The sequence below is a fragment of the Daejeonella sp. genome (genome assembly GCF_030695525.1).
GTDB lineage: Bacteria > Bacteroidota > Bacteroidia > Sphingobacteriales > Sphingobacteriaceae > Daejeonella.
On record NZ_JAUYSS010000012.1, the window covers coordinates 115,135 to 172,490 of the forward strand.

Consider the following 57,356-nt stretch of genomic DNA (forward strand, 5'->3'; position numbering starts at 1 on the left):
TTAAGAAATACCGATCTGGCCTTAACCGTGCGCTATTAATCGAACTTCTGGGTCTCAAACATTCGGAGCATAAAGCGATAAAGCATTTTTCTTCAGGAATGAAACAGCGTGTAAAACTCGCGCTGGCTTTTTGTTCTGATACTGAAATGATTCTCCTGGATGAGCCAGCCTCAAATCTGGACCAACAAGGTTTGGAATGGTATCTTTCCCTGATTGAAACTTACTCTTCTGATCGTATTCTCATCATTTGTTCTAATCAATTGCAGGAGTATAGTTTTTGTAAGACTCAACTGAATGTAGCAGATTACAAATAAAATACCCGCATTACCCTCTAGGCAAATATTGGAAAATTAATAAAATGCCGCTATCTTTGCGGCTCGAAATCAGTAAAATTATATGGCAAAGGCTTCAGAAATTAAATCCGGGAATATATTACGTTATAATGGCGAATTGGTAACTGTGGATGAAATCATTCACCGTACGCCAGGTAAAGGCGGGGCTTTCTACATCGGAAAGTTAAGGAATATCAAATCGGGTAAAATTGTTGAAGCCAGAATGGGAACAGATGAGCAGGTAGAAATTTGCCGGGTTGAAACCAGTGATTATCAGTACCTCTATGAAGAGGGAGATTATTTTGTAGTAATGGACAATACTACTTTCGAGCAATTCAGTATTGAAAAAACCTTATTTGGAAACGCTGCCAAATTCCTGAAAGAAGGAATGAATGTGATTGTTTCTTTCGAAAGCGAAGAGCCAATAATGGCACAAGCACCTACCAGTGTTGAGCTTGAAATTACTTATACTGAGCCTGCTGTAAAAGGAGATACCTCTACAAATGCCTTAAAAAGTGCTACTGTTGAAACCGGAATCGAGATTCGAGTTCCTCTTTTTGTTAATCAGGGAGATAAGGTAAGAGTAGATACGCGTACAGGAGAGTACATCGAAAGAGTTAAATAGATTTTAGATATTTTTGGAAAGGTCTTTTCTTTATGGAAGGACTTTTTTTTTGAGCCAAGTTTCGCCGGAATTGTTTTTACATTCGTATTGTGGATAAAGCAACATTGCGGAAATTATATCTGGAAAAGCGTCAGAACCTTTCGCGTTCAGAATACTGGATGCTGACTGATGGACTTATGGAGCAGGTTAAGCTCTTTAACTGGTTGGATTACCGTATGGTTCATGTTTTTCTGCCTATTAGTAAGAGGAACGAGGTTGATACTTTCTCTATTTTGAATTATTTTAAAGAGAACATCCCCGATTTAAATATTGTCATACCCAGAACCGATTTTTTAAACCTACTGATGGAAAACGTGCTTTATGACCATGAATACACCATTTTAGGCAGAAACAAATTTGATATCCCAGAACCAATCCATGGAAAGATTATTCCAGCCCATCAGATCGATCTGGTATTTATTCCTCTTCTGGCATTCGATAAACTAGGCAACCGTGCGGGATATGGAAAAGGTTTTTATGACCGTTTTCTCATGACCTGCAGACCCGATGTAAAGAAAATCGGTTTATCTTACTTCAACCCTGTTGATGAGATTTATGATCTGAATGAGTTTGATATTAAAATGAACGCCTGTATTTGTCCGGATAAGATTTGGGAGTTTTAATTCGATAAATGCCTGATTTTGATATTATTACATTTAATGGTAGGGTTTATTATGCTTCTTTGAGGGTATTGAGGGTTCTTTCTTTGGAAATGTGCTGATGTGGAGCTTTTTAAAGCAAACCCCGCTTTTCGCTTATACTCCACAGGCCTTAATCACAGGCCGGTATCCGCTTCAATCGGGTTTATGTACATCAGACAGAATTCTTAAACTTTGATTCACATCCCATTATATTACTCTTGTTAAACATTATATATCCAACTCCAAAAGCACCGGACAATGGTCAGAATGTCTGGCTTCAGGAAGAATGGCTGCCCGTTTCAGTTTATCCCTTAATTTTTCAGAAACCAGATTATAATCGATTCGCCAGCCCAGATTTTTAGCCCTGGCATTTGCTCTGAAACTCCACCAGGTATAGTTATGTGGTTCTTCGTTGAAGTGTCTGAATGAGTCAATATAGCCTGAATTGATAAAATCTTCCATCCATTCGCGCTCTGCCGGCAAAAAACCCGAAGAATTTGCATTGGATTTTGGATTATGGATATCAATTGGTCTATGGCAAATATTATAATCACCAGATATCACCAGATTTGGGATTTCAAGTTTAATCTTATCGGAATAATCCCTGAAATCTTCCAGAAAACGGTATTTGAAATCCTGGCGTTCTTCACTGCTCGAGCCAGATGGAAAATAGGTGCTCATTATAGAAATGCCTTCAAAATCTGCACGTAGAATACGGCCTTCACGATCGTAATCGTCCATGCCTGAGCTGTATTCTACGTGTTTCGGACTAATTTTAGTAAAAATAGCTGTGCCGCTATACCCTTTTTTTTCTGCCGGGTTCCAGTAATGTTCATAGCCCATTTGCTCAAGCAGTAGTAAGTCTGTGAGCTGATCGGGGGTGGCTTTAATTTCCTGTAAACAAACCACATCCGGATTTGCGGCCTTTAACCATTCCAGCCAGTTCTTGCTTAATGCTGAACGAATCCCATTGACATTATAAGTGATAATCTTCATAGAAATTAAAGTGTATTGTGTCTTAAATTCTGTTTCCTATCGATTTTTCTGGCCTCTCTTTTTTTTAGGACACTTACCATCATCGAAATATCTTCAACAGGGCGATCGGATGTACCAGTTTTAACCTCAGCGATTGCATCGACCATTTCGATCCCGCTGACTACCTCACCGTAAACGGTGTAGTTCTGGTCAAGATGCGGCGTTCCTCCGAGTTCTTTATAAACCCTGCGCTGTGATTCGGGAATGATACGGCCATTCATTCTTTTTAGTTGCAAATCGTCAAGTGTAGCATCAGTCCATTTTTTACCCTGAACAATATAAAACTGGCTTGCACTGGATTCTTTTTGCGGATTATTATCGCGGGCCGCAGCCAGGACACCTTTTTTATGGAAAAGACTGTCTCTAAACTCCGCATCAATGCGGTATTTTAAATCACCTTCACCCAATACCTGACCCGGTTTAGCTGTTTTTGAATCCGGGTCACCACCCTGAATCATAAATTCTTTGATTACCCGATGGAAAAGGGTACTGTTGTAAAAACCCTCTTTGCTCAGTTTCAGAAAATTATCCCGGTGCTTAGGAGTTTGGTTGTATAACATGATGATGCATTCGCCTTTACTGGTTTTGATCTTTACAAAATCATGTTTGGGTTTAGCGAAAACTGAGCTCACGCAAAATATCAGTAAGAAAACAGATAGTTTTTTCATTTTTCAGGGATTATATACTATCAAAATAGGTGATGATCAATGATCGCATAATCATTTCCTGTTCCAGAAGGGTATAGGCAGGGATGGGTTTAATTAGTTTCCAATGGGGCCAACCATCCTGATCGAGGCCTTCGAGTTCATAAAAACCCAGTTCACTGAATAAACGGCAGTTGGCAATATGCATTAATTCTTCTTTCTGACGTTTACTGAATTTTGCCGGACCTTTGCCTAGTTCCTGAACACCAATCAGAAACAACATAACCTTCATATCAGGAAGATCGGTATCAAAATCTTTCGCTATCTGCTCTTGTAGTACTTTCCATTTGGCGTTTATTTCTGCTGGGGTCATGTACAAAAGTCTGCAAAAAAATGGAATTTCTGAATGAGAAATTATCTGATTATGGGATTACCCTGTGGTCGGTGTTTTCACCGACCACGTGATCTGACTATGCTGCTTCCTATGGTCGGTGTTATCACCGATCACGTGTTGTGTTTGCTTATGGTACGGTGATAACACCGACCATAGGGAAAATCCTCCCACTCTGAAATTTCACCTCAAATACTATATTTGTTCATGCAAAAACCAATCGTTACTGCTTTACTGTCTTACGGAATGTCGGGAAAGCTATTTCACGGACCATTTGTTCATGTTCACCCGGGCTTCCATTTCAAAGGTGTGCTGGAGCACAATACTAAAAAGGTAAATGCCGATTATCCGGGTGTTAAAAGTTATGATTCCCTTGATGAGGTATTGAATGATCCAGAAATTGAACTGCTTATTGTCAATACCCCAAGTAATACCCACGTAGATTATTCCAGAAGAGCATTGATGGCTGGAAAGGATATTTTGGTTGAAAAGCCATTCGCTCCGACGCAAGCTGAGGCAAAAGAAATTTTTGATCTGGGTAGAAAACTGAACCGAAAGGTGATGGTTTATCAGAACCGAAGATTTTCGAGTGATTTTGAGGTTACCCGTGATACCATAAACAGTGGAAAACTCGGACAGATCATTGAGGTGCATCTGCGTTATGATCGCTACAGGGCTGAAATCGGCCCTAAAGTTTTTAAAGAAACTCCAATTCCTGCAGCAGGCATTGTATATGATCTGGCTGCACATTTGCTTGATCAGGCAATTTGTATACTCGGCGAGCCTCTTTCATACCGTAAAGTAACCGGTGTTTACCGTAAGAATTCATTGGTGGATGATTACGGACATATCCACTTAACTTATCCGAACCAACTGAATGTATTTATAACCACAAGTCTCCTCGTTGCCGACCCCCAGCCGGGTATTATCATTCATGGTACTAAAGGTTCATTTGTAAAGGCATTCTGCGACAAGCAGGAAGATCAACTCATTGCAGGAATGAAGCCCGGTGAGCCAGGATTTGGGAAGGAGGATGCCGGTAAAGAAGGTCGTCTGACTTTGATAAGCGAACAGGGTGAAAAAACCATTGAATTGGTTCCTTCAGCTGTTGGAAATTATATGGATCTCTTCGAAGCAGTAGTTCAGACTATTAGAAACAATGCTGAATTTCCGGTTAAAGAATCGGAGGTGATGATACAGATCGGAATACTGGAAAGTGAACCGGATAAAGTTTAGGAGGATTGCTTAGGCCTATTATAGTCCGCTTAGTTTTTCATATACAGATTTGATAAAGTAGATAATAAATATAATCCCTATCCACCAATTACTTTTCGATTTACTGTCGATATTTTGATTCTGTTGATTTTTGAATACAGAATAACTCCAGCCTATAACAACAATAGCCGCACAGGCAGCAATAATTATTTTGTCATTGGAAATCAATACCGTAACAAAAGAACCTAAAAACAAAATAATTACCAGGTCTTCAAATTGAATGCCTGTCTTTTTTGAAATTGGTTTTATCCCAGACAGTACATTTTCAAACCTTTCGTATTCTTCTAATTGGGATGGAACCTCCAGAGTAGTTGCCGGTGAATTTCCTTTTATGCTGAAACTCCCATCTCGATTTTTAATAATTCTGCTGATATCTGCGGTTTTTATAATAATATCAGGTGTGTCATACTGCTCTCGTTTAATCGTTTGACTATCAATGGTTAGAACATAGCTGTCATAAAGTAACATTTGCCGTTCTACAGCTTTATAATATCCCCAAATTATCGCGCCAACCATAGTTGTAGTTGCTAAAAGGAGTACATAAATGTTAGGATCTTTAAAGTATTTGTAGGAAAGAAAACCCAATATAATCAATGAACCAAGGATTACTTTTTTAAGAATGGATATTCTAACTTCTTTAATACAGTCTTTTCTAATTTCGAACTGGTACATGGTTATCAGTGGTTTTTTTTAATATGAATCAAGCTTAATCGGGATTGATAATTTGCCTTGAATTAAACAATAAAAGTTGCGATATAAACAAATATTGCCGTAGAAACTCCTACCACTAGTGTTCCCAGGGTATAGGTACGATAACCCGTTTTCACATCAATTCCTGAAAATTGAGTGGTGATCCAGAACCCGCTGTCGTTGGCATGCGATACTACCATTGCTCCGGCTCCTATTGCAGCAACAATGAGTGCTTTTTCAATTTCAGAATCGAAACCCATACCGGGCAACATTGGGGCAACGATGGATGCGGTAGTGATGAGCGCCACGGTAGAAGAACCTTGTGCGGTTTTGATTGCAGCACAAAGTAAAAAGGGAAGCCATATCCCGAGGTTTGCACCAGATAAGCCATTTGCCATGGTAGTTGCAATTCCACTGTTTTGAAGGATTGCCCCAAAAATGCCGCCGGCACCAGAAATAATGATGATTGTGGAAGCATCGCTGATAGCTTTTCCTACCCAACCGGTAGTAGAAAGTATTTCTTTATCCAGCTTTTTTGGGATTAAAAAAACAAAAAGCATCCCGATTAGTAAAGCAATTACAGGTGAACCTATAAATCCAATTGTTTTAAACCACCAGGTCGCCTTCTCGCCCCCAGTTACAGTAAATTCCATAATAGATTTGCTTATAATCAGAATAATTGGGGTAACTATTGGCAAAAATGATTTGATTGCAGAAGGTGCATTTTTTATTTTCTCATTAATGGTCTCTTCAGATAATTCAGGATTAGGATCGATATAGGTTCTTGATGCATAATACTTTGAATAAAGAATAGCCACAATCAGTGAAAACATCCCGATAATCAGTCCGACGAGCATTACTAGTCCCACATCAGCACCAATAATCCCTGCTGCTGCAATCGGTCCGGGTGTGGGAGGAATCAATACATGGGATATCATTAAACCCAGAATAAGAGCCACCGCAGTTCCAACAATCGAAAGGCCTGCTTTCTTAGTCAAACTTTTATTCAATGGGTTAAGAATGATGAAGCCACTATCGGCAAAAACCGGAATGGAAACGAAAAATCCGACAATACCCATGGCTTCATGTACCCTTTTTTTACCAATGATATTGATTACAATTTCTGCCAATTTATAGGCACCGCCCGAGTATTCTAAAAATGTTCCGATAATGACGCCGAGTGCGATAACGATTCCTATTTTACCCAGAGTGTTTCCAAACCCATCATTAATAGATTTAATAATGGTGTCCAGATCCATTCCTGAGACAAGTCCAAAGAACAAAGCGACAAATAATAAGGCTAAAAATGGATGTAAGTGCCACTTGGTGGTCAACAATATTAGTAATATAACACTGACTACAAGTAGTATGAATGATATCATAAATGAATTTACCATTTAAATCGAAAAGCTGAATTATATTTTGGCTGAAAGCCCGGATTTTGAAATAACTTCTTTTTTTCGTAAATTTGAATTGAAGACTGTAATGACTGCATTTAAAAAGACATTTGGATTAAGCTTTTCAGTACTATTATTACTGAGTTTTTCCAATGTACTTCTTCCATTGGATTTCTTCCATAACCACGGCCCGATCCCGGTTTCTAAAGGATCAGAACAGCTTAATTCCAGCAGTACTCAAAAAGTAAATATTCAGAATAAAGCCGATTATTGCTGGGTTTGTGCCGTTCATATTGATAAAACCTTCACCAAGACTTCCTTTAATGAAAAGATCAGATTATCTCCTATGATGTCTGTTTTTCTGAATAATGAAGTTTCCTCCTATTTTGTTGAACAACTCCTTTCTACTTTAAGAGGTCCTCCTGCGGAATAATTTTCTCTCCTTTTTTAATTGTATTGCAGCGTTTTTAGGCTTGCAGTTTTATACCATCTATTTAATATTCTAATTCCCTAGAAATGAAATCTGTTATTTTATATATTTTATTGTTATTCACTTTTTCAAATTCTTACGCAAATCTAGCCTCAATCGAAGGACGGGTAATTGATGGGCAATCTAAAGAAACCCTTCCCGGAGCACTCGTTACAATTCCGGATCTTAAGATCTCTGTAGTAACAGATGCTTCGGGTCAGTTCAAATTCAATAATATACCCGAAAGGGGACGCTTTCTTGTTGAAGTTCGTTACATCGGTTATAGCACTCTTATTGAGACCATAGATTTTTCGCTTAAGGCCAATCTTGAATTTGTGTTGTTCCCTAGCGTGATCGAGGCGAAAGAGGTAGTAATTACCGGAACAGCTTTCAGTACCGACAACCGGAAAAACAGCACAGCAGTATCTGCGGTTACGAAAGATCAGCTGATTAACCGACCATCCGGTAACCTGATCGATGCGATCGCGAAAGTCCCCGGAGTTTCACAGGTCACCACAGGAGGAGGTATTTCTAAACCGGTGATCCGGGGTTTGAGTTATAACCGTGTTGTTACACTGGTTGATGGAGCAAAGCAGGAAGGGCAGCAATGGGGAGATGAGCATGGAATGGAAGTAGATCAGTACAGTGCTGAGCGTGTTGAAGTATTGCGTGGGGCAGCCAGTTTGTTATACGGTTCGGATGCACTTGGCGGGGTAATTAATGTCCTGGAGCCCTTACCTTCTCCTGAAGGACAGGTAAGAGGTGAATTATTGACTAGCTACCAAAGCAACAACGGACTCAGTGGAAGTTCAGCAATGCTGCAAGGCAATAGTAATGGATTTGTCTGGCGTGCCAGGACTTCCTTAAAAAGTGCCTATAGTTATAATGCCCCCGATGGAAGAATTGCCAATACAGGTTTTAATGAAACAAATTTCAGTGGTCAGCTCGGTTTCAATAAGAAATGGGGTTATGCACATTTAAATTTATCCAGTTTCCAAAACAATATTGGCTTGCCTGACTTTTCGAGGAATTCAGATGGCATGTTCGAAGATGAGAATGGTTCAGTTTTAACTGATAAACAATTAAAGGACCGCACTTTGTTTCTTCCTTTTCAGGATATAAGACATTATAAGGTTGCGATGAACAGTCATGTTTTGCTCGGAAACGGGAGGTTACGTACCATTTTGGCATATCAGAATAACCAGAGAAGGGAACTTGAAGATAACCGGATAAACCCATCCCTCTTTTTTGACCTCAAAACCTACAGCTCTGATTTTAAATATTATTTTAACGAGGACAATGGATGGGAGCCGGTAATTGGATTGTCTGCTTCAGCACAGAATAATGAAAACAGAGCAGAAGAATTACTTATCCCTGATTATAGATCCGGAGAATTGGGTCTTTTTGCCTTTGCCAAGAAATCATGGGAAAGCAGCACATTTAATTTGGGTGCCCGATTTGATTATCGTAAGATCACAGGTGATCGAATGGAGGAAGATGGTAATCCTAAATTCAATAATTTCACTAATAGTTTTTCCAACGTTAGCGGGGCTTTAGGTTTTACGAAAGAGTTCAATGAGTATTTTAATTTTAAAGCTAACCTTGGATCAGCATTTCGCTCACCAAATATAGCTGAACTGAGTTCAGATGGGGTTCATGAAGGAACTTTCAGGTATGAGGTTGGAAACAATGATCTTAGTCCGGAGAATAGTTATTATGGTGACTTCGCTTTTGAATTTAATAATAATGTGATCAGTGCAAGTTTAGGAGCTTTCAACAATCATATTGATAATTATATCTACAACAGGCAAATTGGAAACGAAACCATAGTGGTTGATACTGAAACCCTTCCGGTTTATCGCTTTGTTCAGGATAATGCAAATTTATCAGGAATTGAAGCCAGTCTTACCCTTCATCCGGCCGAGCTGATCCATTTTGAAAACAGCTTCTCATATACCCGCGGAGTGAACAGGGCAACCGATAAGGCGCTTCCATTTATTCCTGCAGCAGTCTTAAGGAATGAGATCAGACTGGAGCCTGATTTTAAGGGTGGTTTGAAAAGTTCATACTTTTCAATTGCTTTTGATAACGTTTTTAAACAAAGCAGAGTGGATAATTTTGAAACACCAACAGGTGCATATTCATTGGTTAATCTTGCGATGGGAACAACATTCATGCTTAATAAACAACCATTGAGAATAAATGTTTCAGCAAATAATTTATTCAATAAAGCCTATTACGATCATTTGAGCAGGTTCAAACCCGGCCGTTTGGATGAATCCGACCTGAGTGCCGGTTATTATAATCAGGGACGTAATATATCTATTGGACTTTACCTGCCTTTTGTGTTTAAATAGATAAAAAGTTCATTTTCAGTATTTTTGGGTTGGAATCCTGAAGTTATTTTTCCATATTTATCCAAGGTAATTAAAGATAAAAAACATGAACAAGTTAAAGTTTTTACTTCTGGCCATATTTCTCTCGGGGGCTATCAGCACTCAGGGACAGACTGGCAAGACATTGGGCACCAGAAATGAATTTAATAGCTATTCAGGTGCTACCAACAATCAAAACTACATGTATGCAAGTGATGCGGTTTTTTCCGAACGGCTTAATAATTCCGAGCCGGCAATAAGAAATAATATTCCTGAGTTACTACGCAAACCACTTAATAACGAAATAAAAATAGAACGTTACAAGACCATTACGATGCGTGATGGAGTAAAATTATATGCTGATGTTTACCTGCCGGCTGCACCTGGCAAATACCCAACCATTGTTATTCGTACCTGCTATGGTGTGCAGCGAGATGGTGGCCATCAGGATAAGATCCGGTTTGCTCAGGAAGGTTATGCTGTAGTTTTTGCCGATATCAGGGGTCGTTATGAAAGTGAGGGCAACTGGGATCCTTTCCGTGATGAATCTAAAGATGGCTATGATGTGATCGAGTGGGCAGCAGCTCAGCCTTTCTCTAATGGTAAGGTTGCTACGCAGGGTGGAAGTTACCTGGGCCATAACCAATGGGCGGCAATGAGTGCAACTCCTCCGCATCTGGTAGCAGCATTTCCAGGGGTAGCCTCAACCAATATCTATGCTAACTGGTTAACTATGGGCGGAGCTTTCCGTTTAAGTTTTAACTATGGCTGGGGTGTTGTTCGTATGCCTAACCGGATTATGTTACCCCAATACTGGCATACTGAAGCCTATACTCCTGAGGAATTGAAATATGAAAATATTTTATGGCATTTGCCATTAAAGGATGGTGACTTGAAAAGTGCCGGTTATGCGGTTAAGCATTATCGCGACTGGATAAATCATGAGAGTTATGATGATTACTGGAAGTCGATTAGTGATGAAGAGAATTTTTCTAAAATGAATGTTCCGGCTCATACCTATGGGGGTTGGTTTGATATTTTCTTGATGGGGACCATTAATGGTTATATCGGTATGAGGAACAAAGCAGCAACTCCTGCGGCCCGTGCCGGAGCCCGGATGATTATTGGTCCATGGGGACATGGCCCCTCTCAATCGTTTGGAACTGTCGACTTTGGTGCTACTGCTAATATGAAGATGTTCAACAGGGAATTACAATTTTATGATTTTCACCTGAAAGGGATCAAAAATGGCTTAGATCTTGAAGATCCTGTGCAGTTATTCTACATGGGGATTAATAAATGGCGTAGTGAAAAGGATTATCCAATTCCGGGAACCCAATACAAAAACCTGTATCTGAGTAGTAATGGAAACGCAAATTCTGTGCGTGGGGATGGAGTATTAAGTTTTGAGGCTCCTAAAAAGGCGGCAAGTGATCAATATACTTATGATCCAAAAACACCAATCATGACTTTAGGTGGTAATAACTGTTGCGGAACCCCAACACAGGCCGGCCCTTATGATCAGCGTCCCCTTGAGCGCAGGGAAGATGTGCTGGTCTATACTTCAGAATTTCTGAAAAGCCCGGTAACAATTGCAGGTCCGATGAAAATGAAGTTGTTTGCCGCAACTGACGGACCGGATACCGACTGGATGATCAAACTGGTTGATGTTTATCCTGATGGCAGGGCAATGCCTATCTCTGAAGGTATATTGAGAGCAAGATTCCGTGAAGGATTGGATAAGATTAAATTACTTACACCTAATCAGGTGTATGAGTACGAAATTGAAATGACAGGTACTGCAAATGTATTTCTGCCGGGTCATCGTATTCGTGTAGATATTACTTCAAGTAATTTCCCTCAGTTTGACAGAAACCCAAACACCGGTGATCCATTTGGTAGCAGCGATCGCATTCGTGTAGCTCAGCAAACCATTCATCATGGTGGTGCACGTTTAAGCAGTATTGTGCTTCCAACTGTTCGCCCGCTCGATAACTAGGTTTCCCATAGATATTATATCAAAAAAGCCAGGCAATTTGTCTGGCTTTTTTGATTGAAATTGGTTAGTAAAGACTCTTTAAGCATGATAACTATTTTAAATATGGTGCATAACTGATATTGGCTTTTACTTCTATTTTTTCTGCTATCTTTTTAAATACCAGTTTAGGGATATCAATTTTATGGTCTATTAAAATCACTTCAAACATGGTTTCAAGTAACATGGACTTTTCCCCAACAGTTAACTTACCACTCAGTTTTCTGTATTGATCAACACCGTGAATATTTAATGTTCCGTTCGCATTAACGGAATAGACACCCGGTTTGCTCCAATCAAGCTCCTCAATGATCCTACCTTTGAAGGAGGCATAAGGATACTTTTCACTTTCCATATAGTTTTCATTAAAATGCTGCTGCATCAGCTTATTGTTAAATTGAAATTGTGATATAGGAATGCGGACAACAATCTCCCCGTTTGATAGATTAATAATCGAATTCGCACGTGTATTTTTTGCTTCAATATCTTCAAGCGGAGCTTTGGAGAAGAAGCTAAACTCAGATTTATTGCTGCTATAAAGTTTGTTTTGTGCTGAAGCAAAATTAAAAATCAGAATAAAGGCTGGTAGTATCAAATAGTGCTTCATGGTTTCAGCCTGCTTTTTTTCTCAAATGAAAATGTTCTTGAAATGTTAAAACCGAAGTGGATATCCCCGCTTCCCCAACTCCCATCAGTTTCTGTAACGAACTGTCTTTCAGTCATTCCGAATGAATTAGTAAAAAGTAATTGAAATACATGTCCACCTGTTTCCAGATCAAAACTAAAGGAAAGGTTATTATTATAGTTATCATCGATCTGGTTTGGAAGTACATAATTATATTCTCCGTTGATTGAAGTTCGTTTCGTCAATTTCATTCTGCCACCAATTCCTGTTGCTATAACAGTTTTATTGTCTGTGAAAACATCTGCCCTGTTTCTATGAATGAGTGTCGGACTAAGCTGTAATGAGAATGCCTCGCTGAATTTCCTGGCGATCAGGAACTGTGCGGTATAGCTGCTCCTGTCATAGCCAGAAAGTTGGGGAGTGGTTTTTTGACTGCGTATTGCATATCCTCCAAATAGTGTGACAGAAATCGGGGTACTTCCTGAACCAGTAGTTTGTCTAATCAGTTTATACTTGGCGAAATAGTCAAATGTTTTTTGAAATGAGCTTCTTCCTAGTCCGACCATAAAGCGATCATTCAGGCCGTATTCCAATCCCAGACGATTTGTTGCAGCATCAAGTCCGAAGAATTCTTCAAATCCCCGGTTAATACGATCAAAACGATGAGATATAATGAAATCCATATTGTTCTTGCCGACAGTTTCAACCGAATGTCCGTTTATAATTCGGGTAGCCTTGAAGGTTGCCGTCCTGACAAATACTTCATTGCTATCTGAAACAAGTTTCATAAGATCTTCCTGGGCGAAGGCAGTAAGTGGAAGTAGTAAATTTAATAAGAGGAAAATCTTTCTCATAATATTGAATTAATATCCGGATCAGGCCTCAAAAACCCTTAAGGAGCTTCCGCTTAAGGTGGTACTGTATTTTTTAAGAGCGGAAGTTGCGGGACCCTGAATTCTCGCACCGTTAGAATCAAATACAGATCCATGAGCTGCATCAGTTAATGAACAAGGAAAATTATTGCTTCCTGAATTATATGTCACTGGATTTCCCTGATGGGTACAGGCAGAGGATAGTGCAATATAACTGGAACCACTTTTAGCAATGATAACGCCATTCATAATCGTCCAGCCTTTTGAATTTATATCTGCATTAGAACTTACATCTAATGTAAAATCGATCTTGCTGCCGGGTGTTGGGCTAGGGTTAGACGAATCCGGGCTTCCAGTATCACTTTTTCCGCAGGCACCAAGACAAGAGCTGATTACTATTGAGCCTGCACTTAGGCCCAGTGCTGTAAGAAAGTCTTTACGTTCCATAATAATTTTTTTTATAGGTTTCTAATTGTCTAAATTTCGAATAGAAATGATTTACAGCATATACGGCAGAAAAATCCGATTGGTTTGTCGGGGGTAAATTTTATAACATCATTTAGTTTATTCACATTTTTAAATATCTGATTATGAAACGATTATCCTTTTTTATTCTTTTGCTGGCCTCAACTTATGCTTATGCCCAACAGATTCAAAGTCTGTCTATTACGCTTGAAAATGTGGAATATCCATTTCCGGTAAAGTTTTTACCGTTGAATATTGAAGGCCAGGATGTACGGATGGCTTATATGGATATTAAGCCGGATAATCCAAACGGAAAATCCTTAATGCTTTTTCATGGGAAGAATTTTGGAGGGTATTACTGGACAAATGTGATCAAGGTGCTTAGTGCAAAAGGGTACCGGGTACTTGTTCCTGATCAGATAGGTTTTGGAAAATCATCCAAGCCATTTATCAATTACAGTTTTCACAGGCTTGCTGCCTTGAACAAACAGCTTCTAGACAGTTTGGGAATCCAGAAGACTGTTTTAATGGGTCATTCTATGGGCGGAATGCTTGCCAGCCGTTTCGCATTGCTTTATCCGGAAAGAACAGCACAACTGATTCTTGAGAACCCGATTGGATTGGAGGATTACCGTCGGTTTGTGCCTAGCGCAAGTCCGGAAGCTATGTATCAGGCAGAATTAAGGACCACGCCCGAAAGTGTGAAGCGTTATTATCAAACTTCCTACTTCGTACAATGGAAGCCGGAGTATGATGAGCTGGTTTTTATAGCTTCGGGGGTGAATGGTAGTTCTGAGTTTCCCCGGTATGCAAAGGTATCGGCTTTAACAGCTCAGATGATTTATGAACAGCCGGTAGTATATGAATTTCCATTGCTCAGGGTTCCGGTCTTGCTTTTGATTGGCACCCAGGATAAAACTATTGTCGGTAAAGCGAGATTGAAGCCTGAAGATCAAAAGAAATATGGTCTTTATAATCAGTTGGGAAAAGAAACTGCAGCTAAAATTCCGGGATCTGTCTTAATCGAGTTTAGTAATTCAGGGCATATTCCGCATCTGGAGATACCTGAAGAGTTTTTGAGGGCTTTGGGAGAGAATATAAAATAGCTCCGACTTGAGAAATCACCAGGACAAGCGGAAAGTAGATTTCGTCTTAGCAGACTGTTCCAGGTGACTGACGATTTTGTCTTTCATGGCGCTCAGGTAAATTCGTAACCCGATAGCTATCGGGTCTGAATTTCCCGACCTGTAAGTCTTAGGATAAAGAAGCGATTATTTGTTCGGCAGTGATTTTTTGTTGTTCACCGCTTCTCATGTTTTTCAAACTGAGTAGCCCGCTTTCCATTTCTTCGCTCCCAATCAGGATAACAAAAGGAATTTTTTTATCGTCTGCATAGCTCATCTGTTTTTTCAGTTTGGCCGAAGAAGGATATATCTCAGCACTGATTCCTGCATTTCTTAATTGCTGAAGTAAGGGTAATGCATAGGATTCGGCTACAGGATCAAAATTACTGATGAGTACCTTGGTGCTTTCAGAAGTGCTTTCAGGAAAAAGGTTTAATTCTTCGAGTACATCATAAATTCGATCGGCACCAAATGAGATTCCTACGCCGGTGAGGTCACTGAGTCCGAACATTCCTGTCAGGTCGTCATATCGTCCCCCCCCACCGATACTGCCCATCGCCACTTCATTAGTTTTTACCTCGAATATGGCACCGGTGTAGTAGTTTAAGCCGCGGGCGAGGGTAATGTCAAGTTCCAGGTTGAGTATTGAGACCCGATAGCTATCGGGTTGAGTATTGAGTATTGAGAGCCGGGCCAGATATGAAAAGATGGTTTCAATTTCGGAAATTCCTTTTAAACCGGTTTCAGATCCTGCAAGGATTGAACGAAGGCTGTTCAATTTTTCTTCATTAGTTCCCTTTAAGGCAATAATTGGTTTAAGTTTTTCGATATCCGATTCGGTAAATCCGCGTTCAATCAGTTCCTTGGTCACTCCCTCAAAGCCGATCTTGTCGAGTTTATCGATTGCTACCGTCATATCAATGATTAGCTCAGGCTTTCCAATAATTTCGGTTATACCGGACAATATTTTACGGTTATTGATTTTTACAGTGAAATCTTTCAGGCCCAATTTACTTAATGCCTCGTGGTAGATCAGTACGAATTCTGCTTCATTGATCAGACTATCAGAGCCAACTACATCCGCATCACACTGGTAAAATTCGCGATATCTTCCTTTCTGTGGCCTGTCGGCACGCCATACGGGCTGAATTTGGAAGCGTTTAAAGGGGAAAGAAATCTCATTGCGGTGCATAACCACATAACGTGCGAAAGGAACGGTTAGGTCGTAACGGAGGGCTTTTTCACTTATATGAGAAGTTATGAGATGTGAGTTATGATTTGCGAGTTTATCTGCGGGTACATTGGATAAAAAATCCCCTGAATTCAGAACCTTAAAAATTAGTTTATCTCCTTCATCGCCATATTTCCCGGTAAGGGTAGATAGATTTTCCATTGTTGGGGTCTGGATCTCCTGATAACCATATTTTTTAAATACCGAACTGATGGTATTGAAAATATGATTTCGTTTCACCATTTCACTTGCTGAAAAATCGCGGGTTCCTTTTGGGATAGATGGTTTAATGACTGCCATGATGTAAAGGTAATAAAAGACCTTAAGCTTAAAGAGATGAAGCGAATTCCCCGATTAATTCCTTGCAGCGTTTCTCTATCAATTGATAAACCGGGTCAAACTGATCATCATCATAATAAGGGTCGGGAACAATGTTATCCTTCAGAAAGAGACTGATTTTGCTTAGCTCCTCTTCGCTTCGGGCCTGGGCCTTCACATCGTTCAGGTTGTTGTAATCCATTACAAGAATGTGATCAAATTTTTCAAAATCCTTCGTATTAAACATTCTGCAGCTCTGCCCGCTTATATCCAGCCCATATTTTTTTGCGATGGCAATAGAGCGGACATCTGGTTGCTTCCCAATATGCCATCCTCCGGTCCCCGCAGAATCAATTTCCCAGCTCAAACCTTTTTGCTGAACCAGGTGTTCCATAATACCATGTGCTAATGGAGAACGGCAAATGTTGCCTAGACATACCATTAAAATCTTCATAAATTGCTGCTTAAGCTGAAAAAATACTATTTAATAATGCTGCAAGGTGTATTCCGCCTTTGAGCATTTGCTGGTTAGCAATTTCGATGTTATCATAAATATACCTGTAACTCAACTTATCGCCAATTTTCACATTTGCATAAAGTTTATTACTAATACTATAGGAATCTTTTACCCATTGGGCTATATCCTGCGACTGTAATGAATGCAGCTGATTTTTACCAATGAAATTAATGGATTTTGAATATTCAGTATAACTAAGTTGTTGTGATTCAATTAGGTCTGAATCCCATACACGGTGCAGATTAGTGTTTTGTCCGAACCAGGTTAACTGAATTCTATTCCCTCCAAGATCTTCAACACGGCCTGTATGCATAGGCTGATGGATATCGCCTACAAAATGAATCAGTAAACGAAGGTACATTACCTTTTTCTCCTGTTCAAGGTTCTTATTTTTTAATTCCGCACTCAAGAAAAGAATTTTGGTATAGATATCTGTTACGGTATCGCGTTTTAGTGCAAAATCAAGTTGCTCTTCGTTCAATCCGGCAGGCAGATTAATGTAATGCCAGTTATTGAGGTAATTATAAGAAGGTTCGGACTTTACAAAATCCGCCCAGTTACTCGCCATTGCCAGATTTTCATTACCCAGAATTAGTTTTATTTCCCGACTTGCTTTCTTGTTAAGATAACTCTCTGCGATCTGACCTACCACCCGGTGTCCAAGTAGCCCCCAGGCCATAGCATGAACAGGCAAATAAAGGATTACAAATGCCAGAAATATTTTCTTTAAGGGATTAAACTCCATAATGGTTTAGTTAAGCGGTTTCTGAATACATGTTGTTCTTTCTATGATGGATAGCTTAATATTCAAATGCTGTTTTAAACTTTCAAGGAATAAACTATCGCCTGTATTTTTTCGGATAATAAATGCCGGAAGATATTGACCATTACGGTAACAACCGGAGATTTTCTGCTTAAAATTCGATTTTGTAAATGTTGTTGTCAGCATCAGGGTATCCCCTTTGCTGAGGTAAGTTCCTTTAGCGTATTCAGTCCAGCTTCCATTATTAAAACAGGAATCGGGATAGGTATTTACTTTAGCGAAAGTTTTAATCGTGAGATACACAGAATCACATGAAAAGCGGAATTGATGCCGGGAATATTGTAAGCGTTCATTCTGATACTCAACGCTATCCTCTTCCCATATTCCCTGAATACTTTCTGTGCCTTTACCCTGCAGATTAGGATTAAATTTGCAGGAACCTGAAGCCAGTAGAAACAAGGCAAAAAAGAAAATACCGGCGTTTTTAACCATTTTGAATTTTAAAATACCCCTCACGGACCAGAAGTGCAGGAGAGGTATATACATTATTTTAATCCACCAATCATATCTTCCGGGCGGACCCACTGGTCAAATTGCTCGTTAGTCAATAAACCAAGGCCAATCGCAGCCTCGCGTAGCGACTTATTCTCCTTGAGTGCTGTTTTAGCAATCTTAGCAGCATTTTCATAACCAATATGGGGATTAAGTGCTGTAACAAGCATCAGGGAGTTTTCAAGATGTTTCTTGATACCTTCATAATTCGGCTCAATTCCGGCCACACAATTATTGGTGAAAGATACGCAGGCATCACCAATTAAGCGTGCTGACTGAAGGAAATTAGAAGCCATTACCGGCTTGAATACATTCAGCTCATAATGGCCATTTGAACCACCGATACTGATTGTTACATCATTACCCATAACCTGTGCTGCAACCATAGTTACTGCTTCATTTTGAGTTGGGTTTACTTTTCCGGGCATGATGGAAGAGCCGGGCTCATTATCAGGAATATGAATCTCTCCAATTCCTGAGCGTGGTCCTGAAGCCAGCATCCGGATATCGTTTGCAATTTTCATAAGTGACACAGCAATTTGCTTTAATGCCCCATGAGTTTCGACTATTGCATCATGTGCTGCCAAAGCTTCAAATTTATTCTCTGCTGTGATAAATGGCAAGCCCGTAAATTGAGCAATGTAAGCTGCAACGCTAACATCATACCCTTTTGGGGTATTAATGCCTGTACCAACGGCAGTTCCACCAAGTGCTAATTCTGACAGGTGATCTAAAGTATTTCTCAGGGCTTTTAGTCCGTGATTTAGTTGAGAAACATAACCCGAAAACTCTTGTCCCAAAGTTAAAGGTGTAGCATCCATCAGGTGAGTACGGCCGATCTTAACTACCTCTTTAAATTTTTCTGCTTTAAGGTGGAGTGCATCACGAAGTTTTTCGATGCCGGGAATGGTGGTTTCGATTACCATTTTATAGGCTGCAATATGCATAGCCGTTGGATAGGTATCATTTGAAGACTGTGATTTATTCACATCGTCATTTGGGTGTACAAAGGTTTTCCCTTCACCGAGTTTGTTTCCCTGAAGAACGTGGGCCCGGTTAGCAATAACCTCATTCACATTCATATTCGACTGGGTACCGGAGCCTGTCTGCCAGATTACCAGGGGGAATTCTGAAGAGAGTTTACCTTCCAATATTTCATCGCAAACCTTTGCGATCAGATCGCGTTTCTCAATGGGTAAAATACCACTGTCGGTATTCGTATAAGCAGCTGCTTTTTTCAGATAGGCAAAAGCATCAATTATTTCCTTTGGCATTGAGGCTTCGGGCCCGATCTTAAAATTATTCCTTGAACGTTCGGTTTGCGCACCCCAGTATTTATCAGCGGGCACTTTAACTTCGCCCATTGTATCGTGTTCTAATCTGTAAGTCATTGAAACAGGTTTTTTGTTATGCTGCAAATTTAGATTTTTTTACCCTGATTCTGGGGCAAAAATTTAGATTTTACGATCATAATTGTAACAATCTGAACAATTTTTAACCCGTTGTTTATAACTCTTATATTAGCCTTTTTATAATATTTTATAATTTTCAGCATTTAATCTATACCAAATACGATTCATGATCAATCTTCTCCGTAATAGCTTAGTATTGTTTGCCTTTCTAATTTTAGTACAGGCCTGTAGCTCAGATTCTTCAAAAAAAAGGAAGAGTGAAATTCCTAATAAAGAAGTTCCGGATAGTGTTTTGCTCTATTATGACCCCACTAAAGCAGATGAACGTATAGATGAAATTATTATGAACCTTCACCGGAAATCCGGATTTAACGGCAATGTTTTGGTAGCTAAGAATGGAAAGATTATTTATGAAAGAGCTATTGGCTGGGCAGATCATCTTCATCGCGATAGTTTGAAGATTAATTCAGTTTTTGAGCTTGCCTCGGTTTCCAAACCATTTACTTCCACTGCAATTATGATGCTTGTTGAAGATGGTAAGTTGAGGCTAAACCAGAATGTCAGGGAGTTTTACCCTGATTTTCCATACGATAGCATTACAGTTGAGTTACTTTTAACCCATAAGTCGGGTATGATGAATTATGTTTATTTTGTAGATGATCTTTGGAAAGCACAAAAGAAAGATGAGCGTCCGGGTATTACAAACCAGGATGTAATGAAGTTAATTGCAGAACACAGGCCAAATCCATATTCCAAGCCAAACAAAAGGTTTCATTACAATAATTCCAATTACATGGTTTTGGCAGCGATCATTGAAAAGGTAAGCGGCCAAAAATTTTCTCAATTTATGGCTGAGAATATTTTTAAACCACTTGGAATGAAGAATACTGCTGTATACTCTAAGGCTGAATTTGAAAAAATACCTGTGGATGTGGTTGGTCATGACCGAACATGGCGCAGGTCGGTGGCCCAAAATTTTCTTGACGGGCCTGTTGGTGATAAAGGAGTATACAGCACTATCCATGATCTCTACTTATTTGACAGGGCTATGAGAAAAGGTAAATTATTAAAACCGGAGACGATGGATTCTGTTTATGCACCTCATAATTTGATGCAGAGGGGGCATTTTAATTATGGTTATGGCTGGCGTACTTTTGAAAAGGGTAAAAATAAGGTGGTTTATCATACCGGCTGGTGGCATGGTTTCAGGAATATATATTTGAGGCAGGTGAATAAAGATATAACCATCATCTTATTAACTAATCTAACAAACGGAAGTCTGCTTAAATTGGATGAACTTTATAAGGTTGCGGGTATGCCCATTGTGAGAAGAAGTGCCTATTCAGGAAACGGACAAAGTTCAGTTTCTGATGAGGAAGATTAAATGGCAAAGAGCTTTGAAGAAATTTCTTTTAATCAAGGAATTTAGAAGATCATTTTTTTTGCCTGTAAATATAGTTAACTTGCCGCAATGGATTTAAAGAACAGAGTCTTTATTATTGATGATGACCCGATACATCAGCGCATAGCTCAGATCATGATATCGAAGCATAATCTGTTTGATGAATATTTTAGTTATACCGAGGCTCAAAAGGCACTTACTTTCTTAGAGGAGAACACAAAAAATGAGGAAATGCTCCCTGACGTCATTCTTCTTGACCTGAATATGCCTGTTATGGATGGCTGGGATTTTCTTGAGGTTTTTGAAAAACTTAATAAAGAGCTCAAAAAAAACATCCGGGTTTTTATTGTTTCTTCTTCGGTAGATGAAAAAGATGTGCTACGCTCAAAACTATTTGAGGGAGTTAAAGGTTTTATTTCCAAGCCTCTTTCACCGGATATAATCCGCTCAACAAGAGATGATTATTAAATTTAATTTATGTTTGATAAATTAGTACAGGCTCAGCAAATGGCTGAAGAAATAAAGAAGCGATTAGATTTGATTTCTGTTACGGCTGAAGTTGAAGGGGGTAAAATAAGAATTACTTCTACTGCCAATAAGCATATAACAGCAATTTCAATTGATCCTGGGTTTATGCAATCAGTAGACCTTGAAGAATTAGAAGAATTACTTGCAGCAGCAGTAAACAAGGCCTTAGCACAGGCAGATAACGTTAACCAAACAGAAATGCAGGCAGTTACCCGTGACATGATGGGAGGCCTCGGAAATTTATTCGGTAAGTAATACTATTTGTAAAGCCTTTTTTTAGATTACTGTTCCATTTGGAATTACCGCTAATTTTTTGACGACAACTATACCATCTTTGATGGTATGTGTTTTAAAGTCCCCGTTTTCCAGATGATCGCCTCCATTAATTCGTACATCATTCCCAATGAAACAGTTTTTATCTATAATTGCATTTTTAATATAGCATCTTTCACCAATACCCATAACAGGTTGTTTATTTTTTATCGCGTCGTTCAGCTCATTTAGTGTCTGATATCGGTCTCCACCCATTACATAGCTGTTTACGATTGTTGTACCTATTCCAATGCGTGTCCTGATTCCAATAACAGAACGTTCTATTCTACTCGCATTAATGATACAACCTTCAGAGATGATTGTTTTTTCTAATGTGGTACCGGATATTTTAGATGGCGGCAGCAATCTTGCCCTGGTATAGATAGATTTTTTGTCGAAAAGGTTAAACTCCGGGATATCTTCAGTCAATCCAATATTGGCTTCAAAAAAGGAATGAATATTTCCTATATCCGTCCAGTAACCCTCAAACTTATAGCTAATTACCTTATGATCTTCGAGGGATTGCGGGATGATTTCTTTCCCGAAATCAGTTCTTGTATTATTTTCCAGCAATTCTAACAGCAATTTTTTGTTGAACAGGTAAATACCCATTGATGCCAGGTATTCTTTACCCTTTGATTTAAGGATATCACCCACTTCCGACTTCCATTCAGGTAATAGATCCTTTTTGGGTTTTTCAATAAAGGAAGTAATCAGGTTATTTTCATCAGCCTTAAGGATACCAAAATCACTTGCATCCCGGGCATTTACTGGGATAGTAGCAATACTAATCTCAGCTCCACTCTCTTCGTGACTTCTTACCATATCCCCAAAATCCATCTGATATAGCTGATCTCCTGAAAGAATCAGGATATAATCGCATTGGTGTTGTACCAAATGACCCAGACTCTGCCTGACTGCATCAGCAGTACCCTGAAACCAGGTACTGTTTCCAGGTGTTTGCTCAGCAGCCAGGATATCTACAAACGCTTCACTAAAGAAGCTAAAATGATACGTGTTTTTGATATGCTTATTTAAGGAAGCAGAATTAAACTGAGTTACAACAAAAATTCGCTCAATTCCCGAATTCAGGCAATTTGAGATTGGAATATCTACCAGGCGGTATTTACCTGCGATTGGTACTGCTGGTTTGGAACGGGTATCTGTGAGGGGATACAAACGGGAGCCTTGTCCACCACCCAGAATAACAGATAATACTTTAGAATTCATTTCAATCATTGCTCAAACTTTTATACAGGTTAATATATTCTTTTGCTGATTTGTCCCAGGAAAAATCAAGTGACATCAGTTTTTTTCTTATTGTGGTTATACGTTCAGGATCTTCATAAACCTCACAAGCTCTTCCGATAACAGTTTTTATGCTTTGTATACTCAGCCCATCAAAACTGAGTCCGTAACCTCCTGGCTCCTTTAAATCGATCACCGTATCTTTCAGACCTCCCGTTTTATGAACAACAGGTATGGTGCCATATCGCATCGCATATAACTGGTTTAAACCGCAGGGCTCTACCCTTGATGGCATGATTAGAAAATCAGCACCAGCATAGATTCGATGTGAAAGCATTTCATCATATCCGATATAAACCCCGTAGTGTTTTTTATATTTTAAAGAGAGATTTTTTAACTCCATTTCAGTTTTTGGATCTCCTGAACCTAAAATAAGAAAATTTAGTTGTCCTTTATAGTTATCCAGACAGGATTGTATAACTTCCGGAAGCAGATCTGCTCCTTTTTCACCGACCAGCCTTCCGATAAAGACAATCAATGGTTTTGTGCTGCTCAGTCCAAACTCTTTGCAGAGCAGTTTTTTATTTTCTCTCTTTCCGGCATTTACACTGTCAATCGAATAGGTTTTGAAGATCATTGAATCAGTCTCCGGATTCCAAACCTGCGTATCTATTCCGTTAATTATACCTGTTCCCTTAGCTTCTTCCATCTGAAAAAGCTTCTCAAGTCCGTTCGAATTGATTGATAGTTCCTTCAGGTAGCTTGGTGAAACTGTAGTATATTTCCAGCAGCATTTTACTGAAGCTGCCAGGGAATTAATACAGTTTCCCCAGTCCAGAAGTCCGGCTTTACCCAGGTTGAAAGCGGGCAGGTAAGAGATTTTATCCCAACCAAACCATCCCTGATAGTGTCCGTTATGTATTGTACAGATGGTTGGAATAGAGGCCAGATTTCTATAGGAAATGGAATGAGAAACCAAAAAAGGAATTAGTCCGGTATGGTGATCATGGCAATGTATAATATCAGGCTTTTGATCAGATTTGCTGATCCAATCCAGAAATGAGAGTTGAAAACTAATAAATTGCTCAATTTCATCAGGGTAGCAATATATTTCCGGGCGATCTAGAAGCCCTGGGATATGAATCAGGTACAAATCAAAACCCAGAATTTTGTTCCTTTCTTTGAGGATATTGTATTCAAAAGTTTTAGATCCCATTATTCCAGCTGACTTGAATATAAGATCAAAAGTGTTTTCATGAACGAATTTCCGGTCGTAATAGGGCAATACCACTGAGGCATTTAATCCGGATTCACAAAGGTATTTTGGTAGCGCACCAACCACATCTCCTAGTCCGCCAACTTTGGCAACCGGGTAACATTCTGCGCTGAGGTGCATGACATTCATGAACGAAATTGAAAACGGAAAATAAGAAATGTAAACTACAAAACTGAATATTATATACTTATTCAAATAATATTACATAATCCAGCCATTATTCAAATTCAGTGTCTCTGTAATTTTACTAATGGGCTTCAAGCCAGTTCCGGCCCTCGCCAACCTCAACCAGAATTGGCACCTCCATTTTAATTGCATTTTTCATTCGTTCTGTAATGATCTCTTTCATAATCCCGGTTTCATTGATCAGTACATCAAATACCAATTCATCATGAACCTGCATTGTCATTTTGGAACCAAGCTTGTGATCTTTTATATCCTGATGAATCCTGATCATAGCAATCTTGATCATGTCTGCCGCCGATCCCTGTATTGGTGCATTGATCGCATTTCGCTCTGCAAAGCCCCGAACGGTCTGATTGGCCGAATTAATATCCCTCAGGTAACGTCTTCTGCCCATAATAGTTTCCACGTACCCATTTTCACGTGCAAAGTTCATGGTATCATTCATATACTTCTTAATATTGGGGTAAGTATTGAAATAATTTTCAATAATTTCTGCCGCTTCTTTTCTGGGAATACCCAGATTTTGTGAGAGTCCGAAAGCTGACTGTCCATAGATAATACCAAAATTTACAGCTTTTGCGTTCCTTCTTTGGGTTGAATTTACTTCTTCAAGCGCAATTCCATACACTTTTGCAGCTGTAGCAGTATGAATATCCAGTCCCTTAACAAAAGCTTCCATCATGTTCTCATCCTTACTGATCTCGGCAATAATCCTCAGTTCGATCTGGGAATAATCTGCTGATAACAAAACATGTTCATTATCTCTCGGAATAAATGCCTTTCTGACCTCCCTGCCGCGCTCTGTACGGATGGGAATATTCTGAAGATTGGGATTGTTTGAACTCAAACGACCCGTTGATGCAACTGCCTGATTATAAGAAGTATGTATACGACCTGTTTTGGGATTGATCATTTGAGGCAAAGCGTCTACATAGGTAGATTTCAGCTTCTGCAGCTGTCTGAAATCAAGAATGTCAGCTACAATATCACTCTTATTAGCGAGTCTAAGAAGAACATCCTCCCCGGTCTGATATTGTCCGGTCTTGGTTTTCTTTGCCTGAGGATCAAGCTGAAGTTTATCAAAAAGTACTTCTCCTAGTTGTTTTGGTGAGGCTATATTAAATTTGACACCTGCCTTTTCATATATTGTTTTCTCGAAAGCCCTGATATCAATTTCGAGAGTTTTGGAAAATTCCAGCAGGGCTTCCTGATCAATTTTTACTCCCTCATGTTCAATATCGGCAAGAACATAGATCAGGGGATGTTCAATATCTTCTGCGAGATTCAAGGCATTGACAGATTTCAGAATTGGTTCGAATACTGTCTTTAACTGAAGCGTGATATCAGCATCTTCTGCTGCATATTCTTTCACTTTTTCCAGGTCTGCATCCCTCATGTTACCCTGATTCTTACCTTTAACCCCAATCAGTGAACTAATGCTCACAGGACTATAATTCAGGTAATTTTCAGCCAGCATATCCATATTATGACGCGAATCAGGGTCAATCAGATAATGTGCAATCATAGTGTCGAAGAGTTTACCCTGTATATGGATATCATACCATTTAAGAACAAGAATATCATATTTAATATTTTGCCCGATCTTAGAAATAAGCGGGTTCTCCAAAATGGGTTTAAACTCATTAACAATAATTCTGCATTCATTCTGGTCTGCCGGAAGTGGCACATACCAGGCTTCACCTTGTTTCACACTGAAAGAAAGACCAACAAGTTCGCAATTGTTGGCATCTAGTCCGGTAGTTTCGGTATCAAAACAGAAGAAGCTGTGGTCATTAAGTAAATGAATGAGATTTTTTCGTTTTTCTGTATCATTCACCAATTGATAATTATGGTTGGTATTATTAATGTTTTTGAAACTCAGTGGCATTTGTGAAGCGCTAGTTTCTGCCCCTTCACTTGAATTGAGAGGTTCCTGCCCATCATTATTTCCAAACAGATCCATTTGTCCGTAAGCTGGGTTGGATTTTACATCAGTAATACTGAATTCATCGCCAAAAACCCTTTTGCCGAGTGTACGAAATTCCAGTTCTGCGAAAAGGGGTTCAAGTACATCCCGGTTCGGCTCATCAACGTGCAAAGCATCTACATCGAGATCTACAGGAGCATTCAGCATGATGGTTGCCAGTTTTTTTGAGATCAGACCCTGTTCAGCGAAATTTTCAACATTTTCGCGAAGTTTTCCCTTCAGTTCATGACTATTGCTGATAATATTTTCGATTGAACCATATTGTTTGATCAGTTGTTTTGCGGTTTTTTCGCCGATTCCGGGAATGCCAGGGATATTATCCACCGCATCGCCCCATAATCCCAAAATATCAATTACCTGATCAACATGGTCAATTTCCCATTTTTCAAGGATTTCTTTTACTCCCAAAATTTCCATTCCATTTCCCATTCTGGCAGGTTTGTAAATGAAGATATTTTCGGAAACAAGTTGCCCAAAATCTTTATCAGGAGTCATGCAGTAAACCGTAAATCCTTCGAGTTCTGCTTTTTTGGCTAGAGTGCCTATCAAGTCGTCGGCCTCGTATCCATCAGAAAAAATAACCGGGATATTAAATCCTTCGATCAGGCGGATTATATATGGAATTGCTGTCGAAAGATCCTCTGGCATAGCCTGACGATGAGCTTTATAAGCCGTAAAATCAGTATGTCTTTCAGTAGGTGCATCGGTATCAAAAACCACAGCCATATGACTCGGATTTTCTTTCTTAAGAACTTCCAATAAAGTATTAGTGAATCCCATAATGGCCGATGTATTCATACCACCAGATGTAAACCTAGGATTTTTACTCAATGCGAAATGGGCTCTGTATATCAGGGCAAATGCATCTAAGAGAAATAGTTTTTTCATTTTATTATTGATTTTCGGGAATAATCCCTCTAAAATTATCTGGCTATGCAGCCTTCAATATGATCATTCACCATCCCGGTTGCCTGCATATGAGCGTAACAAATGGTTGTACCAAAAAATTTGAAGCCTCGTTTTTTCATATCCGCACTGATGAGGTCTGAAAGCTCAGTTCTGGGCTGCAGGTCCTTGTGGCTACTTAGTTTATTTATAATTGGTTTTTTATCCGGTAAAAATCCCCAAAAATAATTGGAAAACGATCCGAATTCCTTCTGAATCCCCAGAAAGAGTTTGGCATTGCTTATAGCTGCATTAACTTTCAAGCGGTTTCGAATGATTCCATCATCCAGCAATAAGCGTTCGACATCCTCCTGGCTGAAAGCGGCAACTTGCAGGACATCAAAATTTGCAAAAGCTTTGCGGTAATTTTCGCGCTTCCGCAGGATAGTGATCCAGCTTAGACCTGCCTGTGCACTCTCAAGAATTAAAAATTCAAACAATTTCTGATCATCATAAACAGGTTTGCCCCATTCTTCATCATGATACTTGACATAAAGGGGGTCAGTACCACACCAGGCACACCGGATAATATTTTGATCTTGGTTCAATTTTTAAATTATTTAAATATAATCAGAAGGCACTTAATTTAAATAAAATACGAACTTAGTTCATGATTAATTGCTGTTAAGTTCTCCCCAATATTCCAGGGCTCTTCGGTTTGGGGAACAACAATAGAAACTCCAGCAAGATTTGCGATCATAATCCGTTCATTCATCCTGGTACGGTAGCTGTTGAATTCATCGATCATTTTCCCATATTTTAATGAAATTATATTTTGTAAGCTTAGTCGAATTTTAGAGTTCAAGCTCAATCGAAGGATCCCAGAATATATTCTTGAAATCAATAACCTTATCATTCTCTACTTTAATACCTTCATTTTCAAGTAATTGTTGCATCAGGTCTGCTGATCCGAAATGGAATTTACCGGTAAGTAAACCATTTCTGTTGACTACCCGCTGGGCAGGTACAGGAGGAAAGGTAGTATGAGCAGCATTCATTGCATAACCAACCATTCTTGATGAACCCTTTGTTCCAAGATAGGAGGCTATGGCACCGTACGAACTTACCCTTCCTTTAGGTATGAGTCTTACTACCTGATATACCTGATCATAGAAACTAAGCTTGTCCATTTACTCAAAACTAAACTTCAGGTAATTTATATTCTTATCATTGGCAAGATACTTTTTCTCATAATAGGTTTTGATTGAAAGTATGTGATCAGCAAAGGGAGATTTGTAAAGGTCGTCAGTATTGATAAGTGTATTCATACCTAGTTCTTTTATTTTCGAAACTGTAAAGATATATAAAAGGTCACTATCTGTTTTCAAATGAACAGGACCGCCTTTTTGAAGAACAATTCTGTACATATCCAGGAAGCGTCCGGACGTTAGTCGTTTTTTCTCCCGGCTTATCTGGGGCTGGGGATCAGGGAAAGTGATCCAGATCTCAGCGACTTCATTTTCAGAGAAATAGTCTAACAGGTTTTCGATCTGAATCCTGAGGAAGGCCACATTTGAAATATCTTCTTCGATAGCGGTTTTTGCACCCCTCCAGATGCGGTTTCCTTTATAATCAATTCCTATAAAATTGATTTCCGGATAAAGACGGGCAAGGTTCACAGTGTACTCACCTTTGCCACATCCCAGTTCTAGAATCAGAGGATTATTATTTTTAAAATGATGTTCAGCCCATTGGCCTTTTAATACTTTTCCATCTTCAAGCTCTATGACATTTTCAAAAGCTGTGATTTCTGCAAAGCGACGAAGTTTATCCTTACCCATTACTAATTTAAAATGCCAGTAAAAATAGTTTTATCTTTGCATACTCTATAATTATGGAAAAAGCAGCTAAAATATATATTGCGGGGCATCGTGGGATGGTAGGTTCTGCTATTTACAGAAAACTTGAAAATGAAGGTTATACAAATCTTTTGCTGCGCACTTCTTCTGAACTGGATTTAAGAGATCAGTTGGCAGTTACTGATTTTTTTGTTCAGGAAAAGCCGGAATATGTATTTCTTGCGGCAGCCAAGGTAGGGGGAATAATTGCAAATAGTAAATTCAGGGCCGATTTCTTATTTGAGAATCTTTCTATTCAGAATAATGTAATCCACCATTCCTATCTTAATGGGGTAAAAAAGCTGTTGTTTCTGGGCTCAAGCTGTATTTATCCCAAACATGCCCCTCAGCCACTCAGGGAAGAATATTTATTAACTGGTTTACTTGAAACTACAAATGAGCCGTACGCCATTGCAAAAATTGCCGGCATTAAGATGTGTGAAGCCTATCGTTCTCAGTATGGATGTAACTTTATCTCTGTGATGCCCACCAATCTATACGGTTTGAATGATAATTACCACCCACAACATTCACATGTTCTGCCGGCTCTGATACGAAAATTTCATGAGGCAAAACTAAATTCTGCTGCTCAAGTGACTATTTTGGGAACCGGTTGTCCACGACGCGAGTTTCTATTTTCTGATGATCTGGCAAATGCCTGTTATTATCTGATGCAAAATTATGAGAAACCAGAAATGATTAACGTTGGGACCGGTGAGGATATCACTATTAAAGACCTGGCCTTAATGATTCAAAAAATAATTGGTTTTGAAGGTGATTTGGCCTTTGATCTTTCCCAGCCTGATGGTACTCCCCGAAAGCTTCTAGATGTTTCAAAGCTTCAGAGCATGGGTTGGAAGCATCAGGTTGATCTGAAACAGGGTATCCGTATCGTATACAATGATTTCCTGAAGAATTATGCATAAAAAAACTTCCCAATATGAGTTGGGAGGTTTTTTTAATAGGTTTCACTATCCGGCGGAATACCATAATCACTGATCGCCTGGTCCTGTTTTTTTTTTCGTTTGGTTGATTTTATCCAATCTGAAACTTTATTTATCAAATCAGTCACAACATCTTTATTTACTGTTTTTGCAGTATTTTGGGAAAGCAATTCAACTACAGATTTTAAGAGGAAGCCTGATCTAGGGAATAAAAATTTATTCATCACCACTGGTAATCCAACCTTAAATATACTGGTAACCCAATCCTGATTGATGCTGCCCGGCTCATTTCTGCCTGATCTAAATATCGGGCTAACCCAATTGTTCACTTTGCCCAAAAGCATTAGTGGTACCCGAAACTTACTGGTGAATTTGTTCGTTTCGACTTTCAATTCAGCCTCTATCGCAGAACGTACAACCCTTAAGCGAAGAATTTCCATCCGCAGATCATCACTATTATGAATCTTTGTTCTCATGTTGTTCTACGTTTCTTACCTTGAAAAATTTTTTAATCATTAAATTAATGATCCGTTTCTCCAAAAATCTGTCTTTGATAGAATTTAACAGCACAGCTCCGATTAAATAAATTCCTGCTACGATTAAAAAACCGCCATAAGTATTATTTAAAACTTCGGATAAATAAAATCCAAGGGCAAAGCTCCCAAATAAGCCAGCGAGAATTGTAAATACCAGAACCAGACCGTCAGTAAGCAAATTGGCAAACAATTGTGATCCCTTATCCACGGCACTTAGAACAGATAATTCTGTTCTAACATGGATATATTCTTTTATTTTCTCAATGATATTTTGTGGATCAACCTCCTGTTCTTCCATGACCGTGAAAAAATTTAAGAATTTTTAACTTTATTATAATGGCGTTCTGCATCATCTGCTGCATTGCTGACGGTTGATTTAACCTGAGTAAAATCATCTTCTGCCGATCTTATTTTTGAACGGATATTCTCAACAACTTTCTCTTTGAACTCCGTCAGGTTTTCTATCTCTTCAGCTGCCCTGTCTTTAATGCTATCTCCAAGATTTTTCAGAGAATCACTTAGTTTATCGCGGGTTTCAGATCCTTTTTCAGGTGCGAATAATAATCCTAATGCTGCTCCTGCAGCCATCCCGGCAAGCAGTGCAAATAAAATTTTCGAGTTATCTCTCATGGTTGATTGTTTAAAATTATAGTATAAATGAGTTGTTTTTATAGTTTAATCAATATACCGGCAAAATTTCATTCATTACCTCCGGATTTCAGTTTTTCAAGCCGTTCTGTTGCCAGTTTACTTGTTTCATAAATCCGGATTGTGAGGATAAAGTATGAAAGTAATAACGGTCCGAATACCAGTCCTAGTATACCAAAGATAGGTATACCAATAATTATGCCAACTATGGTTATGATTGGATGTGTATTTGAAACCCCTTTTGCAATGATTAAACGTAATACATTATCAATATTAGTTATCACAATAAATCCAAAAAGCAGGACTCCCCAACCGGCGGTATCATTTCCATTCGCTAATTCAATTAACGCCGCCGGAACAAATATAAGTGGGGCTCCTATTGCCGGTAGAAAACAAAGAAATGTCGCTATAACCCCCCAAAATATTGGATCGCTGATTCCAAACATGAAGAAAGATATACTAAGAAGAGAACCCTGTACTATGGCAATATAACCCTGTCCGAGAACATTTGAATACGTGTTGTTCTTTAATTCTTCTGCGAATTTCAAAGCATTCTGTTCACGGAAAGGCGCATATTTTAGCAAGCCTGCTTCAAATTCCTTTTTTTGGACCATCATAAAGTACAGAAGGAAATACATGATTACCAGTCCGAGAATAATGTTAAAAGCACCACTGATCAGGGATGGGAATAATTCTGAGGCAAATTGACCAAGTTTCGCCATTACTTTATCAAGGAGTTGAGGCTGGTCTAATTTAGATCCTAAAAACTCGTCAATTCTTTGCATAATGACCATCATTCGCATCGGATCATCCTGAAATTCTGTAATCTTATCGATAACCATCAGGCTGAGCATTAAGAACGGAAGTACAATTACCAGGAGGGATAGCAAGATCATCAGGCCGGCAGCTACCCAGTCTCTTACCTTATATTTATCAACCAGTAAACAATATACCGGAAGCAGGATGGTATAAAGTACAATGGTGCTGAGTAATGTTCCGGCTATAGTTCTTAAACTATATAATATGAAGCATCCTAGAATAACCAGGATGGCGAGGACTATGTCATTTCTTTGCTTGTAGCTATATATCGACATATTCGTTTTCTGCTGAATGTCCCTAAAGATCGGGTCTTTAAAATATTAAAACCCGCCTAATCCTCAAGCGGGTTTATCTGATTACTCTTTTTTATATGATATTAATCAAGATTGATCGCCTTCATTTTGTTGTAAAGCGTCTTTCGGTCTATATTCAAAATTTTAGCAGCCTTTGTTTTATTGAAATTCACTTCTTTTAATACATTCAGTATGGTTTCATATTCGGCTTCCATGGCTGCATTTTTAAGGTCATGCTTGTTTGGATTAACAGAAACATTTGCACCAAAACTACTTTCAAGTGCAGAAGCTTTTGCAAATGTTGAGATTTCAAGCGGTAAAGCTTTGAGTTGTATTTCGTTACCTTCAGTAATCAGGGTTGCACGTCGAATCACATTCTTTAATTCACGTACATTACCGGGCCAGTTATAGGTCATCAAACATTCTATTACTTCTGATGAGAAGCCTGTGACGTTTCTGTTTAATTCAGCATTTGCCTCTTTGAGGAAATGTTCGGCAAAAAGCTGGATGTCTTTTCCACGATCGCGCAAGGGGGGTATGGTAATATTGAATTCATTAAAGCGATGAAATAAATCTTCTCTGAAGCGGCCTTTTTGAATCGCATCACTCAGATTTTCATTCGTTGCGACAAGGATACGTACGTCAAGATCGATTTCTTTGGTACTTCCTATCCGTTTTACTTTTCGTTCCTGAACAGTTCTTAATAATGCAGCCTGGATTTCATAAGAAAGATTTCCAACTTCATCCAGAAAGAGTGTTCCACCGTTCGCCATTTCAAAATGACCAATTTTGGTATATAATGCTCCTGTAAATGAACCTTTCTCATGACCAAAAAACTCACTTCCAGCAAGATCCTTTGTCAGGGAACCACAGTCCATTGCAATAAATGGTTTATCTTTTCTGGGGCTGTTAAAATGAATACTTTTTGCAACCGATTCCTTACCGGTACCACTCTCACCATTAAGTATAACACTATAATTGGTTGGGGCTACAAGCTTGATTTGTTTCAGAAGTTCAAGAGAAGCCGGACTTTTTCCAGTGACAAATTCTTCAGGAATAACACTTCCAATATTTTCCCTGCCTTTTTCTGACTCAGAATCTTTCGTATCAGTTTGATTTATTATTTTTTGTGCCTCCAGGGCTTTATTGATAGTATTGAGTATCTCATCAGGGTATAAGGGCTTAGAGATATAATCAAATGCCCCCATCTTAATCAGTTCAACGGCTAGTTTTATATCAGAATATCCTGTAATAATGATTACTCCGGTATTTGGATAGGAAGTCTTAATCTTTTTTAACATCTCCCTTCCATCAGTGTCCTCGAGTCGAAAATCACAAAGAACCAGATCAAATTCTTCCTTTGTCATTAGGTCCAACGCACTAATTCCGTTGGTACTGGTTTTTACTTCGAATCCATTTCTGGTCAGAAATTTCGATAAAAGTAAACCAATGTTAATTTCGTCATCGATTATTAATATTTTATTCATAGTATAGAGGCAAAGCGGGAGGCTGATAGCTAGATGATTATGTCGGCAATTTATGCATTTTATTCAAAATTGGGAAATATTTTCTACAGTTTTTGAGTTGGTTTTTACTTCCCCCTAAATTCTGCCTTTCTTTTAGCCAAAAATGCGCTAACCCCTTCCCTGAAATCATCTGAACCGAAACAATTGGAAAATTCAGATATCTCAGTTTCGTAGCCATTAATACCTTCGGCCGAAGCTGCATTAATTGCCCTGATCGCACAACTTACTGCAAATGGAGAGCGTGTCAATATCTTTTTCATTAATTCAGCCGCCATATTGAGAAGATTCTCCGGCTCATATACATGGTTTATCAGTCCGGTTCTGTAAGCATCATCCGCATTGACCATATCCCCTGTCAGAATCATTTCCATGGCTCTTCCCTTACCAATAAGTTCTGTTAGCCTTTGTGTTCCACCATATCCCGGGATAAGTCCTAAACTTACTTCAGGAAGTCCCATTTTGGCCCCTGATGCTGCAACTCGGATATGACATGCCAATGCAAGTTCAAGTCCGCCGCCCAAAGCGAAACCATTTATGGCTGCAATAATTGGCTTGGAATGGTTTTGTATGACATCAAAGACTTTAATTTGTCCTTCGCGCGCAAGTTCTCTTCCTTCGTCGGCATTAAAGTCTGCGAATTCAGAGATATCTGCTCCTGCAACAAAGGCTTTTTGTCCGGCACCGCTTATAATCAGTCCCCCAACTTCCTCATCATGAGCTGAACCTGTAATTACATCATGAAGTTCGGCCAAAGTAGCTTTATTCAATGCATTCAGTTTATTTTCCCGGTTAATCGTTATGTATAAAATACGCTCGCGATTTTCAATTAGCAGGTTAGAGTAGTTCATTATTTTTGAAATTTAGCCCGATTGTTGGATTATGAATCTGAGATCAGAATTTCCTGTTCTCAGACACCCATTTTTTGATATATGCTACAATTTCACCGGTATTTGTTCCGGGTTGAAAAAGTTTACCAACGCCCAGATCATGGAGTGTATTCATGTCATCATCTGGAATTATTCCTCCACCGGTAACAAGAACGTCTGTCAGACCTTTTTCTTTCATAAACTGAATGATTTTTGGAAAAACGGTCATATGGGCACCCGATAGAATAGAAACGCCGATTGCATCAACATCTTCCTGTAGGGCTGTGTTTACAACCATTTCAGGAGTCTGCCGAAGTCCGGTATATATCACTTCCATTCCCGCATCCCGCAAGGAGCTTGCGATAATTTTTGCACCACGGTCATGACCATCCAGTCCGACCTTGGCAACCAGTACCCGAATGGGGCGATTTAGGCTTTCTGTCATAATTGATAATATGTAAAAGTAAGAAGAAAAATGAATTGTAGAACCCATTTCATTTATGGAACAGAATGGAACCGGCCTGAATACGATTAAACTGTCGACCCCAATAAATTTTCTTATTTTTGCATCCTCGAAATCTGTATATGAGTGAAGAAAGATCATTAAATTTTTTAGAAGAGATCATTGAAGATGATATTCGGAATGGTAAAAATGGCGGGCGTGTTCTGACACGGTTTCCTCCCGAGCCTAATGGTTATTTGCATATTGGACATGCTAAATCAATTTGCCTGAATTTCGGTATCGCCGCTAAATATAATGGTAAAACCAATCTCAGGTTTGATGATACCAATCCAACTACAGAGGATGTTGAATATGTCGACAGCATAAAAAAGGACATTCAATGGTTAGGTTTTGTATGGGATAAAGAGCTGTACTCATCAGATTACTTTGCTCAGCTTTATGATTTTGCAGTTGAACTGATCAAACATGGATTAGCTTATGTGGAAGACGGATCAGCCGAGGAAATTGCTTTTGCAAAAGGTACTCCAACTGAACCCGGAAAGCCTACACCATCCCGCAGCAGGAGCGCTGAAGAAAATTTGCAGCTTTTCAAAGAGATGAAGGAGGGGAAATATCCGGACGGAGCCAGGGTATTACGTGCTAAAATTGATCTTGCTTCACCCAATATGCATTTGCGCGATCCGCTGATGTATCGTATCAAGCATGCCTATCATCACCGTACAGGTGATCAATGGTGCATTTACCCGATGTATGATTTTGCTCACGGACAGTCTGATTCGATTGAAGAAATTACTCATTCCATTTGTACTCTTGAATTTGTTCCGCATCGCCCGCTTTATGAATGGTTTATACAAAAGTTAAATAATTTTCCTTCCAAGCAATATGAGTTTGCCCGTCTGAATATGAATTATACAGTGATGAGCAAAAGAAAATTGCTTCAACTGGTAAATGAAAATTATGTTAGTGGTTGGGATGATCCCAGAATGCCAACAATCAGTGGCTTGCGCCGTCGTGGTTATACTCCACTTTCCATCCGGAACTTCAGCGAACGAATAGGTATTGCCCGGCGTGAAAATCTCATAGATCTGAGTCTGCTGGAGTTCTGTATCCGTGAGGATCTTAATAAAAACGCATGGCGAAGGATGGTTGTACTTGACCCATTAAAACTTATCATCAGTAATTATCCTGAAGGACAGACCGAATTAATGGAGGGTGAAAATAATCCTGAGATGGAGAAGGGTGATGGTTTCCGTAATATTCCGTTTAGTTCGGAGCTCTGGATTGAACGGGATGACTTTATGGAGGAGCCTTCCAAAAAATACTTTCGGCTAGGTCCCGGTCTCATGGTGCGTCTTAAGCATGCCTATATTGTTCGCTGTGATAGTTTTGTGAAGGATGCAAGCGGCAATGTTTCAGAAGTTCATTGTACTTATATCCCTGAATCAAGAAGCGGGACTGATAGCAGTGGAATTCATGTAAAGGGAACAATTCATTGGGTTAGTGCCCAGGCAGCTCAAAAAGCAGAAATAAGATTGTATGATCGATTGTTTAGGGTTGAGGATCCTGGCAGCGAGGATGGTGATTTTAAAGACTATATCAATCCGGATAGTTTAACAGTGATCAGCAAGGCCTTTATTGAGCCTGATCTGTTGAATGCTGAATCGGGCCGGGCTTACCAGTTCATTCGCAAAGGTTACTTCAGCCTTGATAGTGATTCAAAACCGGGTAAACCGGTATTTAACCGGACAGTTACATTAAAAGATACCTGGGCAAAAGAATCTCAAAAATAATCGGTATTGCTATAAGTATTTTTTGTACAGATTGAAGAGAATTTGTTTTTCCTCATCGTTCAGAATACCTGTCAATTCTTTCTGCACAAAGTGAAGCTGGAATGATTTTATAGCGTATTCGGGATTTTTGATGTCATATCCAATAATCCTGAGTGCTTCAATTGGGTTAAACGATTCTGGAACGGAATCTGTCAGCATCTCATCCTGCCAAAGCCCGTAGCCATTTTCGGCAAGTTTTTTCCAGGGAAAGGTAATATTGGGATCCACTTTCCTGCCTGGAGCTATGTCTGAATGTCCGATGAAATTTGCTGCAGGAATTGTATGTGTTTTCTTAAGGTTGGACAGAACAGTTAAAAGACTGTTAATCTGAACTTCTGAAAATGGTTCAAAGCCATTATTATCGAGCTCCATTCCTATCGATGAAGAGTTAATATCTGTAAGATTTCCCCATTTTGCAGCTCCTCCATGCCATGCCCTCAAATAATCATTCAGCATTTGATAAATTTCTCCATCCCTTCCAATCACATAATGTGCACTAACCTGAGTTTTTGGTGTAGTGAACGTTTTTAAGGTCTGGGCGGTAGAATTTTGAGCAGTATGGTGGATGATCACATAATTTGGTTTTCGGAGGCCAAAATTGGTAGTTCCCACAAAGCCCTGACCTGTAGGATTGACCGGTGTTGCCCTGATTGTTTTACTTAATTCTTTTGTTTGAATTTTATAAGACTTGTTAGTCGGTCCGTATGGTCCCGAAGAGCAGGATACAACAATCAGAGTCAGTCCGCCGAAAAATAACAATATGGATTTTTGTAGCATTAATATCGGAATTTAACAGTAAGGCAATTTACAAAATAATATCTCGGGAATAACTCATTTTATCAGCTTAACAGGACTCTGATTTTTTTAAGGCCAGGTTTTTGATGAATGAGTCGCCCTCATTTACTTCTTGTGCCAGCTTGCGAAGGCTTGTATGCAGAAATGCATTTTGAAGGGCATCTCTTGCTATTTTGTACTGATCATGCATGGGGCATGGGTGTGATGCTGAACATTGTTTCAGGCCCAGGCCGCATTCTTCGAATACCGACATACCATCTATCGCATTCACAATTTTTATTACAGGTTGTTCCAGTTGAAAATCCTCAATGAAGAAACCACCATAAGGCCCTTTTAATGAGGTAATGATGCGATGCTTGCTAAGTACCTGCAATATTTTTGCCATAAAGGCCTCGGGTGCATCAACTTCCCGCGCTATTTCGCTGATATTTAGTTTGACACCATCGTGATGTCTGGATACGATAAAAATGGTTGCACGTATTCCGTATTGACAAGCTTTTGAGATCATTAATTATCAGAATATTGGTCTGTTGGAACTTTGTTTAATCTGACCGAGTTTTTGCATAAACATACTTGCCATTATTCCTGCCCTGGTCTTAGCGTCTTCAGCCACCGGCCCTTCGAAATGCGCATTGACTGTTTCGCTGAATAGATTCATCCATCGTTCGAAATGTTCATCTTCCAGTTCCATTGTTGCATGTTTCATGAATGGATTGCCATTATAACCTTTTACACCGAATAATGCCGCATTCCAGAAAGTATACATTTTTTCCAGATGTGGCTCCCAATGTGCTGAAAGCCTGAAATTAAATATAGGTGCCAGTAGTTCGTCTTCACGTACCTTCTGGTAAAAAACATCAACCATAATTTTGATTTCATTTATTCCCTGAATATCTGTCTTTGTGCTCATAAAATCTTTAATAGAACACAAATATAAGATATTTTAATAAAGGATAAAAATGTCCTTTATTAAAATTTATTTACCTTTGAAGATAATTTTTGCTCATGAAATATTATTCCGCAGTCAATAAAAAAATATGTCTGACTATTTTATATTCATCAGAGGAGTATCAAATACAGACTTTTGCCGGAGAGTACAGGGACTTGAAATGCCTGATACAGGACAGGTTATTTACAGATGATTTTGGGCAATGCGGAGGGATGGGCAGATGTGGAACCTGTATCGTGAGGATTTGCGGGATGAAAGAGGGTTCCGGATTTATAAGGAATGAAGGGACTACCTTGCAGAGAATAGCTCCTGGGATCGAAGATATACGGCTGGCCTGTCAGATTCCGGTTGACGACAGGCTTTCAAATGTGACAATTGCTTTAATGTGATAACTTTGAGATCTCTACTTTAGCATGACAGATTTAGTTGATTTTGTACATGCATTAAAAATACCCAATGCCCCATTACTGAAATTAGATTCCGGATTTGCAGGAGCCACCGGCGGTCCACCATTTCCACCTATCTGGCTAAGGGCAAAAAAATATTTGAATACATTGCGGTCAATTGATTGCATTTCTATTTCAACAATATCTCCTGACTTAATATCGTCTTCTCCATCATAGATAATTACATCAGAAACTGCGTTTCCATCATTAAAACGATCTTCAAAAACAAGATCGCCCTGTAGTTTTCCATTGATTTTTAAAATATAGCGATACTGGTTCTGAATTTTTGGAGGGTCTCTATAATAAACTGTTGGATAGATATTTGAATTTCCAAAGAATGAGAGTGTTTTGAATCCAATTGAATCCGGAATTACGGGAGAGGGCATGGTTGATTCAGCAGAATAAATTTTCCCATCAGCAAGAACATCCAAAGTATAAGTGAGACCCGGTGTCCCCCTGAAACGCGGGCTTCTATAAATACCGTTGCTAATCTCAGTAAATGCTACTGAGAGGCCTGCGGAGGATTTTAATGTTACCTGAGCCCCTTTTACCCCATTAAAGCTTGTTGTTTGATCAAATGGAATCGTTTTCGATATCCTTACAAAATGGTTTTCACTTTGATTGCTGACTGTTCCTTCAATAACAATCAAAGGATCTGCATTTTTTAACTCAAGATCGATTACTTTTTCACAAGATGACAGGACTATCACACCGAAAATCAGGGAAAGGCTTAGTTTTAAATTCTGAATATACTTTTTCATGATTAAAATTTGAAATTCCAGGTAATTGAGGGAATAATTCCGAATAAAGTAGTACGTACAGCCTGCGTTCTGGTCGGGTTATCAGGATCGTCCCGGAAATCGATAGAATAAGCATTTTTTCGGTTGTACATATTATAAATGCCAAATGACCAGCTCGACTGTAATTTTTTGCCGGGTTTACCCTCGAGAGTAGCCGACAGATCCAGACGATGATAGTTAGGCATTCTGTTAGAATTACGTTCCGGATAATAATAAACTGTTTTATTGTTTAATTGATATTTACCGGCAGGAAAAGTAACCGCATTCCCGGTATTGAAGACAAAAGTTGATGAAAAGGTCCATCTTTCAGCGGCTTTATAAATTCCGACCAAAGAAAGGTCGTGGGTACGATCCTGCTTGGCATTGAACCATCTCCCCTGATCAATATCATTGAACTTGCGCTCAGTTTTAGAGAGTGTATATCCTACCCAACCATTTAGCTTTCCAAAGCGTTTTTTTAAAAACAACTCGATACCAAATGCCCTTCCGTCGCCAAAAAGGAGATCAGCCTCAACATTAGTATTGCCTCTCAGGTCAGTACCGCTCCTATAATCAATCTGATTCTGCAACTGTTTGAAATACAACTCTGTAGAAAATTCATAATTATCATTATTGAAATTTCTGAAATATCCGAGGGCAATCTGATCGGCAATTTCCGGTTTGACATTATTACTATTCATGATGTACAAATCAGTTGGAGAACTGGCTGTTGAATTTGACATCAAATGCAGATTCTGAGTATTTCGGGTATAGGAACTTTTTAATGAGGAAAATTCATTCAATTGTAAGCTTGCCGAAACTCGGGGTTCAAGATTAAAATAAGATTTTACTAACTTACCCGCATCATATGTCTTGGATGAAGTTATATTTCCATCCTTGTCAAAAGTAGGAAAAACACCTGGTCCGAACAGATAAAATGAGCTTGCTCTTAATCCATAAACCAAATTTAACTTATCGTTCACTTCCCATTCATCAGAGATATAGGCTGCAATTTCACTTCCCTTACGCTTTTCTATCGTAATTTCGTTTACGCTGGAGGTAGCGCTTGCAGTAATATTTCCGGGTGCAATCGTATGGTGGATTAAGTCGAGTCCAAAACGGATATTGTGGCTATTATTTAAAGCCAGCTGAAAGTCCTGTTTTAAATTCATATCCCTGATAGAGGAATTAACCCTGAAATTATTTTCCTCCAGAAAGTTCTCGATCACATAATTGTAATTACTGTAGATCAGGGAAGTATTTGAAAATAAGCGGTTGCTGAATAAATGATTCCAACGAAGTGTTGAAGTAGCATTGCCCCAGTCGAAGCCAAAAGTTTCACTTAGGCCCAGTTCGTCACGACCAAAATATCCCGAAAGGTAAAGTGTATTTTTATCGTCTATCTGGTAATTAACCTTTGCATTAAGATCATAAAAGTAAAGGGTATTTTTATTGATTGAACTATCTTTTGAAAGCGCCAGAAAAGCATCGGCATAAGTTCTGCGGCCACTAATCATGAATGAGCTTTTGTCTTTAATAATCGGACCCTCCACTTTTAATCTGGAGGATATAAGTCCTATACCACCTTCGGCCGTGAATTCTTTTTTATTTCCATCGTTCATTCTGATGTCCAGTACTGAAGAAAGCCTTCCGCCATATTGCGCAGGCATCCCACCTTTAAAAACACTGACATCCTTAATTGCATCGGAGTTGAAAGTAGAAAAGAAGCCAAGCAGGTGGGAAGCATTGTAAACAGGCGCTTCATCAAGCAAAATCAGATTCTGATCGGTTGACCCCCCCCGAACATAAAAACCACTGTTTCCTTCTCCTGCCGATTTTATTCCCGGAAGCAGCTGCAGGGTTTTGAGAACGTCGCGTTCTCCGAAAAGAACCGGAACATTCCTGATTTCACTTAGATTAATCTTGGCAACACCCATTTGAGCATTGACCACATTATCATTCCTTTTTTCTGAACTGATCACAATCTCTTCCAGAGTGTTATCCGGGAGCATATTCAGGTCGAGCCGGATATCAGAGTTGATACTGACCTTCCGGTTTATGGATCGATAGCCAATATAACTCACGCTAAGATTATACTCACCCGGACTTAGTTTATAGGAGTAGAAGCCGTAGGCATTGGTGCTTGTGCCGGATTGGCTTATTGCGCTAAATTTGAGGGTTACCCCGATCAGGGTCTCACCTGAAAGGGAATCTTTCACAACCCCGTTTATAGTATAGTTCTCCTGAGCATTTACACTGAACGAACAGAAGAAAAGCAGAAAACCAAACAGCAACACATTTTTTGAGAATGGCATCAATCAAATATATAGGATAAAAAACAATATTAGATAAGTACGATATTTCGGCAAATCTAATCACTTTATTGGTCTAATTATTAGCGGATTGTAAGCCGAAAGTAAGATAATCGGAATTTTAAGGATTGAGTTTGGAGCCGGATTAACTGATCTTTGAATTGATCCGCTGAAAAGTTCAATTTAAAGACTTTTTCAATAAATTTTGACGCATAGTTAGCACTCTGCATAGAATTCGATTTTCAAAGCTCAAAACTTATTTTACTATATTTATTATTCATTAATCTTATCCGAAAATGAAATTTAATCTAAAAGAAACCCTGATTTTGGGGTCAATAGCTTTAATATTTATTTCTTCCTGTTCAAACAATTCAGACAAGCAGAGTTCTAAGGAAACGGACAGTTTAATGGCTTATGTGGCAGAAAGGCTTCCGGTTTATGCCAAGGTAAGGCTAACTACAGATATTGAAAAGCTTAGCGAAAATGAGCGTAAGGTTCTACCCCTGCTAATCCGGGCAGCTGAAATAATGGATGAACTTTTTTGGATGCAGACTTATCCGCAACGGGATAGTTTGTTGTCGGCTGTGGAAGATGAGAAAACCAGGGAATTTATTAAGATCAATTATGGTCCCTGGGATCGTTTGAATGACAATAAACCTTTTGTAAAAGGTATAGGGGATAAACCATTAGGTTCAGGTTTTTATCCTGTGGATATGACTCGCGAAGAGTTAGAAAAATCTGATGTTTCGGATAAAAACGGCTTGTATTCAATGATACGCAGGCAGGAGTCAGGGAAATTGATATCCATTCCATACCATATTTATTTTAAGGATGAACTTAAAAAGGCAGCAGATTTTCTTTTGCAGGCGGCTCAGATTACAGACGAAATCCAGCTTAAAAAATATTTAACTCTTAGAGCAGAGGCTTTTCTTACTGATAACTATATTCCCAGCGACATTGCCTGGATGGATATGACGAATAGCGGACTGGATATCATCATTGGTCCGATTGAGAATTATGAAGATGGACTATTCAATGCACGTGCAGCTTTTGAAAGCTATGTACTTGTAAAAGACAAGGAATGGAGCAAACGTCTGGAAAAATATGTAGCCATGTTGCCTGAACTTCAGAAAGGACTTCCGGTAGATGATGCATATAAAAAGGAATTACCGGGAACTTCATCTCAACTTGCAGCATTTGATGTGGTGTATTATGCCGGCGATGGAAATTCGGGCGGAAAGACCATTGCAGTTAACCTTCCTAATGATGAAACGATCCAGCAAAAAAAAGGGACCAGGCGTTCACAATTAAAAAATGCAATGCGGGCAAAGTTCGATAAGATCATGCTACCTATATCGGCTGAACTGATTGATGAAAGTCAGCAAAGTCACCTTAGTTTTGATGCTTTTTTTTGCCAATGTAATGTTTCATGAGGTTGCTCATGGATTAGGGATAAAATCTACAATAAATGGTAAAGGCTTTGTAAGGGAAACACTGCAGGAGCAGTATTCATGGCTCGAAGAAGGGAAAGCGGATATACTTGGACTTTATATGGTAAGTAGTTTGCTGAAGAAGGGTGAACTTGAAGGGGATATCAAAGATTATTATACCACCTTCATGGCCGGGATTTTACGTTCGGTTCGATTTGGTGCGGGTCAAGCACATGGAAAGGCCAATATGCTATGTTTTAATTTTTTCCAAAAAAACGGTGCTTTTGAAAGAACCGCAGCAGGCAGGTATAAAGTAAATTATCTGAAGTTTGAACAGGCAATGAATGATCTTAGCAGGAAAATACTGACACTTCAGGGAAACGGGGATAAAGCTGCTGTTGAAAAGATTCAGAAGGAGATGGCTCATGTGCCGGATGAACTCCAATCAGACCTCGATCGACTAATTAAAAAGGGTATACCTGTGGATGTAATGTTTGAGCAGGGGCTTAGCGTACTTGGTTTAGAATGATGCTGAATAAAACAGAAATATTTCAGATCTGTTCAATTATCTGGGCAATAGTATCTTTTGAAATGGGTTTACTATAGAAACGAATTATAGAAGGATAATTGCCAAGTCTGTTCTTATCATTTTCATTGATTGAGGAACTGAATAAGAAAATGACAAATTTTGATTGAATCTCTTTAGGGAGCATTTCGAATACTTCGACGAATTGAAAGCCATTCATCACAGGCATCTGAATATCCAGAATAATTATAGTGATGATGGAATCATCACCAATATCTCCATTTTTTATATCTTCATAGGCCTGGGAAGCATCCATGTAAGTTTTTATACTGGAGTAAGTTCCCGAATTCTGTATGATTTTTTCGGCTATGAAACAATCCAGCCGGCTATCATCAATTATAATAAAATTTGGAAACTGAGCAGACATCTTATTTATTTTGAATCAGAACCTTAAAATGTGTTCCCTTGTTTATTTCTGAATCTACGGTAATTTTTCCATTTAATTTGGTTACCGCTGCTTTTACATTATACAATCCAAATCCCGAACCAACATCTTGTGTGCTTGCCCTAAAGAACATATTAAAGATGTCTCCAAGATAATTTTCGGCAATACCTACACCATTATCTATGACATCAATTACAGCATAACCATTTTCAACCAGTATATTCAGATCAACGGCTTTATTCTTATTATCTTTTTTCTGATATTTAAAAGCGTTAGACAAAAGATTATTAAGTATAAGTTTAACGGATAAAACATCAGCCCTGAAAGTTTCTTTTTGTATAATATTTGTATTAAAAGTGACGTCACTCATCAGGTAAGTAAAATTAAAGATTTCGATTTGCTCCTTAACCAGTTCATTGAAATTGATCTCTTTAATTTCAAGCTCGCCCCTGTTCAGATTGTAATAATCGTGAATACTTTGAATAAAGTCATCCAGATTCCTGACCGAATCTTTCATCATCATCAGCATTTTTCGGATCTCATTAATATCATCCATATGCTGGGCTGCTTCTATGGCACCAAGAATACTTAATAGCGGTCCCCTCATATCATGAGTCACGCTATATGAAAACTTATCAAGCTCATTATAAGCCCGTTGCAGTTCTTCATTCTTTACTGCGAGCAGTGAATTGGAGACATAAAATTTATTGGCTTCGTTGATTGCACCCAGAATATCATCATCGGCCCAGGGTTTTTTTATGTACCTGAATACATGACCAAGGTTAATGGAATCGATAACCGAATCGATATCGGTATAACCTGTAAGAAGTATCCTGATCGGTTTGGGATAACGGCTTCTGATCTCCTCAAAAAACTGAACTCCGGTTTTTCCGGGCATTCTTTGATCGCAAAATATTACCCTGATATCCGGATGAGAGCTTAGATGCTGCATTGCATCAGTCGCATTCACGGCAATCATGATATTATAATTCATCCTGAATGATGCTTTAAAGCCAGTCAGGTTGTTGATTTCATCATCAACATAAAGAATTTTTATTTTTTCCTGTTTTTCCACTTAAATTTCTTCTGTAAGATCGAGAATTATTGGCAATTCCAGAATAAATTCTGTTCCCAGACCCGGTGTACTGTTAACCTGTATTTCGCCCTGATGCCTTTTAATAGTATTATAAGCAATTGACATACCCAGACCCGTTCCTTCTCCTACATCTTTTGTAGTAAAAAATGGCTCAAAGATCTTTTTCTTAGTAATCTCATCCATTCCAATACCATTATCTTCTATTTTAACGAATACACTTTTCTCATTATTGCTGGTACTTATCTTTAAGATTCCACCCTCTTCCTCACCAAACTTCTTATCAATTGCATATATCGCATTTGAAATTATATTAAGAAAAACCTGATTGAGTTTACCGGGGTAACATTCAATCATTGGAATATCACTGTATACTTTTTCCAGCTTAATTTTGTTACTCAATAAGTTATTTATCACAATTAAGGTTGAGTCAAGCCCGTCATTTATATTGGCTTTTTTCAAATCGTCCTCGTCCAAACGGGAGAAAACCCTCAAGCCTTTTACAATTTCAGAAGTTCTGGAGGCCCCTTCATGAATCCCTTTAAGCAGTTGTGATATTTCCAGTTTTAAATAATCATAATCAAGTTCCTCTTTTTGCTCCTCAATTTGCTTTTTCTTTTCTTCGACAGGCAGATCAGATAAACCTATCTTTTCAATTTCCTCAATAAAGCCAATTAATATATCAACATCCCGGTTAAGAGGGGTAATATTGGATGTAACGAAGTTAATTGGATTATTGATTTCATGAGCAATACCCGCTGTAAGCTGTCCAAGTGATGCCATTTTTTCTGCCTCAACCAATTGTCCTTCTGCTTCTTTCAGGTCAATGAGTGTCTGGCTCAGGTCTGAATTTGCCTGGCTGAGTTCCTGGGTACGTTCGTTTACTTTGGTTTCAAGGATTACGTTCTGCTCCCGGATAATGCGTTCATTCTCCTTTAAAGCCTTTAATGTTTCTTCCTGTGATCTTTCTTTTTCGCGTTTAAAGGTATTGATCTTGTCGGCAAGAGCAAATGCCAGTACAACAACATTTAAGGCAATACCGCCTTCTTTGGTATAATTACTGAAGTCGTTATAAGGTACCACTCCAATATTTCTAAGTACAAACAATAATAAGCCGGTAAAAAATATACTAAAGGCAAGCAGGAATAGAATTGCCGGACGATACCCTTTTAAAGATAAGGAAATAGTTACAGTGAAAGTAAGTAATACAGTGGTTACCGCAGCAATATCAATTGCCCTGTAGCTTGCCTGATCATAACCAAGCAATCGTAGAACAATTGCCGAACTGTAAATAAATATGGAAACATAAGTTGCTTTATGAAGTTTAGGTGTATTCTCCCTGGTTTGCAGGAAGTGCATCATAAACAGGTTTCCCGTCACTCCGGCAAGTCCGGCAAAAAGAATAATGCTGAGATGGTTTAATCCGGGAGAATCAGATAGAATGAAGCGATAAGTGTATCCACTAAGCGTAACCTGTGTGAGCCCGACAAACAAACTGTAAAAAACATAATAAAAATAACTGGAGTCTCTAACCGAAAGCCAGATAAAGAAATTATAGACAACCATGACCAAAATCAGACCAATGAAAATTCCCCAGGCCAGATCATTCGTAACGAGTTTTTCCATTATGGTTTTTTCCGAACCAATGATCATCGGAAGTACCATCTGTTCTGAACTTTTTACTCTCAGGTAATAAACAGAAGTAGTTCCTTTAGCAAGATTAATGTCGAAAATGAAATTCTGGTGTTTATATTTTCTTTTGGAAAATGCCTCATCATAGCTTAATTTCTGAACACGTCCATCTGCCATTGAATAGAACTCGCAGGTACTAAGCATAGGGTATTCGAGCGCTAGTAAGATTTGCTCCTGATCGCTTTCATTTTTTATGCTGAATTTGATCCAGAAATCTGACCGGCTTAACTGAAGATTTGGAATAGGCACGTCAGTGGGTATAAAAGCATCTGAACTGACAACCTCTTTAATACTTAAGTTATTTGTCTGGTCTTCTAAAATGGATACATGATTGCCAATAACCACATTATCGCCCTTGAAAATAACCGGTTCCTGAGCAGAAGCCTTCAGTGAACAAAGCAGGGGTAAAATAATTAGGATCCAGTAATATTGCTTCATTCTTAATATTTCAAAGCTGAATAATTCTTGCTTCATTGAGCTATTCTTCAAAATTCAGAATATCTTTAACAGGCAAACGGTGAGCTTTTAAAACAGGCTCTTTCGCTATAGCTATCTTAGTAAGAAATACTTCCGCATCGTTATTCCCGGTACCTGCAATTTTATTGAAAGCTTCCCTTAAATATTGAAGCTCTTTAATATTTTTATCATCAAGACCCTCACCATTTCCATGCAAAATACGGGAAAAAAGATAGAGGGGAGAAATCAGAGGATGAATAGCCAGGTTGAGGTTAGTAGCCTCAAGCCAGAATCTTTCCATCGAACGGCCTCCCTCAAAGAAATTTTTCAGTTCATATCCCGGGATGCTGATCATGCATAGTGCTGAAGCTGTTGATACCGTGCGCATTGCGAGCATGCCAAGTGCATTGCCCCCTCCAAACTGTTTAACCGCGTCAATTACTTTTTCACTTTTGATAACGCCCATCGCTGCCATCAATGAATTTCCGAGCTCCAGTGTCCGGATATCAATGCCGGTTAGTGTTTTTTCTGCGTCCTCTGGTGTCCAGCGCATTTCACGATGAACAAAGTCGTAATGACCCTCAGGATGAAGCAAGCGCATACGGTCGCAGGCTCCGATAATCCTGGCCATACTCCTCATATCATTTTCTTCTTTAAAGAACCTGATATTTGCACCAGGTACAGATTCGGCCAATGTAGCCAGCCGACTATAAATATGGTCTGGTATCTCAGCCTTTGGAGCTATAATCCTGTTGGTATGGCGCCTGAATATCGCCTGATCAAGTGGTTTCAAAAGATCACTTAGCGGGTTAGGAATTAGCTTCCTGAATCTTATTATGGCGACTAATTTTTCTGAAGATTGGTCAGGAAAGAATGAATAATAGGGTTCAATTCCGAGGCTTAAGGCATGAACGTACAGGTTTTCATAAGCCGCTCCAAAGGTAATGAAGGAGGCGGTTTTCTGAAAATCCCCAAAAGAGTGAGACCTGAATTCATCGTGGAATAGAAACAATATGCCTTTTTTATAATACCATTTCCAGGGCTGGTCGTTTCCTGTTGAAGGGGCAGCTGCCGCTGCCGCTACCATACTGCTGATACTTTCTTTATCGGGGGAAATATCATCAGGCATTAATGCTGGAAGTACTCTGGATGCAATCGCTTCCAGTTCTTCAACCGTTAATGGCTTGAAAGGGTTCAGCCTTGTTATCTTTTTATCATCTGAAAGTTTTTCTTTATCGGCAATGAGTTCTTCCAGATCGATGTAATAACGTCCAGAGTCATGATACTGATCCAGCAGAATACGCCGGCTGACATCTGCCCCTACTGCGCCTCCAAGGGCAACAGAACTTGCAAGCTGAGGCCAGGTATTGATTGTTTGTTCAACCTCTATCATTGATGCTTTAGCCCTTAGTGAGATGTTTTCAACTCCCAGCATTTGCAGCATCACCGGTATTTTATCTTCAGTACTTAAATTTTTAATGTTTTGTGGATCAACATTTTCAATGGTTCCATGCAGTAAAGGCCGGTTTGGTTCAAGGTCAAAGCGTTCTACATCAAGCATGCCGCGGTCGCTGGTATCCATAATAACGGGAATTCGAAGTTCCCTTGCCTTAAAACGAGCGAGTATTTTTATGTCCAGGCCATCACATTCATCAACTAAAAGGTCTAATTTCCCATTATCGCTGAAGAAACTATCCATGTTTTCTTCGTTCAATCCGTTAAAGAAGCAGATGACTTTAAGGAAGGGGTCCATTTCTGCGATTTCCCTTGCGGTAATTACCACCTTTGGTATTCCAAGATTATGAACACCCGATCGGATCCGGTTCAGGTTACTTAACTCAAGTGTGTCGAAATCAGTAAGACGGAGTTCCCCAAAACCACGTTCCATGGCCAAGGTTAAAGCGATGGATTGCCCTACAGACAAGCCAATGATACCAATACGCTTCGTATTTAGTATTTCCTGCTCTTTTTCTGTTATTTTATACTGATTCCTGTTGCTGCGAACCTTAATAAATTCTTCCTCGTCCAGCATATGAACCAAACGCCTGCTCCACGGATAATAAACCCAAACTCCATAGGAATGTATGTCCCGGCCTCCTAAATGTTTTTGGATCAGTTCAGGGTATTCTTCTGGTTTAATGCGTACTGCCGGATTTTTCATTTTTACCAGTTCCTGCAACTGGCCATAAATTTCATCATGAAAAAAGGAAACCTGATTCTCAATCAACTGATCAAGCGCTAATTTTTCGGAAGGGTCTGTTATTCTGAGAAATATGGGTTTGTAAACAAGCTGCATCTGTCCGGATGCTTTTATCAGCTCAGAAAGCCTGGTATTCATATTTAGATAGATTTGTAATATTGTTTAATGTACCAAAATACCAGTTATTGGCAAATATTATTATCAGATTTATAGCAAATTGATGTTTTTCTCATCAATGCTCTTGGTGGAGGTTAGTTTCTTAGCATTTGAAATAGTTGCCTCTAAATCCCATTTATCCATATTTGGAATTTCGATGTCGTAATGAATTTCAATTTTCTTATTTCTGAGCTCTTCAATGCGTACACATTTTAAGTTTTCGCGCAATGAGATAATTGCTTCCTTATTTTCATCATCAGCTGCACTTAGTTTCTCTAAATCCCTCAAAATCAAAACAGTTGCAACAAGATCCAGTTTTGGGTAATAAAAAGTGCCATTGTTTCCTATTCCATATTCAATTTCATAACCTACACTCTGAGCCATCTTTACAGTATATGGAGCACATAAACCAAACAGTGAATCAAGACCAATTTGCCTGGACATGGCTACCCCGACTCTTGTAAGAAAAATACTGCCGATACCGTATCCGGCAATTTCCCGCGAGTTCCAAAGACCGCAACCCTCTCCGGTACCTTTTTGTGCATACTGCCATACCAAATCATAAATGGAAGGATCGAGCGATCCGGTAGCCTGCTCAATTGGAAGTGGCTCAGATCCCCCTGCAACATGAATCCTGGCACCTCCATAGACATTTTGCCTATCCAATGATTCAACAATCATGACGAATGCTGCGGGATTGTCCATCCACTCATTATTGGATGAGGTTACTTTTTCAACACCAATGTTCGTTAAAACCCGCTTATGGCCCTCCGCAAACAACTCACATGATCTGCGATCGTCAATTGCTCTGAAGGCTCTTAATCTGACTACCGGATTGCCATTGTTAAATTCTATTTCCATTTTAATTGGTATATTCAGCATTATCCTTCAGAATAATACTTATATAATTTTTTGATAATTTATTTAAATAAATGTTACGAATTATAATTTAATTGATAAATGGCAAGCATTTTATTATTTATACCTATTTTTGCTAAAATTTTAATGTTGTAACAAATGTCTGATAAAAAGATCGATATATTATATGTTGATGACGAAGAAAATAACCTTGTATCTTTTAAGGCGACTTTCCGGCTTAAATATAATGTATTGATTGCTTCGAGTGCAGATGCTGCAATTAAAATTTTAGAGACCAAACCAGTTGAAATTATCATCACTGATCAGCGTATGCCGAATATGACAGGTATAGAATTCCTTGAAAAGATCATTGAAAAATACCCTGATCCTGTTCGAATCCTCCTTACCGGTTATGCGGATATGAATGCTGTAATTGATGCGGTAAATAAAGGCAAAATTTTCCATTACCTGAGTAAGCCATGGAGCGAGCAGGAACTAAATGAAACTATAAAGAAAGCTTTTGAAGTTTATCAGTCAAATAAAGAGATTAAGGAAATGAATAGTAAATTAGCCGTTTCCAATGACCAGCTTGAATTTTTACTTCGCCAGAAACTGCTTTCCTAAAAAAGTACTGAGCTCTTAATTCCCTTTTTCATTTCCAATTGATTCTTTCTTCAATGTGTGATTGTATACAGTTGAAAGTATAAATTATGTTTTCATCAAAACCATAATATCTCTCCGGCTCCTCAAACGGTAGAAAATTCCATTTCCGTTTTCACCGATATTTTCCCCTTTTTTACCGAGTTCTAAGCCTTGCCTGCCTAATTCCTGTATGCCTGCCTTGATATCCGCTATACATTTGAAGAAAAAAAGAAAATATTATGAAAACACTAGTACACACACTGATTGCATTATTTATCCTTTTTCTGAATTCTGAATCGTACTCGAATGTCAAATACCCGACTGATCATTCAATAAAACGAAACAATTCCTATGTTCCGGTATCACCCCGTAATTGGTCGGCAATCGAGCATGAAGTCCCTGAGAATCTAAAATTTGTAAAGGCGAAATCAGCTTTAGTACCGGTAGCAGCTTTTGTATGGGGAAATCCTGATGCAGAAGCTCCTGCAGAATTAGCAAAAGGCTACAGAATGCATTATGTTCCTGTTCTGGCTAAGGTTTGGGATGAACCTGCATTAGTGGAAGTTCCTGAAAATTTGGGACTTATTAAAGCAAAGTTTGCTCTTGTACCGGTACCGGCAAGGGTATGGAACAGGATAGACATTTCTGATGATGAATTAATTGATTTGAAATAAAAACTGCTGCAAAATATTTTACACGGGTTGTAGCATTTACCTAAAGACAGGCGTCTTAAATCTTAAAGTCGTCAAAGTATATTAAAAAAAAATGAAAACGGTATTATTTGAAATTCCAACCATGACCCGGGTGCATAAACAACAGGCAGTTTCTGAATCCATCAAAAAACTTGGGATCATTAACATCATAACTGAAAGAGGAAGGGCCGAAGTTACCTGCCCCGACACTCTGCAAAAAGTTGAGATTATCAGGGCTATTGAAGAGGCAGGACATGTGGTAAGATATTAAAGAGTTAATAAGCTTAGTATTTCAATTTTGGTTAAACTTCTCCTGTTTAAGGAGCACTTGTTTGTCTGTAAGGATCAGGATCATAATGATCAGCCCCAGAATTATTGCGATAATAATTTGAAGCCTTGAGATAAAGCCGGAACTCGACTGACTTTTGACTGATTCTGCCAACAATTCTTTACCTATTTCCGATTGGACCTTTGTCAGTTCGATCAAATCTTTATCCAGTTCATCATACAGTTGGACAGTAGTATTCAGATATAGGGTTTTTGCAAGCTCCTTATCCACAGAAGCAGCATTGATGAGAAGTAACTCATCCCTTTCAAAAGTTTTAAGATTTTTTTTCAGATTTTGAAGGTGATTAGTTTCTGCCTTTACCAGATAAGTCCTCTCATACTTACTGATCAGCGAATCCAATTGTTTATTCGAATTACTTAGAACAAGACTAATTTCCTCCCGGCTGATCTTGCCGGTGAACAGAAAAATTAACAGTTTATTACGTTTGCTATGTATATGATCTGAAATAGCGTAAAGATCAACAGCCGGAATAAGCCTGTCTTCATAAATTGAATTAAACGATTTAGAGATTGCAGTCACATTGTATGACTCCATCAAACTAAATAAGATGACAAAGAGCATCGTGATAGCAAGCACGATAGCCAGCCGGATCTTGCGTTGTATGGCGAAAGCCCATTTCATAGTTTAGAGTATAAATGAATTCAAAATCAGACTTAAATAATTAATTAACGACCACCTGCATTAGCCAGAATTTTCCCGTTCAGGCGGATGTATTCAGCATTATTCATTGCTTTGGCAGCCTCAATTCCGGCTCTGGCAGTTTGTGCAGCACCGGCCTTATCCCCCATTTTTAACTGAATACGAGCTTTCTGGTATTTGAACCAGGGTGCTTTCTGATCTGATGCTTCTGCCATACTAATCCACTCCAAGGCCTTGTCCAGATCTTTGCCATTTTCAAAATAATAGACAGCAGCCGGGTAATAAGGTTTTTTATCTCCTTTCATGGCTTCATCAATTCCGGCCATTACCTTAGAATCAACATCTGTAGTCATATTTACAGAAACCCTGATTTTGTCCCATAATAAATCAAGCCTTGCTGTTGAACTCATCACATCGCTAAAAGCGATTGTAAAAGTTTCTGCTTTTTCCTTCAATTTTGCTGTTTTTACCCGGAAACGTAGTACATCTTCTGATTGTTTGTAACTATAGGAACCCCATTGCTTGGTTTCCTTATTCAAAATTATAGTCCACTCATCTTTACCGGGGATGGTAAACAATGCGTATTCTCCCGGAGCAACCGCATTTCCTTCAAGGCTTACGGCATCCGTAAATGTTATTACTGTTGCATCATTTGCCCCTGTACGCCATACTTCACCATAAGGTGCAAGGTCAGCAGAAATATTTCTTCCCTTGATATTTGGGCGGGAATATTTTACGCTTACTTTGCCCATTCCGAATTCCTGGATAATGGTTTGGGAACTACTGGCCTGAGGCATGCGGAGCTGAGCATCAGCATTCAGCGTGATTAAACTGCAAAGTACTGCAGTAAACAGGAATGATATTTTCTTCATGATTTTATGCTTAGATTAATTTGTCAAATTACCGAAGATATTGGAATATTGAGAGTTAATTGTGTAAAATATGTAAAAACATAAATATGACATTATTCTACATCTGTTGGATGAGTCGAATGATTTGCTATTTCTCATTCAGTATTAATGAACTTTACTTAATCAGTTCATTAAACGCATATTCAGTCAGCATTTCATGATTCCCTTCAAAAATAGTCAGGCCTAAATTGCCGGATTGTTTATTCAGAAATACTTTTCTGCCGGCAATACTACCAAAATCACCCAGGGCCTTTCTGTATTCCAGTAAGCTTAATTTCTCATAATCAGTTACATAGTTTGATGTATCACTTATTAACTTGTCTTTTAGTATTTTATTGTAAAAATTGATCGAATGAGTGATGGGTACGCTACCCTGAATTCCATCGTAAATACCGGTATAGATTTGAAATTCTGTGGTATTCAATTTTTCAACAGGGGTTTTCCAGTAGATGGGAGATTTCTTAATCGCAATATCCATGTTGAGACTGTCTTTAGAGCTCGTACAATCCAGTATGTTTTCTGCATATTTTGTCCCCATGATTTTACTTTGAGTATACCAGGCAGGCAGATCTGAAATCGGAACCCAGGCAGAAAAACGTCTGATTAAATGTTTTGATTTCATGAAAGTTGCCAAAGTAGCATAACCGCCTCCACTTGAACCGATTACATATATTCTGGACAGATCTACATTGGAATTTTTGATTGCATAGTCGATTGCATCATCAATATCGGCCAGAGCCAGGTCACTGCAGCAGGCGTCTTTAGTCCAGTTTACCCCTCTAAAATCGGGATGAATATAGTTCAGATCTTTGGTTTTGGAGAGTGCGGCAAGTTCATCTTTCTGTTCATAATTGCCGCTCCAGCTATGCAGACTCACTACTAATGGTTTAGCCGAAGAAGATTTAGATTTAAAGAAATAGGCTTTCTGTAATGAATTATCCAGTGAGGATTTTATATCAACAACCTTAAAATCTGTATCCCAATTACTTTGGCGGGTATCATCAAAAGGGGTGAAGGTATCGGTGAACGGCTTTTTCAGGGTATTCCATATCGTTTCGTTCTGGCTGATGAAGATGCCAGCTGCAAGGCCAAGGATTAAGATCAGGATGTATGAAGCAGGTTTTTTCATTTGGAATTTATTAGCGAATCTTGAACTAAAGGATATGTTACATGGAAATAAATTTAAACCTTTTTTGGACATACCCGAGGCTGGCAAATATAAGTCAGACTTTTATAAGGGATTTTAATTAGCGTGAGTTTGATATATAAGTATCTAAATATCAATGTCTAACCACATAGATTGACTTATATTAGGCTTTAAAGAAAACATAGATAGAAGCGAAGCTTCAAGAGATCTGTGCCTAAAATGAAGCTTGGCTGCTATAAAATTGCTATGTTCCCCTGCCTGCCGGTAGAAAGGTATGCGGTTTTTAATATTCTGGCAAATTCACGTTAATTACGAAATTTAATCAATACTGCCTTCAAACCCGCATTATCTGTTTATTCGGCATGACCGACGGAAATATGTCTAACTGTTGGTTTAATATAATTGCAAAAGCGACATCAACTTGTTATTCAGGTCAACGATTTCAGATTTATTTAATTTACCTAAAAGTCCTTTGGCCAAAGTTTTATCAAGAGTTGCAATTTTGCTTGTTCTGATAAGAGACTGTCTTTTCAGTCCGTTTCTTTTGTTAGGTATTAGAAGAATGTCTGTCTGCTCTTCCCATTGAATTTGTGTTGTAATAAAGCAAACAGTAATATCAAGGTTCGTAACTGCCAGAATAACTGCTGGTCTAAGCTTGCTTCCTTTTAAATCGGTAAATGGGAATGTAACAAGTACTAAATCACCCTTTACCATTGTAAACTTCCTTTAAATCCGATTCAGAATATAAATCTTCTTCTTCATTTAAAAAATCAAACGTCTGACTTTCCATTGCCAGATGTTGAATTTCTTCAGTAAGCTTTTGTTCTTCATGACGTTTTATAACAAAGTCAGCAAAGTCAGAAATCTCTTCTGCTTTGTCATCTGGAAGCTGATTGATAGCTTTTACAGTCCGATCAATTATTAATTGCTTTGTCATGCCATAAAGATTATATACAAAGATAATAATTTGTATTTAAAGCTTGCTAGTTAGCATTTTGTGATTCACTAATCCTACTTTAATTTAAAGTGCAGAGGCCAATCAGCCTAATAGAAGTCGAATTCCACAGAACAAATATCAGCAGGTTTCAAACCCACATTTTCTGTTTATTCGGCATGACCGGCGGAATCATGTTGAACAGCACAAACATGTCGAGAAGCTGAAAGGATTTTAAAATAATTTTTCTTTATCTTTCAAATCGTTTCATTATTAAAGCTTTTACGAATGCGTATTGTTTGTTTCATAATGCTGTTAATAGCTCAGACTACCAATCTGTTTGCTTATCAGGATACTTCCCTGAATAAATCCATTTCAGAACAGAATATCAGATTTATTAACTATCCTGATTTTCCTGAAGCTCATTCCACA

At 38.8% G+C, this 57,356-nt stretch carries 62 protein-coding genes (2 of these 62 only partly in view); 20 read left to right on the plus strand and 42 right to left on the minus strand.

What is annotated here, in order from left to right:
• From Q8S11_RS02395 to Q8S11_RS02405, 3 genes are all read left to right on the plus strand, one after another.
• A protein-coding gene (locus Q8S11_RS02395) for an ATP-binding cassette domain-containing protein (RefSeq protein ID WP_305660483.1) crosses the window boundary here: on the plus strand, positions 1–314 show its 3' portion. Its footprint begins 304 nt before the window's first position; 314 of the gene's 618 nt are visible here — the last part of the coding sequence; its start codon lies beyond the left edge, outside the window; the stop codon is at positions 312–314.
• 82 nt (positions 315–396) lie between these two features.
• Complete coding sequence (efp, locus tag Q8S11_RS02400) at positions 397–957, plus strand: elongation factor P (RefSeq protein ID WP_305660484.1); 561 nt, start codon at positions 397–399, stop codon at positions 955–957.
• 89 nt (positions 958–1,046) lie between these two features.
• A complete protein-coding gene (locus tag Q8S11_RS02405) occupies positions 1,047–1,619 on the plus strand; it encodes a 5-formyltetrahydrofolate cyclo-ligase (protein WP_305660485.1) in 573 nt (190 codons plus the stop codon).
• Positions 1,620–1,865: 246 nt separating this feature from the next.
• Here the strand turns inward: Q8S11_RS02405 and Q8S11_RS02410 are convergent, their stop codons facing one another.
• The 3 genes from Q8S11_RS02410 to Q8S11_RS02420 are packed head-to-tail and all read right to left on the minus strand — an operon-like array spanning position 1,866 to position 3,689.
• Positions 1,866–2,633 (minus strand): exodeoxyribonuclease III, encoded by a 768-nt coding sequence (locus Q8S11_RS02410; RefSeq protein WP_305660486.1) that lies wholly within the window; start codon positions 2,631–2,633, stop codon positions 1,866–1,868.
• 5 nt (positions 2,634–2,638) lie between these two features.
• On the minus strand, positions 2,639–3,340 hold the full coding sequence (locus Q8S11_RS02415; RefSeq protein ID WP_305660487.1) for a peptidylprolyl isomerase: 702 nt from the start codon (positions 3,338–3,340) through the stop codon (positions 2,639–2,641).
• 10 nt (positions 3,341–3,350) lie between these two features.
• Positions 3,351–3,689: a hypothetical protein gene (locus Q8S11_RS02420; protein ID WP_305660488.1), complete on the minus strand. Its 339-nt coding sequence runs from the start codon at positions 3,687–3,689 to the stop codon at positions 3,351–3,353.
• 225 nt (positions 3,690–3,914) lie between these two features.
• Between Q8S11_RS02420 and Q8S11_RS02425 the strand changes: the two genes are divergently transcribed.
• Complete coding sequence (locus Q8S11_RS02425) at positions 3,915–4,943, plus strand: Gfo/Idh/MocA family oxidoreductase (protein ID WP_305660489.1); 1,029 nt, start codon at positions 3,915–3,917, stop codon at positions 4,941–4,943.
• Positions 4,944–4,961: 18 nt separating this feature from the next.
• Here Q8S11_RS02425 and Q8S11_RS02430 read toward each other — a convergent pair whose 3' ends face one another.
• A complete protein-coding gene (locus Q8S11_RS02430) occupies positions 4,962–5,654 on the minus strand; it encodes a hypothetical protein (protein WP_305660490.1) in 693 nt (230 codons plus the stop codon).
• 62 nt (positions 5,655–5,716) lie between these two features.
• Positions 5,717–7,054, minus strand: a complete 1,338-nt coding sequence (locus Q8S11_RS02435) for a GntP family permease (RefSeq protein WP_305660491.1) — start codon at positions 7,052–7,054, stop codon at positions 5,717–5,719.
• 103 nt (positions 7,055–7,157) lie between these two features.
• On the opposite strand from Q8S11_RS02435, the gene Q8S11_RS02440 reads away from it, so the two are divergent.
• The 3 genes from Q8S11_RS02440 (at position 7,158) to Q8S11_RS02450 (ending at position 11,912) form a co-directional block, all read left to right on the plus strand.
• Positions 7,158–7,502, plus strand: coding sequence for a hypothetical protein (locus tag Q8S11_RS02440; protein WP_305660492.1), 345 nt, complete (start codon positions 7,158–7,160; stop codon positions 7,500–7,502).
• Between the two features lie 83 nt (positions 7,503–7,585).
• Complete coding sequence (locus tag Q8S11_RS02445; protein WP_305660493.1) at positions 7,586–9,895, plus strand: TonB-dependent receptor; 2,310 nt, start codon at positions 7,586–7,588, stop codon at positions 9,893–9,895.
• Positions 9,896–9,980: 85 nt separating this feature from the next.
• A complete protein-coding gene (locus tag Q8S11_RS02450; protein ID WP_305660494.1) occupies positions 9,981–11,912 on the plus strand; it encodes a CocE/NonD family hydrolase in 1,932 nt (643 codons plus the stop codon).
• 91 nt (positions 11,913–12,003) lie between these two features.
• Here the strand turns inward: Q8S11_RS02450 and Q8S11_RS02455 are convergent, their stop codons facing one another.
• Genes Q8S11_RS02455 through Q8S11_RS02465 form a run of 3 tightly spaced genes read right to left on the minus strand, consistent with a single transcriptional unit; the run spans position 12,004 to position 13,892 of the window.
• Positions 12,004–12,555: a YceI family protein gene (locus Q8S11_RS02455; protein WP_305660495.1), complete on the minus strand. Its 552-nt coding sequence runs from the start codon at positions 12,553–12,555 to the stop codon at positions 12,004–12,006.
• Positions 12,552–13,427: a DUF5777 family beta-barrel protein gene (locus Q8S11_RS02460; protein WP_305660496.1), complete on the minus strand. Its 876-nt coding sequence runs from the start codon at positions 13,425–13,427 to the stop codon at positions 12,552–12,554. Before Q8S11_RS02460 ends, Q8S11_RS02455 begins: the two co-directional genes overlap by 4 nt.
• A 21-nt stretch (positions 13,428–13,448) precedes the next feature.
• Positions 13,449–13,892, minus strand: coding sequence for a ubiquinol-cytochrome c reductase iron-sulfur subunit (locus tag Q8S11_RS02465; RefSeq protein ID WP_305660497.1), 444 nt, complete (start codon positions 13,890–13,892; stop codon positions 13,449–13,451).
• Between the two features lie 143 nt (positions 13,893–14,035).
• Between Q8S11_RS02465 and Q8S11_RS02470 the strand changes: the two genes are divergently transcribed.
• Positions 14,036–15,016 carry an alpha/beta fold hydrolase gene (locus Q8S11_RS02470; protein ID WP_305660498.1) on the plus strand — a complete coding sequence of 327 codons (981 nt, stop codon included), beginning with the start codon at positions 14,036–14,038 and terminating at the stop codon, positions 15,014–15,016.
• A gap of 148 nt (positions 15,017–15,164) precedes the next feature.
• On the opposite strand, the gene hisS is transcribed toward Q8S11_RS02470, so the two are convergent.
• Genes hisS through fumC form a run of 5 tightly spaced genes read right to left on the minus strand, consistent with a single transcriptional unit; the run spans position 15,165 to position 19,806 of the window.
• Positions 15,165–16,565 (minus strand): histidine--tRNA ligase, encoded by a 1,401-nt coding sequence (hisS, locus tag Q8S11_RS02475; RefSeq protein WP_305660499.1) that lies wholly within the window; start codon positions 16,563–16,565, stop codon positions 15,165–15,167.
• A gap of 28 nt (positions 16,566–16,593) precedes the next feature.
• Complete coding sequence (locus Q8S11_RS02480) at positions 16,594–17,037, minus strand: low molecular weight protein-tyrosine-phosphatase (protein ID WP_305660500.1); 444 nt, start codon at positions 17,035–17,037, stop codon at positions 16,594–16,596.
• Positions 17,038–17,047: 10 nt separating this feature from the next.
• A complete protein-coding gene (locus tag Q8S11_RS02485) occupies positions 17,048–17,845 on the minus strand; it encodes a S1/P1 nuclease (RefSeq protein ID WP_305660501.1) in 798 nt (265 codons plus the stop codon).
• A gap of 6 nt (positions 17,846–17,851) precedes the next feature.
• Complete coding sequence (locus Q8S11_RS02490) at positions 17,852–18,355, minus strand: fumarate hydratase (RefSeq protein ID WP_305660502.1); 504 nt, start codon at positions 18,353–18,355, stop codon at positions 17,852–17,854.
• A 53-nt stretch (positions 18,356–18,408) separates the two neighbouring features.
• The gene (fumC, locus tag Q8S11_RS02495; protein ID WP_305660503.1) at positions 18,409–19,806 is read right to left on the minus strand and encodes a class II fumarate hydratase; all 1,398 of its coding nucleotides are present in this window, start codon (positions 19,804–19,806) and stop codon (positions 18,409–18,411) included.
• A gap of 187 nt (positions 19,807–19,993) precedes the next feature.
• On the opposite strand from fumC, the gene Q8S11_RS02500 reads away from it, so the two are divergent.
• From Q8S11_RS02500 to Q8S11_RS02510, 3 genes are all read left to right on the plus strand, one after another.
• Entirely contained in the window at positions 19,994–21,211 is a 1,218-nt protein-coding gene (locus tag Q8S11_RS02500) for a serine hydrolase (protein ID WP_305660504.1), read from the plus strand.
• An 87-nt stretch (positions 21,212–21,298) separates the two neighbouring features.
• Positions 21,299–21,697, plus strand: coding sequence for a response regulator (locus tag Q8S11_RS02505; RefSeq protein WP_305660505.1), 399 nt, complete (start codon positions 21,299–21,301; stop codon positions 21,695–21,697).
• A 9-nt stretch (positions 21,698–21,706) separates the two neighbouring features.
• On the plus strand, positions 21,707–22,012 hold the full coding sequence (locus tag Q8S11_RS02510) for a YbaB/EbfC family nucleoid-associated protein (protein ID WP_305660506.1): 306 nt from the start codon (positions 21,707–21,709) through the stop codon (positions 22,010–22,012).
• Positions 22,013–22,033: 21 nt separating this feature from the next.
• Here Q8S11_RS02510 and Q8S11_RS02515 read toward each other — a convergent pair whose 3' ends face one another.
• The 7 genes from Q8S11_RS02515 to trmB are packed head-to-tail and all read right to left on the minus strand — an operon-like array spanning position 22,034 to position 29,492.
• Positions 22,034–23,299: a glucose-1-phosphate adenylyltransferase gene (locus tag Q8S11_RS02515; RefSeq protein ID WP_305660507.1), complete on the minus strand. Its 1,266-nt coding sequence runs from the start codon at positions 23,297–23,299 to the stop codon at positions 22,034–22,036.
• Position 23,300: 1 nt separating this feature from the next.
• A complete protein-coding gene (locus Q8S11_RS02520) occupies positions 23,301–24,788 on the minus strand; it encodes a glycogen synthase (protein WP_371135120.1) in 1,488 nt (495 codons plus the stop codon).
• 52 nt (positions 24,789–24,840) lie between these two features.
• Positions 24,841–27,654: a DNA polymerase I gene (gene polA, locus Q8S11_RS02525; protein WP_305660508.1), complete on the minus strand. Its 2,814-nt coding sequence runs from the start codon at positions 27,652–27,654 to the stop codon at positions 24,841–24,843.
• A 35-nt stretch (positions 27,655–27,689) separates the two neighbouring features.
• On the minus strand, positions 27,690–28,259 hold the full coding sequence (locus Q8S11_RS02530; RefSeq protein WP_305660509.1) for a DNA-3-methyladenine glycosylase I: 570 nt from the start codon (positions 28,257–28,259) through the stop codon (positions 27,690–27,692).
• Between the two features lie 38 nt (positions 28,260–28,297).
• Complete coding sequence (locus Q8S11_RS02535; RefSeq protein ID WP_305660510.1) at positions 28,298–28,459, minus strand: hypothetical protein; 162 nt, start codon at positions 28,457–28,459, stop codon at positions 28,298–28,300.
• A 46-nt stretch (positions 28,460–28,505) separates the two neighbouring features.
• Positions 28,506–28,841 (minus strand): MGMT family protein, encoded by a 336-nt coding sequence (locus tag Q8S11_RS02540; RefSeq protein ID WP_305660511.1) that lies wholly within the window; start codon positions 28,839–28,841, stop codon positions 28,506–28,508.
• Positions 28,842–29,492, minus strand: coding sequence for a tRNA (guanosine(46)-N7)-methyltransferase TrmB (trmB, locus tag Q8S11_RS02545; protein ID WP_305660512.1), 651 nt, complete (start codon positions 29,490–29,492; stop codon positions 28,842–28,844).
• Between the two features lie 53 nt (positions 29,493–29,545).
• Here trmB and Q8S11_RS02550 point away from each other — a divergent pair, with 53 nt between their 5' ends.
• The gene (locus Q8S11_RS02550; RefSeq protein ID WP_305660513.1) at positions 29,546–30,475 is read left to right on the plus strand and encodes a GDP-L-fucose synthase; all 930 of its coding nucleotides are present in this window, start codon (positions 29,546–29,548) and stop codon (positions 30,473–30,475) included.
• Positions 30,476–30,507: 32 nt separating this feature from the next.
• Here the strand turns inward: Q8S11_RS02550 and Q8S11_RS02555 are convergent, their stop codons facing one another.
• The 7 genes from Q8S11_RS02555 to Q8S11_RS02585 all read right to left on the minus strand — a co-directional run bounded on the left by Q8S11_RS02555 (position 30,508) and on the right by Q8S11_RS02585 (position 35,626).
• Positions 30,508–30,969 carry a hypothetical protein gene (locus tag Q8S11_RS02555; RefSeq protein WP_305660514.1) on the minus strand — a complete coding sequence of 154 codons (462 nt, stop codon included), beginning with the start codon at positions 30,967–30,969 and terminating at the stop codon, positions 30,508–30,510.
• Positions 30,950–31,327, minus strand: coding sequence for a phage holin family protein (locus tag Q8S11_RS02560; protein ID WP_305660515.1), 378 nt, complete (start codon positions 31,325–31,327; stop codon positions 30,950–30,952). Before Q8S11_RS02560 ends, Q8S11_RS02555 begins: the two co-directional genes overlap by 20 nt.
• 14 nt (positions 31,328–31,341) lie before the next feature.
• Positions 31,342–31,659: a YtxH domain-containing protein gene (locus tag Q8S11_RS02565; RefSeq protein ID WP_305660516.1), complete on the minus strand. Its 318-nt coding sequence runs from the start codon at positions 31,657–31,659 to the stop codon at positions 31,342–31,344.
• 68 nt (positions 31,660–31,727) lie between these two features.
• A complete protein-coding gene (locus tag Q8S11_RS02570; RefSeq protein ID WP_305660517.1) occupies positions 31,728–32,771 on the minus strand; it encodes an AI-2E family transporter in 1,044 nt (347 codons plus the stop codon).
• A gap of 101 nt (positions 32,772–32,872) precedes the next feature.
• On the minus strand, positions 32,873–34,276 hold the full coding sequence (locus Q8S11_RS02575; protein WP_305660518.1) for a sigma-54 dependent transcriptional regulator: 1,404 nt from the start codon (positions 34,274–34,276) through the stop codon (positions 32,873–32,875).
• 104 nt (positions 34,277–34,380) lie between these two features.
• Positions 34,381–35,163, minus strand: a complete 783-nt coding sequence (locus Q8S11_RS02580; protein ID WP_305660519.1) for an enoyl-CoA hydratase/isomerase family protein — start codon at positions 35,161–35,163, stop codon at positions 34,381–34,383.
• Between the two features lie 43 nt (positions 35,164–35,206).
• Positions 35,207–35,626: a cobalamin B12-binding domain-containing protein gene (locus Q8S11_RS02585; RefSeq protein WP_305660520.1), complete on the minus strand. Its 420-nt coding sequence runs from the start codon at positions 35,624–35,626 to the stop codon at positions 35,207–35,209.
• 140 nt (positions 35,627–35,766) lie between these two features.
• Between Q8S11_RS02585 and Q8S11_RS02590 the strand changes: the two genes are divergently transcribed.
• A complete protein-coding gene (locus tag Q8S11_RS02590) occupies positions 35,767–37,434 on the plus strand; it encodes a glutamine--tRNA ligase/YqeY domain fusion protein (protein WP_305660521.1) in 1,668 nt (555 codons plus the stop codon).
• A gap of 9 nt (positions 37,435–37,443) precedes the next feature.
• Here Q8S11_RS02590 and Q8S11_RS02595 read toward each other — a convergent pair whose 3' ends face one another.
• From Q8S11_RS02595 to Q8S11_RS02605, 3 genes are all read right to left on the minus strand, one after another.
• Positions 37,444–38,250, minus strand: a complete 807-nt coding sequence (locus Q8S11_RS02595; RefSeq protein ID WP_305660522.1) for an N-acetylmuramoyl-L-alanine amidase — start codon at positions 38,248–38,250, stop codon at positions 37,444–37,446.
• A gap of 67 nt (positions 38,251–38,317) precedes the next feature.
• Positions 38,318–38,776: an Rrf2 family transcriptional regulator gene (locus Q8S11_RS02600; RefSeq protein ID WP_305660523.1), complete on the minus strand. Its 459-nt coding sequence runs from the start codon at positions 38,774–38,776 to the stop codon at positions 38,318–38,320.
• Between the two features lie 6 nt (positions 38,777–38,782).
• Positions 38,783–39,178, minus strand: coding sequence for a group III truncated hemoglobin (locus tag Q8S11_RS02605; RefSeq protein WP_305660524.1), 396 nt, complete (start codon positions 39,176–39,178; stop codon positions 38,783–38,785).
• Positions 39,179–39,273: 95 nt separating this feature from the next.
• Here Q8S11_RS02605 and Q8S11_RS02610 point away from each other — a divergent pair, with 95 nt between their 5' ends.
• Positions 39,274–39,606, plus strand: a complete 333-nt coding sequence (locus Q8S11_RS02610) for a 2Fe-2S iron-sulfur cluster-binding protein (RefSeq protein WP_305660525.1) — start codon at positions 39,274–39,276, stop codon at positions 39,604–39,606.
• 14 nt (positions 39,607–39,620) lie between these two features.
• Here the strand turns inward: Q8S11_RS02610 and Q8S11_RS02615 are convergent, their stop codons facing one another.
• On the minus strand, positions 39,621–40,424 hold the full coding sequence (locus Q8S11_RS02615; RefSeq protein ID WP_305660526.1) for a DUF4249 domain-containing protein: 804 nt from the start codon (positions 40,422–40,424) through the stop codon (positions 39,621–39,623).
• Positions 40,425–40,426: 2 nt separating this feature from the next.
• Positions 40,427–42,757 (minus strand): TonB-dependent receptor, encoded by a 2,331-nt coding sequence (locus Q8S11_RS02620; protein ID WP_305660527.1) that lies wholly within the window; start codon positions 42,755–42,757, stop codon positions 40,427–40,429.
• 293 nt (positions 42,758–43,050) lie between these two features.
• Between Q8S11_RS02620 and Q8S11_RS02625 the strand changes: the two genes are divergently transcribed.
• Positions 43,051–44,187, plus strand: coding sequence for a hypothetical protein (locus Q8S11_RS02625; protein WP_305660528.1), 1,137 nt, complete (start codon positions 43,051–43,053; stop codon positions 44,185–44,187).
• Positions 44,177–44,713, plus strand: coding sequence for a hypothetical protein (locus Q8S11_RS02630; RefSeq protein WP_305660529.1), 537 nt, complete (start codon positions 44,177–44,179; stop codon positions 44,711–44,713). The genes Q8S11_RS02625 and Q8S11_RS02630 overlap by 11 nt, the downstream gene beginning before the upstream one ends.
• A gap of 22 nt (positions 44,714–44,735) precedes the next feature.
• Here the strand turns inward: Q8S11_RS02630 and Q8S11_RS02635 are convergent, their stop codons facing one another.
• From Q8S11_RS02635 to Q8S11_RS02655, 5 genes are all read right to left on the minus strand, one after another.
• Positions 44,736–45,137 carry a response regulator gene (locus Q8S11_RS02635; RefSeq protein WP_305660530.1) on the minus strand — a complete coding sequence of 134 codons (402 nt, stop codon included), beginning with the start codon at positions 45,135–45,137 and terminating at the stop codon, positions 44,736–44,738.
• Between the two features lies 1 nt (position 45,138).
• Positions 45,139–46,230: a hybrid sensor histidine kinase/response regulator gene (locus Q8S11_RS02640; RefSeq protein WP_305660531.1), complete on the minus strand. Its 1,092-nt coding sequence runs from the start codon at positions 46,228–46,230 to the stop codon at positions 45,139–45,141.
• Positions 46,231–48,414 carry a 7TM diverse intracellular signaling domain-containing protein gene (locus tag Q8S11_RS02645; protein WP_305660532.1) on the minus strand — a complete coding sequence of 728 codons (2,184 nt, stop codon included), beginning with the start codon at positions 48,412–48,414 and terminating at the stop codon, positions 46,231–46,233.
• A gap of 4 nt (positions 48,415–48,418) precedes the next feature.
• Entirely contained in the window at positions 48,419–50,734 is a 2,316-nt protein-coding gene (locus tag Q8S11_RS02650) for an Rv1355c family protein (RefSeq protein WP_305660533.1), read from the minus strand.
• Positions 50,735–50,803: 69 nt separating this feature from the next.
• Positions 50,804–51,613 carry a hypothetical protein gene (locus Q8S11_RS02655; RefSeq protein ID WP_305660534.1) on the minus strand — a complete coding sequence of 270 codons (810 nt, stop codon included), beginning with the start codon at positions 51,611–51,613 and terminating at the stop codon, positions 50,804–50,806.
• A 156-nt stretch (positions 51,614–51,769) separates the two neighbouring features.
• On the opposite strand from Q8S11_RS02655, the gene Q8S11_RS02660 reads away from it, so the two are divergent.
• The 3 genes from Q8S11_RS02660 to Q8S11_RS02670 all read left to right on the plus strand — a co-directional run bounded on the left by Q8S11_RS02660 (position 51,770) and on the right by Q8S11_RS02670 (position 53,215).
• Positions 51,770–52,234 (plus strand): response regulator, encoded by a 465-nt coding sequence (locus Q8S11_RS02660; RefSeq protein ID WP_305660535.1) that lies wholly within the window; start codon positions 51,770–51,772, stop codon positions 52,232–52,234.
• Positions 52,235–52,491: 257 nt separating this feature from the next.
• Positions 52,492–52,926, plus strand: coding sequence for a hypothetical protein (locus Q8S11_RS02665; RefSeq protein WP_305660536.1), 435 nt, complete (start codon positions 52,492–52,494; stop codon positions 52,924–52,926).
• Between the two features lie 91 nt (positions 52,927–53,017).
• Positions 53,018–53,215 carry a hypothetical protein gene (locus tag Q8S11_RS02670; protein ID WP_305660537.1) on the plus strand — a complete coding sequence of 66 codons (198 nt, stop codon included), beginning with the start codon at positions 53,018–53,020 and terminating at the stop codon, positions 53,213–53,215.
• Between the two features lie 21 nt (positions 53,216–53,236).
• Here Q8S11_RS02670 and Q8S11_RS02675 read toward each other — a convergent pair whose 3' ends face one another.
• From Q8S11_RS02675 to Q8S11_RS02695, 5 genes are all read right to left on the minus strand, one after another.
• Positions 53,237–53,914, minus strand: a complete 678-nt coding sequence (locus Q8S11_RS02675; RefSeq protein ID WP_305660538.1) for an MCP four helix bundle domain-containing protein — start codon at positions 53,912–53,914, stop codon at positions 53,237–53,239.
• A gap of 44 nt (positions 53,915–53,958) precedes the next feature.
• Complete coding sequence (locus tag Q8S11_RS02680) at positions 53,959–54,804, minus strand: DUF2911 domain-containing protein (protein ID WP_305660539.1); 846 nt, start codon at positions 54,802–54,804, stop codon at positions 53,959–53,961.
• A gap of 154 nt (positions 54,805–54,958) precedes the next feature.
• Positions 54,959–55,972: a S9 family peptidase gene (locus tag Q8S11_RS02685; protein WP_305660540.1), complete on the minus strand. Its 1,014-nt coding sequence runs from the start codon at positions 55,970–55,972 to the stop codon at positions 54,959–54,961.
• A gap of 411 nt (positions 55,973–56,383) precedes the next feature.
• Positions 56,384–56,704, minus strand: a complete 321-nt coding sequence (locus tag Q8S11_RS02690; protein WP_305660541.1) for a type II toxin-antitoxin system PemK/MazF family toxin — start codon at positions 56,702–56,704, stop codon at positions 56,384–56,386.
• Positions 56,691–56,927: a hypothetical protein gene (locus Q8S11_RS02695; RefSeq protein ID WP_305660542.1), complete on the minus strand. Its 237-nt coding sequence runs from the start codon at positions 56,925–56,927 to the stop codon at positions 56,691–56,693. The genes Q8S11_RS02690 and Q8S11_RS02695 overlap by 14 nt, the downstream gene beginning before the upstream one ends.
• 306 nt (positions 56,928–57,233) lie before the next feature.
• Here Q8S11_RS02695 and Q8S11_RS02700 point away from each other — a divergent pair, with 306 nt between their 5' ends.
• Positions 57,234–57,356 carry the beginning of a hypothetical protein gene (locus tag Q8S11_RS02700; RefSeq protein WP_305660543.1) on the plus strand. It continues 1,083 nt past the right edge of the window, so only the first 123 of its 1,206 coding nucleotides appear in the window; the start codon lies at positions 57,234–57,236; its stop codon lies beyond the right edge, outside the window.

Coding starts and splice junctions, on each gene's coding strand:
- efp (WP_305660484.1), top strand. CDS start 397: ATGGCAAAGGCTTCAGAAATTAAATCCGGGAATATATTACGTTATAAT.
- Q8S11_RS02410 (WP_305660486.1), bottom strand. CDS start 2,633: ATGAAGATTATCACTTATAATGTCAATGGGATTCGTTCAGCATTAAGC.
- Q8S11_RS02415 (WP_305660487.1), bottom strand. CDS start 3,340: ATGAAAAAACTATCTGTTTTCTTACTGATATTTTGCGTGAGCTCAGTT.
- Q8S11_RS02420 (WP_305660488.1), bottom strand. CDS start 3,689: ATGACCCCAGCAGAAATAAACGCCAAATGGAAAGTACTACAAGAGCAG.
- Q8S11_RS02425 (WP_305660489.1), top strand. CDS start 3,915: ATGCAAAAACCAATCGTTACTGCTTTACTGTCTTACGGAATGTCGGGA.
- Q8S11_RS02430 (WP_305660490.1), bottom strand. CDS start 5,654: ATGTACCAGTTCGAAATTAGAAAAGACTGTATTAAAGAAGTTAGAATA.
- Q8S11_RS02435 (WP_305660491.1), bottom strand. CDS start 7,054: ATGATATCATTCATACTACTTGTAGTCAGTGTTATATTACTAATATTG.
- Q8S11_RS02440 (WP_305660492.1), top strand. CDS start 7,158: ATGACTGCATTTAAAAAGACATTTGGATTAAGCTTTTCAGTACTATTA.
- Q8S11_RS02445 (WP_305660493.1), top strand. CDS start 7,586: ATGAAATCTGTTATTTTATATATTTTATTGTTATTCACTTTTTCAAAT.
- Q8S11_RS02450 (WP_305660494.1), top strand. CDS start 9,981: ATGAACAAGTTAAAGTTTTTACTTCTGGCCATATTTCTCTCGGGGGCT.
- Q8S11_RS02455 (WP_305660495.1), bottom strand. CDS start 12,555: ATGAAGCACTATTTGATACTACCAGCCTTTATTCTGATTTTTAATTTT.
- Q8S11_RS02460 (WP_305660496.1), bottom strand. CDS start 13,427: ATGAGAAAGATTTTCCTCTTATTAAATTTACTACTTCCACTTACTGCC.
- Q8S11_RS02465 (WP_305660497.1), bottom strand. CDS start 13,892: ATGGAACGTAAAGACTTTCTTACAGCACTGGGCCTAAGTGCAGGCTCA.
- Q8S11_RS02470 (WP_305660498.1), top strand. CDS start 14,036: ATGAAACGATTATCCTTTTTTATTCTTTTGCTGGCCTCAACTTATGCT.
- hisS (WP_305660499.1), bottom strand. CDS start 16,565: ATGGCAGTCATTAAACCATCTATCCCAAAAGGAACCCGCGATTTTTCA.
- Q8S11_RS02480 (WP_305660500.1), bottom strand. CDS start 17,037: ATGAAGATTTTAATGGTATGTCTAGGCAACATTTGCCGTTCTCCATTA.
- Q8S11_RS02485 (WP_305660501.1), bottom strand. CDS start 17,845: ATGGAGTTTAATCCCTTAAAGAAAATATTTCTGGCATTTGTAATCCTT.
- Q8S11_RS02490 (WP_305660502.1), bottom strand. CDS start 18,355: ATGGTTAAAAACGCCGGTATTTTCTTTTTTGCCTTGTTTCTACTGGCT.
- fumC (WP_305660503.1), bottom strand. CDS start 19,806: ATGACTTACAGATTAGAACACGATACAATGGGCGAAGTTAAAGTGCCC.
- Q8S11_RS02500 (WP_305660504.1), top strand. CDS start 19,994: ATGATCAATCTTCTCCGTAATAGCTTAGTATTGTTTGCCTTTCTAATT.
- Q8S11_RS02505 (WP_305660505.1), top strand. CDS start 21,299: ATGGATTTAAAGAACAGAGTCTTTATTATTGATGATGACCCGATACAT.
- Q8S11_RS02510 (WP_305660506.1), top strand. CDS start 21,707: ATGTTTGATAAATTAGTACAGGCTCAGCAAATGGCTGAAGAAATAAAG.
- Q8S11_RS02515 (WP_305660507.1), bottom strand. CDS start 23,299: ATGAATTCTAAAGTATTATCTGTTATTCTGGGTGGTGGACAAGGCTCC.
- polA (WP_305660508.1), bottom strand. CDS start 27,654: ATGAAAAAACTATTTCTCTTAGATGCATTTGCCCTGATATACAGAGCC.
- Q8S11_RS02535 (WP_305660510.1), bottom strand. CDS start 28,459: ATGATCGATGAATTCAACAGCTACCGTACCAGGATGAATGAACGGATT.
- Q8S11_RS02540 (WP_305660511.1), bottom strand. CDS start 28,841: ATGGACAAGCTTAGTTTCTATGATCAGGTATATCAGGTAGTAAGACTC.
- trmB (WP_305660512.1), bottom strand. CDS start 29,492: ATGGGTAAGGATAAACTTCGTCGCTTTGCAGAAATCACAGCTTTTGAA.
- Q8S11_RS02550 (WP_305660513.1), top strand. CDS start 29,546: ATGGAAAAAGCAGCTAAAATATATATTGCGGGGCATCGTGGGATGGTA.
- Q8S11_RS02555 (WP_305660514.1), bottom strand. CDS start 30,969: ATGAGAACAAAGATTCATAATAGTGATGATCTGCGGATGGAAATTCTT.
- Q8S11_RS02560 (WP_305660515.1), bottom strand. CDS start 31,327: ATGGAAGAACAGGAGGTTGATCCACAAAATATCATTGAGAAAATAAAA.
- Q8S11_RS02565 (WP_305660516.1), bottom strand. CDS start 31,659: ATGAGAGATAACTCGAAAATTTTATTTGCACTGCTTGCCGGGATGGCT.
- Q8S11_RS02570 (WP_305660517.1), bottom strand. CDS start 32,771: ATGTCGATATATAGCTACAAGCAAAGAAATGACATAGTCCTCGCCATC.
- Q8S11_RS02575 (WP_305660518.1), bottom strand. CDS start 34,276: ATGAATAAAATATTAATAATCGATGACGAAATTAACATTGGTTTACTT.
- Q8S11_RS02580 (WP_305660519.1), bottom strand. CDS start 35,163: ATGAACTACTCTAACCTGCTAATTGAAAATCGCGAGCGTATTTTATAC.
- Q8S11_RS02585 (WP_305660520.1), bottom strand. CDS start 35,626: ATGACAGAAAGCCTAAATCGCCCCATTCGGGTACTGGTTGCCAAGGTC.
- Q8S11_RS02590 (WP_305660521.1), top strand. CDS start 35,767: ATGAGTGAAGAAAGATCATTAAATTTTTTAGAAGAGATCATTGAAGAT.
- Q8S11_RS02595 (WP_305660522.1), bottom strand. CDS start 38,250: ATGCTACAAAAATCCATATTGTTATTTTTCGGCGGACTGACTCTGATT.
- Q8S11_RS02600 (WP_305660523.1), bottom strand. CDS start 38,776: ATGATCTCAAAAGCTTGTCAATACGGAATACGTGCAACCATTTTTATC.
- Q8S11_RS02605 (WP_305660524.1), bottom strand. CDS start 39,178: ATGAGCACAAAGACAGATATTCAGGGAATAAATGAAATCAAAATTATG.
- Q8S11_RS02610 (WP_305660525.1), top strand. CDS start 39,274: ATGAAATATTATTCCGCAGTCAATAAAAAAATATGTCTGACTATTTTA.
- Q8S11_RS02615 (WP_305660526.1), bottom strand. CDS start 40,424: ATGAAAAAGTATATTCAGAATTTAAAACTAAGCCTTTCCCTGATTTTC.
- Q8S11_RS02620 (WP_305660527.1), bottom strand. CDS start 42,757: ATGCCATTCTCAAAAAATGTGTTGCTGTTTGGTTTTCTGCTTTTCTTC.
- Q8S11_RS02625 (WP_305660528.1), top strand. CDS start 43,051: ATGAAATTTAATCTAAAAGAAACCCTGATTTTGGGGTCAATAGCTTTA.
- Q8S11_RS02630 (WP_305660529.1), top strand. CDS start 44,177: ATGTTTCATGAGGTTGCTCATGGATTAGGGATAAAATCTACAATAAAT.
- Q8S11_RS02635 (WP_305660530.1), bottom strand. CDS start 45,137: ATGTCTGCTCAGTTTCCAAATTTTATTATAATTGATGATAGCCGGCTG.
- Q8S11_RS02645 (WP_305660532.1), bottom strand. CDS start 48,414: ATGAAGCAAGAATTATTCAGCTTTGAAATATTAAGAATGAAGCAATAT.
- Q8S11_RS02650 (WP_305660533.1), bottom strand. CDS start 50,734: ATGAATACCAGGCTTTCTGAGCTGATAAAAGCATCCGGACAGATGCAG.
- Q8S11_RS02655 (WP_305660534.1), bottom strand. CDS start 51,613: ATGGAAATAGAATTTAACAATGGCAATCCGGTAGTCAGATTAAGAGCC.
- Q8S11_RS02660 (WP_305660535.1), top strand. CDS start 51,770: ATGTCTGATAAAAAGATCGATATATTATATGTTGATGACGAAGAAAAT.
- Q8S11_RS02665 (WP_305660536.1), top strand. CDS start 52,492: ATGAAAACACTAGTACACACACTGATTGCATTATTTATCCTTTTTCTG.
- Q8S11_RS02670 (WP_305660537.1), top strand. CDS start 53,018: ATGAAAACGGTATTATTTGAAATTCCAACCATGACCCGGGTGCATAAA.
- Q8S11_RS02675 (WP_305660538.1), bottom strand. CDS start 53,914: ATGAAATGGGCTTTCGCCATACAACGCAAGATCCGGCTGGCTATCGTG.
- Q8S11_RS02680 (WP_305660539.1), bottom strand. CDS start 54,804: ATGAAGAAAATATCATTCCTGTTTACTGCAGTACTTTGCAGTTTAATC.
- Q8S11_RS02685 (WP_305660540.1), bottom strand. CDS start 55,972: ATGAAAAAACCTGCTTCATACATCCTGATCTTAATCCTTGGCCTTGCA.
- Q8S11_RS02690 (WP_305660541.1), bottom strand. CDS start 56,704: ATGGTAAAGGGTGATTTAGTACTTGTTACATTCCCATTTACCGATTTA.
- Q8S11_RS02695 (WP_305660542.1), bottom strand. CDS start 56,927: ATGACAAAGCAATTAATAATTGATCGGACTGTAAAAGCTATCAATCAG.